Here is a 57,671-nt window from a genome sequence, read left to right as displayed (position 1 = left end):
ATGCGCGAGATCGTGCAGTCGGTGCAGCAGGTCAACCAGATCATGGCCGAGATCACCGCGGCTTCGCAGGAGCAGAGCGCGGGCATCGAACAGGTCAGCCACAGCATCACCCAGATGGACGCCAACACCCGCCAGAACGCGGCCTTGGTCGAAGCCTCGACCGAGGCGACCCATGCCATGGGATCGCAGGCCGCAGGGCTTGCCGAGGCCGTGGCGCGCTTCCGCCTGCATGATGATGGCAGCGATACCGCCGTGCTGCGGCGGCTGCGCGAGCTGGCCGGCTAGCGCCACCCGTCGGGTAGTGACGGCCGCTGGCCGTCAGCTCCCCGCCGCTGCGCTCGCCGAGCGCGGCCCGGCGCTACCGATGCCCCCACTGGCCCCGCCTGGCAACGGGGCGCTTTCATGGGGTTCAGGAAATGGCACCAATGCCGATATGCTGGAAGGCCACCGTGTCCTACGTCACGGTTTTTCCCGTACTCGAACGCAGAACCGATGTCCGCAGGCAGCCACGATGCAGCACAGGATCCCCCCTCCGCGCACGACGACAGCGCCGATGAACGCTTCCTGGTGCAAAACCCGCTGCAGATCCGCCAGCTGCTCAGGCAGCTGATCGACCAGCGGTCACTGATCAACGCCCACATCGGCGGACGCGACCAGAGCTTCCCCACCGCGGTGCTGGAGCTGGACGAGGAACGTGATGAGCTGCTGCTCGACGGCAGCCCGCAGGAGGCATCCAACCGCGCCGCCGAGGCAGCCGGCCACCTGCTGTGCTTTGCCCAGCTGGACCGGGTGCTGGTGCGCTTCCGCGTGGACCATATCGAGCGCCTGGACAACGGCCGCCACGTCGCGTTCCGGACCACCCTGCCGGACGAGATGGTGCACCTGCAGCGCCGGGAGATGTACCGGCTGGAGACCCCGATCACCGACTCCCCGCAGCTGGTACTGCCGGCGGTGGACGGACGCCCGGAGCGGCTGGCGATGCGCGTGGTGGACATCAGCGGCGGCGGACTGGCGGTCACCCTGCCCGCGGAGTACGCCGTGTTCGGCCTGCAGAAGCGCTACGACGCCGAACTGAGCCTACCCGATGGACCGGACCTGCAGGTCAGCCTGATCGCCTGCAACGAGCGCCTGCAGAAGCTGCCCAACGGCAGCGAAGTCACCCGCGTGGGGCTGCGCTTCGACCGCCTGCCGCGCGGCGGCGACAGCGCCATCCAACGCTACATTTTCCGCATCGACCGCCAGCGCAGCGCCCGCAAGAACGGCGAACTGTAGCGGCGTGCCCGCGAGGGCCCCTTTGTCGCAGGGGCGAGCCTGCTCGCGCGCGCTTTTGCTAAAGTCCCGCCCGGATCCGCCGATATCGAGCCTGAGACCGCGAATCACGGCACCCAGGACACCCTCGATGAACGACAAGAACCAGGCCCACGCCGATACCGGCGGCGAGTTCCTCAGCTTCACCCTCGGCGACGAGCACTACGGCGTGGACATCCTCAAGGTGCAGGAAATCCGCGGCTACGATGCGGTCACCCGCGTACCGGATGCACCGGACTACATCAAGGGTGTGATCAACCTGCGCGGCACCATCGTGCCGGTCATCGACCTGCGCCTGAAGCTGCGCCTGGAGAACGCGCGCTACGACGCCTTCACCGTGATGATCGTGCTGAACGTGGAAGACCGCGTGGTCGGCATCGTGGTGGACAGCGTCTCCGACGTGATCCCGCTGGCGGCCGAGCAGATCCGCCCGACCCCTGAGTTTGGCGCGGCAGTGGATACCCGCTTCATTTCCGGCATCGGCACCCAGGACGATCGCATGCTGATCCTGCTGGACATCGAAACCCTGCTCGACAGCGCCGACATGGGCCAGCCGGTCGTGGCCGAGGAAGCCGCTGCCTGATTGCAGCGGATCGAAACAAAATCCTTCAGTTCCATCTGCAACAGCCGATAGGGGATTCAAGGACCGCCCGCGACGGAACGCACCAGGCCGGCCACCCGATCCCCATCCCCATTACTGGAGTACCTGTAGATGAAGTCCCTGTTCGCCTTTGCATCGGCCACCCTGCTGGCCGCCACCGCCCTGACCGCCTCCGCCCAGTCGGCCATGATTCCGCCGGAGATGGCCCCGCGCCAGGTCGGCAAGGAAGGCATGGTCTGCGGCAAGGTCGAAAAGGCCCGCTTCGCCGAAGGTTCGGAAGGTTCGCCGACCTTCCTGTACATGGGCGGCGCCTTCCCGCGCCACACCTTCTCGGCCCGCATCGCTGGCGCCAACCGCGGCAAGTTCAGCTTCCCGCTGGAATCACTGGAAGGCAAGACCGTCTGTGTGATCGGCAGGATCGAGCGCGACGCCTCGCGCGCTGAAATCGAAGTCAGCTCGCCGGCTGGCCTGAAGCTGGCCGACATCAAGTAAGACCGGCCTGTCCCGCCACGCCGGCACGGCCGGCGTGGCTGCTGCACCCGGGCCATGGTGGCCCGGACGCGTCCGCCTTTGGAGAGTGCAACGCCATGCCCTGGATCAACAACCTCAAACTGATGCCCAAGCTGCTGCTCACCTTCGGGGTGCTGCTGCTGGTGATGCTGCTTCAGGGCATCGTGGCCTACCGTGGCCTGCACTCGCTCAACAACGTGACCACCGACCTGGCCGGCAAGCGGATGGAAAGCATCCGAATGGCCGGTGAGATGCGCGGCGTGCTGGGTGAGTACCGCAATTCCTCCTACCAGCAGCTGATCCGCGCCAGCGACGACGTCAAGGCCGAGGCGCACACCCGTGCAGCCGAGCTGCGCAAGCAGATGGATGCGTCGATCAAAGCCTACCCGGCGCTGGTCGACAATCCGCAGCAGAAAGCCCTGTTCGACACCTTCGTCAAGGAATGGAACGGCGCGCTCGCCTCCTACGATTCGGTCAGCGAGATGCTGGAACTGCAGCTGCCCGACGACGCCATCGATACCTTCGTCGGTGAGACGCGCACCAAGCACCGTGCTTCGGCCGCCGCACTGGAAACGCTGATCGCCGAAGACAACCGCCTGGCCCGCGCGGCGCGCGAGCAGGCAGAATCCACCTATGCCACCTCGGCCACGCTGATCATCGTTGCCCTGCTCGGCGGCGCCGCGCTCGGTTTCGTGCTGGTGTGGCTGTTTGCCCGCGCTCTGGTCGGCAGCGTGCGCGGCGCGGTGAGCGTGGCCAACGAAGTAGCCAGCGGCAAGCTGGACGGACACATCGACACCTCGCGCTCGGATGAAGTGGGCGACCTGATGCAGGCCATGCAGCGCATGCAGCGCGATCTGCGCGAACGCATCGAACGCGACCAGGCCATCGCCAGCGAGAACCTGCGTATCCGCACCGCGCTGGATTACAGCTCCACCGGCGTGTTCCTCAGCGATGCCAACCAGCAGATCGTCTACGCCAACCGTGCGCTGGCGCAGTCGCTGGTCGAGCACGCCGCCGAAGTGCGCAAGGACCTGCCGGACTTTGACGTGGAAGCGCCGCTGGTCGGCCGCCCGGTCGCCGAACTGGAAGTGGGCGGCAAGGCCGATGCGGCCGTGCTCTCCGAGCTGGAGCGCAACGGCGTGGCCCGCCGCGAAGTGCAGTACGGCCAGGCACAGTTCGCCCAGGTCATCTCCACCATCCGCAACGAAGCAGGCGAAACGGTCGGCCATGTGACCGAATGGCGCGACCGCACCCCGGAAGCCGCCGTTGAAGCCGAAGTGGCCCGGGTCATCGCCCGCGCCGCCGCGGGCGATCTCACCGACCGCGTGGACAGCGAAGGCAAGGACGGCTTCTTCCTGCAGCTGGCCAACCAGATCAACGGCCTGCTGGATGCCAACGCATCGAGCATCGAGCAGATCTCCCAGCTGCTCAACGCACTGTCGCGTGGCGACCTCACCGCGCGCATGCACGGCGATTACCAGGGTGTGTTCGCGCAGATGCGTGACGATGCCAATGCGACCGCCGAGCAGCTGAGCGGCATCGTCACCCGCATCAAGCATTCCAGCCGCGCCATCAACTCGGCCGCCGGTGAAATCGCCAGCGGCAACAGTGACCTGTCGCGCCGTACCGAACAACAGGCCGCCAACCTGGAAGAAACCGCAGCATCGATGGAGGAACTGACCTCCACCGTGCGCCAGAACGCCGAACACGCCCGCCAGGCCAACCAGCTGGCAATCGGCGCGGCCGGCGTGGCCTCGCAGGGCGGCGAAGTGGTCGGCCAGGTGGTCACCACCATGTCGGCCATCCAGACCTCGTCGAAGAAGATCGCCGAAATCATCTCGGTGATCGACGGCATCGCCTTCCAGACCAACATCCTGGCGCTGAATGCTGCGGTGGAAGCCGCACGTGCCGGCGAACAGGGCCGCGGTTTCGCGGTGGTCGCCAGCGAAGTACGCACGCTGGCACAGCGTTCGGCCGCAGCGGCCAAGGAGATCAAGGGCCTGATCGACGACTCGGTCGGCAAGGTCGCCGATGGTTCGGCGCTGGTGCACAAGGCCGGCGCCACCATGGGCGAGATCGTCGCCTCGGTGCAGCGCGTGACCGACATCATGGCCGAGATCTCCGCCGCTTCGCAGGAACAGTCCGCTGGCATCGAACAGGTCAACCAGACCGTGGTGCAGATGGACGAAACCACCCAGCAGAACGCCGCACTGGTGGAAGAAGCCACCGCCGCCGCGCGCGCCATGGAAGAACAGGCCGGCCACCTCAGCGAGGCGGTGTCGGTGTTCACCCTGGACGAGGTCGAGCTGCAGCACGACACCCCGGCACCGACACGTCCGCGTGCCGCTGCACCGACGGCCGCCCCGTCCGCCCCGCGCCGCCCGGCCAGCCGCCAGCCGGCGACCGAGCTGGCCGATGGAGACTGGCAGGAGTTCTGATCCGACTGCGTCTTCGGATAAGGCCGGGCCTGGTGCCCGGTCTTTTTTTTGCCCACTCGGTAGTGACGGCCGCTGGCGGTCATGCGGCGGTCGTCGCCCCGGTGGGTGACGACCGTTGGTCGTCACGCTCTTCTACACCACTCAATTGTCCGCCATCGCGGCCGATAACACGGATGACGCGGCAGATCCGCGCCCCCTTCCCTGTTCTGGTCCCGCTCCATGACGCTCAAGCAACGCTGGCATCGCTACTTCGACAACCTCCCGGTTCGCCGCAAGCTCAACCTGCTCACCCTGCTGATCGCCATCGGCGTCATCGCACTGTCCATCGTCGCTTCTCGCATGCAGTACCTGGACCTGACCGAAACCCGCAAGGAATCGCTGGCGGTGCAGGTGGAACTGGCCGAAGGCGTGCTCAGCCACTACCAGAAGCTGGCGGCCAGTGGCGAACTGACCGAAGCGGCCGCAAAGGCCGCGGCCATCCAGGCGCTCGACGCCATGCGGGCGCAGGACAGCGCGTACTACTACAACGTGCTGGACACGAACTACGTGCTGTTGATGCACCCGTTCAAGCCCGAGCGCGTGGGCAGCGTGCAGAAGGACTACACCTCCGTTGACGGCGTGCCGCTGTACTACCTGCAGGTGGGCATGGCGCGCATCGGTGGTGGCTTCACCTACTACCAGACCAACAAGCCCGGCGCCGAAGAGCCGATCGACAAGGTCACCTATGCGCACATGTTCGCGCCATGGCAGTGGGTGGTGACCAGCGGCGTGTACATGGACGACGTGCAGGCCCAGGCGTGGACATTCACGCTGATCATGGCGCTGACCGGCGGCATCGTCGTGCTGGTCGTACTGGCGCTGAGCTGGGTGATCGGCAGCCGCATCGCCACCCCGCTGCGCAAGGCCACCCTGGTCGCCGAAGGCATTGCCGCGGGCAAGCTGGACAACGCCATCGGCGAACAGCCGCACGACGAACCCGGGCGCCTGCTGCACAGCATGGGCCGCATGCAGGACCAGCTGCACACCGTGATCGGCGGACAGCGCGAAATGGCGCGCCGCCACGAAGCCGGTGAACTGGCCTACCGGATCGACGCCGACAGCGTGCCGGGCGAGTACGGCCAGATGGTGCGTGACACCAACCTGCTGGTTGGCAGCCACGTGCAGACCCTGCACGACGTGCTGGCGGTGGTGCAGCAGTACGCCATCGGCGATCTGCGCGCCGACATCGCCCGCTACCCCGGCGACAAGGCCGCCATCACCACCACCGTCGATGCGGTGAAGGCCAACCTGGGCCGCATCAACGCCGAAATCAAGCGGCTGGCCGCCTCGGCCGCGGCCGGCGACTTCAGCCAGCGCGGCGACGCCGCCGCGTTCGAACACGATTTCCGCGCGATGGTGGAAAACCTCAACGCGATGATGACGGTCAGCGATGACAACCTCGGCAAGCTGTCGGCGCTGCTTTCGGCCATCGCCGAAGGCAACCTGACCGCACGCATGCACGGTGAGTTCCAGGGCGTGTTCGCCCGCATGCGGGACGATGCCAACGCAACGGTCATCCAGCTCACCCGGATCGTCGGCCAGATCCAGGGCGCGACCAGCAGCATCACCCTGGCCGCCGGTGAAATCGCCAGCGGCAACAATGACCTGTCGCGCCGCACCGAACAGCAGGCCGCCAACCTGGAAGAAACCGCGGCATCGATGGAGGAACTGACCTCCACCGTGCGCCAGAATGCCGAGCATGCGCGCCAGGCCAACCAGCTGGCAATCGGCGCGGCCGGCGTCGCCTCGCAGGGCGGCGAGGTGGTCGGCCAGGTGGTCACTACCATGACCTCGATCGAAGCCTCCTCCAGGAAGATCGCCGACATCATCTCGGTGATCGACGGCATCGCCTTCCAGACCAACATCCTGGCGCTGAATGCCGCAGTGGAAGCGGCGCGCGCCGGCGAACAGGGCCGCGGTTTCGCCGTGGTCGCCAGCGAAGTGCGCACGCTGGCGCAGCGTTCGGCCGCAGCGGCCAAGGAGATCAAGAGCCTGATCGATGAGTCGGTCAGCAAGGTGTCCGATGGCTCCGCGCTGGTCCACCAGGCCGGCGCCACCATGGGCGAAATCGTCGCATCGGTGCAGCGCGTGACCGACATCATGGCCGAGATTTCGGCGGCTTCGCAGGAACAGTCGGCCGGCATCGAACAGGTCAACCAGACCGTGGTGCAGATGGACGAAACCACCCAGCAGAACGCGGCGCTGGTGGAAGAAGCCACCGCCGCCGCGCGTGCCATGGAAGAACAGGCGACCCAGCTTGCCGATGCCGTGGCGATCTTCCGCCTGGATAACCAGGTGGATGCCGCGGTACGCGCGGTCGCGGCCCGCATTGAACGACCCACGATCACACCCGCGGGCCCGGCGCGCGCCCCGGCACGCACCGCCGCGCGCCCAGCCCCCACTCCGCGCGTGCTGCAGACGCCGGACGACGGCAACTGGCAGGAATTCTGATCCGCAACGGCGCTGGTAGCACCCCGCGCCATCGTTCCCGCACTGGACACCCCCTGTGACCCTGCCTGCCTCCCCGCTCGTCCGCACCGACAATCGCGAATTCGACTTCGCCGACCGCGATTTCCGCCGCGTCTGCGAACTCATCCACCAACGTGCCGGCATCGCCCTGGCGCCGGCCAAGCGGGACATGGTGTATGGCCGCCTGTCGCGGCGCCTGCGTGCGCTGGGCATGCGCAGCTTCCAGCAGTACCTGGACCATCTGGAAAACGGTGGCGATGACGAATGGCAGGCGTTCACCAACGCACTGACCACCAACCTCACCGCGTTCTTCCGCGAACCGCACCATTTCGACAAGCTGCGCGAGGAACTGCAGGCACGGGCCGCCACCGCCACCAGCGCCAATCCGCTGCTGCTCTGGTCATGCGCCGCGTCCACCGGTGAGGAACCCTACTCCATCGCGATCACCGCCTGCGAAGCCTTCGGCACGCTCAAGCCGCCGGTACGGATCGTGGCCACCGACGTGGATACGCAGGTACTGGCCACCGCTGCGCGCGGCGTCTATGCGCTGGAGCGCGTGGCCTCGTTGGAAACGGATCTGAAACGTCGCTATTTCCAGCGCGGCACCGGCCCCAACGACGGCCAGTGCCGGGTAGTGCCCGCGCTGCGTGAACTGATCGATTACCGCCCGCTCAACCTGCTCGCACCGCGCTTCGACATCGGCGGCCCGTTCACTGCCCTGTTCTGCCGCAACGTGATGATCTACTTCGACAAGCCGACCCAGCGCGACATCCTCGGCCGGCTGGTCCGCCACCTGGCAGACGACGGCATGCTCTACACCGGGCACTCCGAGAACTACCTGCATGCCGCCGACCTGATCCAGCCGTGTGGCCGGACGCTGTACCGCCGTGCGCCGGGAGCACCGACGTGAGCGCCGCCCTGCGCGAAGACGATGTCATGCGCTACTACGACAGCCGCTTCAAGGTCACTGCGGCCAAGCTGCTGCCCACCCAGTACCTGGTGGTGGACGATGACACCGCGCTGACCACCATCCTCGGTTCCTGCGTGGCCGCCTGCCTGCGCGATCCGGTGCTGCGCATCGGTGGCATGAACCACTTCCTGCTGCCGGAGGGCAACGTCGGCGATGGTGCACCTGCGCGCTATGGCAGCTACGCGATGGAACTGCTGATCAACGACCTGCTCAAGCGCGGCGCCAACCGCAAGCGCCTGGAAGCCAAGGTGTTCGGCGGCGCCAACGTGCTGAAGGGCTTCACCAGCAACCCGGTGGGTACGCGCAACGCCGAGTTCGTGCGCCAGTATCTGCAGGCCGAGCACATTCCCATCATCGCCGAGGACCTGTGCGGGATCCATCCGCGCAAGATCTGGTTCTTCGCCGACAGCGGCCGCGTGGTGGTCAACCGCCTGCCGCACGCGCACGAAGCCGAAGTGGCCGCGGCCGAATCGGCCGTACGTGCCCGCCTGTCCAAAGCCCCGGTCACCGGCGGCGTGGAGCTGTTCGAATGAGCCTGGAACAACCCTGTCGCGTACTGATCGTGGACGATTCGGCCGTGGTCCGGCAGATCCTCAGCGAGATCCTGGCCAGCGATCCGGGCATCGAAGTGGTCGGCACCGCCGCCGATCCGCTGCTGGCCCGCGAGAAGATCAAGCGGCTGGCACCGGACGTGATCACGCTGGATGTGGAAATGCCGCGCATGGATGGCCTGGCCTTCCTGGAGAACCTGATGCGCCTGCATCCGCTGCCGGTGGTGATGATTTCATCGCTGACCGAGCGCGGCGCGGACACAACCCTGCAGGCGCTGGCACTGGGCGCGGTGGATTTCGTGTCCAAGCCGAAACTGGATGTGACCCGCGGCCTGCAGGGCTATGCCGATGAGATCATCGAGAAGGTGAAAACAGCTGCGCGCTCACGGGTGCGCGCGCTGGTGCGTTCGCCCGTGGTACCCAAGGTCACGCTGGCATCGCCCGGCGCAGCGAGCGCGCCACGGCCTTCGCAGTTCCGCACCACTGACCGCCTGATCGCCATCGGCGCTTCGGCCGGCGGTACCGAAGCACTGCGCGTGGTCCTGGAAGGCCTGCCGGCCGACGCCCCCGCCGTGGTGATCACCCAGCATCTGCCGGCGACCTTCAGCACGGCATTCGCCGAGCGCCTGGACCGGCATTCGGCGATGGCCGTGCGCGAGGCTGGCGATGGCGAGGCGGTACTGCCTGGCCATGCCTACCTGCCGCCGGGCGGCAAGCACCTGCGGGTGATCCGCGATGGTGCGCGCTGGCGCTGCCGGATCGACGACGGCCCGCCGGTGAACCGGCACAAGCCGGCGGTGGACGTGCTGTTCCAGTCGGTGGCGCAGAGCGCCGGCGCCAATGCGATCGGGGTGATCCTGACCGGCATGGGCGATGACGGCGCACGCGGGCTGCTGCAGCTGCGCCAGGCAGGCGCCCCGACGCTGGTGCAGGATGAAGCCACTTCGGTGGTCTGGGGCATGCCGGGCGCCGCGTTCAAGCTCGGCGCGGCCGAAGAACAGCTGCCGCTGGAGAAGATCGCCGAGCGCCTGCTGGCGTTGTCGCGTAGCTGATCCGGTAGTGACGGCCGCTGGCCGTCAACGCGTGGCCATCATCGATATGGTGGGTGACGACCGTTGGTCGTCACGGTTCTGCTTTCCGCTGCGCTCGCCAAGCATGGCTCGGCGCTACCGGGCTACGCGCTGCCAGACGGTAGTGACGGCCGCTGGCCGTCAGCGCGTGGCCGTCATCGATCTGGTGGGTGACGACCGTTGGTCGTCACGATTCTGCTATCCGCTGCGCTTGCCGAGCACAGCTCGGCGCTACCGGGGCTTCCACGCGCAGTTGCAGGCCGAAGGCCTGCGGCACGCGTACCAGCGTCGACAGCAGCAGTTCGTCGGCTGATTGGACATCCGTCGGTAGACTTCCCTTTACGGGCGATGCGGGTTGCCGTGCCGGATTACCACGCAAAACGGCGCCCCTGCACGTCCAGCGTGGACAGTCGACGATGCACCATGCATGGGCCAGGTTGTAACTGAATCGCTCAATGCGCGTCAGCGGCGGGCGCCACCGCGCAAAGCGTGACGACCAACGGTCGTCACCCACCGGAAAAGGAGCACCCGCCCGGTCCCCACCCGTTGCCGATCCCCGCCCTACCCCACAAAACAAGAACCCCCTGGTTTTCACCAGGGGGTCCTGTCCAATCCGTGCCGACCAAAGTCGGCACCACGAAAGCAGAAGGAATCAGGCGGCGACCGGCTTGCCCGCTTCCTGATACTCCTCGATCTGATCGAAGTTCATGTAACGGTAGATCTCCGCACCGCTGGCTTCCAGCACGCCCACGTCCGCCATGTACTCTTCCTTGGTCGGAATCCGGCCCAGGCGCGAGCAGATCGCCGCCAGCTCCGCCGACCCCAGGTACACGTTCGAATTACGGCCCAGGCGGTTCGGGAAGTTGCGGGTCGAGGTCGAGAACACCGTCGCGCCCTCGCGCACCTGCGCCTGGTTGCCCATGCACAGCGAGCAGCCCGGCATCTCCATGCGTGCACCGGCGCTGCCGAAGGTGCCGTAGTGGCCCTCGCGGGTCAGCTCGGAGGCATCCATCTTGGTCGGCGGAGCCACCCACAGCTTGGTCGGGATGTCACGCTTGCCTTCCAGCAGTTTGGCCGCCGCACGGAAGTGACCGATGTTGGTCATGCACGAACCGATGAACACTTCGTCGATCTTGGCGCCGGCGACTTCGGACAGCATCTTGACGTCGTCCGGATCGTTCGGGCAGGCCACGATCGGCTCGTGGATGTCGGCCAGGTCGATCTCGATCACCGCGGCGTACTCGGCATCGGCATCCGGTGCCAGCAACTGCGGATCAGCCAGCCATTCCTTCATCTTGTCGATGCGACGCTGCAGCGAACGCGGATCCTGGTACCCCTCGGCAATCATCCACTGCAGCAGGGTGATGTTGCTGGTCAGGTATTCGATGATCGGCGCTTTGTCCAGGTGCACCGAGCAACCAGCAGCGGAACGCTCGGCCGAGGCATCGGACAGTTCGAATGCCTGTTCCACCTTCAAGTCCGGCAAGCCCTCGATTTCCAGGATGCGACCGGAGAAGATGTTCTTCTTGCCGGCCTTGGCCACGGTCAGCAGGCCGGCCTTGATCGCGTACAGCGGGATCGCGTTGACCAGGTCGCGCAGGGTCACGCCCGGCTGCATCTTGCCCTTGAAGCGCACCAGCACCGATTCCGGCATGTCCAGCGGCATCACGCCGGTGGCGGCAGCGAAGGCCACCAGGCCCGAACCGGCCGGGAACGAAATGCCCACCGGGAAGCGGGTATGCGAGTCACCGCCGGTGCCGACCGTGTCCGGCAGCAGCATGCGGTTGAGCCAGCTGTGGATCACGCCGTCGCCCGGACGCAGCGAGATGCCGCCACGGGTGGAGATGAACTCCGGCAGGGTGTGGTGGGTCTTGACGTCGACCGGCTTCGGGTAGGCCGCGGTGTGGCAGAACGACTGCATCACCAGGTCGGCCGAGAAGCCCAGGCAGGCCAGGTCCTTCAGTTCGTCACGGGTCATCGGACCGGTGGTGTCCTGGGAGCCGACCGAGGTCATCTTCGGTTCGCAGTAGGTGCCCGGACGCATGCCCTGGCCTTCCGGCAGGCCACAGGCGCGGCCGACCATCTTCTGCGCCAGCGAGAAGCCCTTGCCGGTGTCGGCCGGCTGCACCGGCAGGCGGAACAGGTCGGTGACCGGCATGCCCAGCGCCTCGCGCGCCTTGGCGGTGAGGCCACGGCCGACGATCAGCGGGATGCGGCCACCGGCGCGCACTTCGTCGAACAGCACGTCCGACTTGACCTGGAATTCAGCGATCACTTCGCCGTTCTTCAGCGCCTTGCCGTCGTACGGACGCAGCTCGATGACATCACCGTGCTCCATCTGCGTGACGTCCAGCTCGATCGGCAGCGCGCCGGCATCTTCCATGGTGTTGTAGAAGATCGGGGCGATCTTCGAGCCCAGGCAGACACCACCGAAACGCTTGTTCGGGATGAACGGAATATCTTCGCCGGTGAACCACAGCACGCTGTTGGTGGCCGACTTGCGCGAAGAACCGGTACCGACCACGTCGCCCACGTAGGCGACCAGGTGGCCCTTTTCCTTCAGCGACAGGATTTCCTGGATCGGGCCGCGCTTGCCATCTTCTTCCGGCACGAACGCCGCGTCGGGACGCTTGTTCTTCAGCATCGCCAGGGCGTGCAGCGGGATGTCCGGACGGGTGGTGGCGTCCGGTGCCGGCGACAGGTCGTCGGTGTTGGTTTCGCCCGGCACCTTGAACACGGTCAGGGTCATGCTCTGGGCCACTTCCGGACGGCTGGTGAACCATTCGGCGTCGGCCCAGCTCTGCAGCACGGACTGGGCGTTGGCGTTGCCGGCCTTGGCCTTTTCCTGCACATCGTGGAAGGCATCGAACACCAACAGGGTGTTCTTCAGCGCGGCGGCGGCGATCACGCCGACGCTGGCGTCATCCAGCAGCTGGACCAGCGGGGCGACGTTGTAACCACCGAGCATGGTGCCCAGCAGTTCGGTGGCGCGCTCGCGGCTGATCAGCGGGTTCTGCTCGCTGCCGAAGGCGATGGCGGCCAGGTAGGAGGCCTTGACCTTGGCGGCATCATCCACGCCGGCCGGCACGCGGTGGGTCAGCAGGTCCAGCAGGAAATCGGCTTCGCCGGCAGGCGGGTTCTTCAGCAGTTCAATGACATCGGCCGTCTGCTGCGCGGTCAGCGGCAGGGGCGGGATGCCAAGCGCAGCGCGCTCGGCGACGTGGTGGCGGTAGGCTTCCAACATGACAACTCCCGGGTAATGCGGTGAATACAACGATTGGATGAAGCGGTAAAAAGGTAAGGCTCAGGCCTGCGGCACGATCAGCTTCAGGCCCTTGAAATAATCCCGATAGAACGCGTCGTTCCAGGTGATCAGACCGTCGCACTGCAACAGCGCGTGGGCCCCGACCATGAAGCCGTCCAGGCTGCGGCGTTCATTGCCGCGCTGGCGGTGGCGGCGTTGCATCTCCCCGGCGCGCAGGGCCGATTTGGCTTCCATCGCGTTGAAATGCACGCCCATTTCTTCCAGCGCCTCCAGCACCTCGGCCCCGCCGCGCAACGCGGCGCAGACTTCGGCCAGGGTCGCCCCGCAGACCACCACGCGGCCGCCGACCAGGCACTGCCGCAGGCAGGCCTCCACCGCATCGGCCTGCGGGCCATTGCTGAGCAGTTCGATCAGGACCGGGGAATCAACGGCGATCATGGCCGGCTTACTGCTCGTCACGGACGGCCTTCACAGCCGCATCGGTGGAGTCGAAGCCATCCAGCGCGAACTTGCCGCGGGCGCGCGAGATGGCGTCATCCACGCTCTTGCGCAGGATGATCCGGCCGCCTTCCAGCTCTACGGTCAGCTGGGTGCCCTTGGTCAGGCCCAGCGCATCGCGGACTGCCTTGGGCAAGGTGATCTGGCCGCGTTCAGCTACGGTGGCTTCCATGGGTAGGCCCTCTTCGGTATGTACGAATTATACATACTTTTCAAAAAGGGGACGGAGGGGATTAAGTCGTTTCAGGCACACACGGGGCCGAAAACGACTTAATCCCCTCCGTCCCGTTTTTGGGCCGTGATGACATCGGCGCTACATCTGAATGTGTAAGATTTCACGCTGAGCAAGCAGGCGCGCCTGGTGCGCGGCCGTTGCAAGCCAATTCGCAAAGGAGTCATCTGCAATGAGTGATTCGTTCTCCACGCGCAGCCAGCTGGACGTCGGCGGCAAGCGCTACGATTACTTCAGCCTGCCCAAGCTGGGCCAGCGCTTCGATATTTCCCGCCTGCCCTATTCGATGAAGATCCTGCTGGAAAACCTGCTCCGGCACGAGGATGGCGGCGTCACCGTGGGCAAGGACCACATCGAAGCGGTAGCGACCTGGGACCCGAAGGCCGAGCCGGAAACCGAGATCGCCTTCATGCCCGCGCGCGTGGTGCTGCAGGACTTCACCGGTGTGCCGTGCGTGGTCGACCTGGCGGCGATGCGCGATGCGGTGGTCAAGCTCGGCGGCAGCCCGGAGCAGATCAACCCGCAGATCCCCTCCGAGCTGGTCATCGACCATTCGGTGCAGGTGGATGTGTTCGGCAAGCCCGACGCGCTGGACCTCAACGGCAAGATCGAATTCCAGCGCAACCAGGAACGCTACGGCTTCCTGCGCTGGGGCCAGAAGGCGTTCGACAACTTCAAGGTGGTGCCGCCCAATACCGGCATCGTCCACCAGGTGAACCTGGAAAACCTGGCCCGCGTGGTGATGGCCGTGGACAAGGACGGCACCCAGCTCGCCTATCCGGATACCGTGTTCGGCACCGACAGCCACACCACCATGATCAATGGTATCGGCGTGCTGGGCTGGGGCGTGGGCGGTATCGAGGCGGAGGCGGCGATGCTCGGCCAGCCCTCTTCGATGCTGATCCCGCAGGTGGTTGGTTTCAAGCTGACCGGCCAGATGCCCGAAGGGGCCACCGCCACCGACCTGGTGCTGACCGTCACCCAGATGTTGCGCAGGCACGGCGTGGTCGGCAAGTTCGTGGAGTTCTTCGGCGACGGCCTGCAGCACCTGCCGTTGGCTGACCGCGCGACGATCGGCAACATGGCACCGGAGTACGGCGCGACCTGCGGCATCTTCCCGATCGATAACGAATCGCTGAACTACCTGCGCCTGTCCGGTCGCCCGGAAGAGCAGATCGCGCTGGTGGAAGCCTATGCCAAGGCGCAGGGCCTGTGGCACGACGCCGATACCGCGCACGCCCAGTACAGCGCCACCCTGGAGCTGGACATGGGCACGGTAAAGCCGTCGCTCGCCGGGCCGAAGCGCCCGCAGGACCGCGTGCTGCTGGAAGAGGTTCAGGCCAATTACCGCGAAGCACTGGTCGGGCTGACCACCAACCGTGACAAGAAGGGCGTGGACGTCTCCACCTTCGTCAACGAAGGCGGCGGCACGGCGGTGGGCAACGAGCAGCTGGCCAAGGGCCAGGCCGACGTGGAACTGGATGGCAAGGCGTTCCGGCTGAAGGACGGCGCTGTGGTGATCGCAGCCATCACCTCGTGCACCAACACCTCCAATCCGGCAGTGATGATCGGTGCCGGCCTGCTGGCCCGCAACGCGGCCGCGCGCGGGCTCAACCGGCAGCCGTGGGTGAAAACCTCGCTCGGCCCGGGCTCGCGCGTGGTTACCGATTACCTGGAGAAAGCCGGCGTACTGACCGAACTGGAGAAGCTCGGCTTCTACGTGGTGGGCTACGGCTGCACCACCTGCATCGGCAACTCCGGCCCGCTGCCGGCAGAAGTCAGCGCCGGCATCGCGCAGGGCGACCTGGTGGTGACCTCGGTGCTGTCGGGCAACCGCAACTTCGAAGGCCGCGTGCATCCCGAAGTGAAGATGAACTACCTGGCCAGCCCGCCGCTGGTGGTGGCCTACGCGATCGCCGGCACCACCGACATCGACCTGACCACCGAACCGCTGGGTACCGGCAGCGATGGCCAGCCGGTGTTCCTGCGCGACATCTGGCCGAGCAACAAAGAGATCGGCGATGTGATCGCCGCGACCCTGGGGCCGGAGATGTTCAAGCAGAACTACGCCGACGTGTTCAAGGGTGATTCGCGCTGGAACACCATCGCCTCGCCCGACGGCGACCTGTACGAGTGGGACGATGCGTCCACCTACATCAAGAACCCGCCCTACTTCGAGGGCATGACCATGCAGGTCGGCACCATCGAGGACGTGCACGGGGCGCGGGTGATGGGCCTGTTCGGTGATTCGATCACCACCGACCATATCTCGCCGGCCGGCAACATCAAGAAGGAATCGCCCGCTGGCCGCTTCCTGCAGGAGCGCGGCGTGCAGCCGGCCGACTTCAACAGCTACGGCAGCCGTCGTGGCAACGATGACGTGATGGTCCGCGGCACCTTCGCCAATATCCGCATCAAGAACCTGATGTTCGGCGGCGAAGAAGGCGGCAACACGCTGTACTACCCGGCCGGCGGCGGCGAACCGGAGAAGCTGGCGATCTACGACGCGGCCATCAAGTACAAGGCCGACGGCGTACCGCTGGTGGTGCTGGCCGGCAAGGAATACGGCACCGGTTCTTCGCGTGACTGGGCCGCCAAGGGCACCCTGCTGTTGGGGGTGAAGGCGGTCATCGCGGAAAGCTTCGAGCGCATCCATCGCTCCAACCTGGTCGGCATGGGCGTGCTGCCGCTGCAGTTCCGCAACGGTGAGAACGCGCAGTCGCTGGGCCTGGATGGGTCGGAGGTGTTCGACATCACCGGCCTGCAGGATGGCGCCAGCAAGCGTGCGACGGTCAGCGCGAAGAAGGCCGATGGCACGGTGGTGACCTTCGAGGCTTCGGTGATGCTGTTGACGCCGAAGGAAGTGGAGTACTTCCGCCACGGTGGGTTGCTGCAGTACGTGCTGCGGCAGTTGGCCGGGCGCTGAGAGGTAGGGCCTGGTCGAACGGGCTGGGCCCTCTCGCGGCTGGTGGGCTGGTTTCCGGGGGTGGCGACGGGCGGGTGGAGGGTCCGGGGGACGGCAAAAACCGCTCCTGCGGGCCTCGTTTCGCGCCATCCATGGCGCTCAACGCCCCCGCACCCTCCACCCACCCGTCGCCCTGACGGTTTCCGGTGCCCGTCAGCCGCGTATGAAAAGAAAAAGGCGGGTGACGGGCGATGCCCGTCACCCGCCTTTACTTTTGCTTTTGCTTTTGCCCCTGCCTCTCCCTCCGCTGGGGCGGCGATGCCGGGTTGCGCAGGACGCTTGGAGCCCCGGATGGGCGGAAAGCAGGCCCCATGGATGGGTTTACGACGTGTCCTGCGCAAGGGCTTCAACCGCCCTCCCTCGCAGCTACGAGGCGCCACCCGGAAAAATGATTAATTCTTATTTTAGACAATTCATATAATAAGGACGAAACAGGAGTAATCTCAGCCACAAGGCACATCCTGTGGAGTCCGCCATGCTGCACGCCCCGATCACCTTCGAACCGATCACCGAACTCACCCGCACCACCGCGTCCTCGGTGAAGGAACACTGGCGCAAGGTCATGCAGGAAGTCCGCGAACAGCGCATGGTCGTGGTCACCAACCACAACGAACCGCAGGCGGTGATCATCTCCGCCGACCAGTACCGCGCGCTGCAGGCCAAGGTCGAAGCGCTGGAACAATCGCTGGGTGAACTGCGCAACCAGACCCCCGCCCTGACCGAACTGCGCAAGGGCTTCGACGAACGCCTGGCCGTGCTGCAGCAGGCCCAGGCCGGCCAGCGCGCACGCGACCTGCTGCGTCGCCCTGCCCACCTCGGCGGCAAGGTCAAGGCCGGCTCCGGCTTCTGATGGCACGCCCGTTCCTGTACGTGCTGGCCGGGGTCAACGGCGCCGGCAAGAGCTCCATCGGCGGCCACCTGCTGCGTGAGGCGGGACTGGACTGGTTCAATCCGGACACCTACGCCCGCGCGCTGGTGCGCCAGTTGGGCGTCGGCCAGGCCGAGGCCAATGGACAGGCCTGGCAGGAAGGCGTCAGCCGCCTGCAGGCCGCCCTGGCCGAGGGCAGCAACCATGCCTTCGAAACCACCCTGGGCGGCACTTCGATCACCGCGATGCTCCACGAAGCCACCCGCACGCACGATGTGCTGATGTGGTTCTGCGGGTTGTCCAGTCCGGAGCAGCACATCGCGCGGGTGAAGGCGCGGGTGCAGGCCGGTGGCCACCCGATCAACGAAGCCGATATCCGGCGCCGCTGGCCATTGGCGCAGCAGAATCTGATCGGCCTGATGCCGGTGCTGGCCGCGCTGCAGGTGTATGACAACAGCACAGAGGCCGCGCCCGGCGAAGCGGTGCCGGATCCACAGCGGGTGCTGCAGATGGAAGGCGGACAGCTGGAATGGCCGCCCGCCGAAGACCTGGCGCAACTGCGGCAGACGCCGCACTGGGCCGTGCCGCTGGTGGAAGCGGCGTTGCGATCAGCTTCCTGAAGGGGGTCGGAGTCCGGACCCCAGGAGCGGCCGAGCGTGGCTCGGCGCCGCCAGAACGTGACGACCAACGGTCGTCACCCACCGGACCAACGGTCGCCACCCACCCACCGGACCAACGGTCGTCACCCACCGGACCCATGGTCGTCCCGCTTCAGTGCCGGTGGGGCGCGTCCGGGTCGGTGCGCAGGGCGCGCAGCAGGCCCACCATGTAGAACGCCAGGGTGAACGAGAACGGCAGGCCGCACAGCACCACCGCGGTCTGCATGGCCCCGAAATTGCCGGCCAGCAGCAGGCCGATGCTGACCACGGTGATCACCACCGCCCAGAACACCCGCAGCCAGACAGGCGCGTCATGGCCATCTTCCACGCCACCGTCCACGCGGCGCGTGCACAGGTTGGCGATCATCAGCGTGCCCGAATCCACCGGGGTCAGGAACAGCACGAAGCCGATCACCACCGCCGCACCGGCCACGTACGGGGCCCACGGCAGGTACTCCAGCAGTTTGAACAGGGTCATCGCCGCGTCGTCCTTGGCGACCTCCCCAAGCACCGCCTGGCCATGGTTCAGCACCAGGTCGATGGCGGTGTTGCCGAAGATCGACAGCCACGCCAGGTGAAGCCCAGCGGGATCAGCAGCACGCCCAGGATCACCTCGCGGATGGTGCGCCCACGCGAGATGCGCGCCACGAAAAGTCCCACGAACGGCGCCCAGGCGATCCACCAGGCCCAGTAGAACAGCGTCCAGCTGCCCAGCCAGTCGCGGCCGTCCGGCTGGTTGAGGTAGATGTCGAAACTCTTGCGCACGAACGAGGCCAGGTAATCTCCGGTGTTCTGCACCAGCCCATCAAGCAGGTGCAGCGTCGGCCCGGTCACCAGCACGAACAGCAGCAGCAGGCACAGCAGGCGCACGTTGAGGTTGGACAGCCAGGCGATGCCTTTCTCCACGCCGGCCACCACGCCGATGGTGGCCACCACCATCATCACCAGCACGATCATCACCAGCGTCTGCGGCGTGTCGGGCACGTTGAACAGGTAGCTCAACCCGGACTGCACCACCAGCGCCCCGATGCCCAGGTTGGTCACCATCGACACCAGCGTCGCCAGGATGCCGAAGCCGTCCACCATGTCGCCGATCCGGCCATGGATACGTTCACCGAAGACCGGGTAAAGCGCCGAACGCAGTGCCAGCGGAAGGTTGCGACGGTAGGCGAAGTAGCCCAAAGCGACACCCACCAGCGCGTACAACGCCCAACCGTGCAGGCCCCAATGCAGGAAGGTCAGCACCATCGCCTCGCGACTGGCCGCGACCGTGCCGCCCTGCTGTCCCGGCGGGGTCAGGAAGTGGTCCAGCGGCTCATAGGCGCCGTAATACAACAACGCGATGCCGATGCCGGCCGAGAACAGCATCGACACCCAGGGCACGTAGGCGAAGGCAGGCGATTCTTCGTTGTGGCCCAGCCGGATGCTGCCGTAGCGGGAGAACGCCAGCCACAGCACGAAGCCCAGGCAGGCCACGATCAGCAGCATGTACCACCAGCCGACGCAGCGGACACCTGCGCCTGCGCGACCTGCAGCCAGTGCTCGCTGGCCTGCGGGTTGAGCACGGTGAGCAGGCCCAGCACGCCGATGGACAGGGCCGAGCTGAAGAACACGAAACCGTTCAGTCGCAGCGGCGACGGCGCGGAGGAAGCCTTGGAAGACATGCTGTTGTCTCATCGATCCTGGGGGCGCAGGGTCCGGCCGGATCGAAGGGACCGGGACCAGGGCGTGGGGACGCGAGCGCATCCTACGCCTTTAATGATTGAACGTTCAATCAATAAAAAGTATAGTGGTCGCCATCACGGGACCCCCCGGTCGCAGTGCATGGAGAGACAATGCCGAAGAAAGGCATCGAGCCGGTCCGCCGCGAACAGCTGATCCGCGCCACCTTCCAGACCATCGACGAGATCGGCCTGGCCGACGCGACGGTGGCCACCATCGCGCGCAAGGCCGGCCTGTCCACCGGCATCGTGGCGCACTATTTCGGCGACAAGGACGGGCTGCTCAATGCGGCCATGCGGCAGATCCTGCGTGAGTTGAAGAGCGCCGTGGCGCGCTTCCGCGACACCTGCGCCGACGATCCCCGCGCGCAGCTGCGTGCCATCGTCGATGGCAACTTCGACGACAGCCAGACCAACGGCACCGCCATGCGCGTGTGGCTGACCTTCTGGGCAGCGAGCATGCACCAGCCGGAACTGGCCCGCCTGCAGCGCGCCAACGACCAGCGCCTGTATTCGAACCTGTGCCACCAGTTCAAACGCGTTCTGCCTGGCGAACAGGCCACCCTGGCCGCCCGCGGGCTGGCCGCCATGGTCGATGGCCTGTGGCTGCGCGGCAGCCTGGTCGGCGGTGACTTCAACGCCGACAACGCACGCCGCATCGCCTACGCGTACATCGACTTCCAGTTACAGGCAAACGCGCTATAAGCGCTTGAACGCCTGCTCCCCTCCTCTCCCCCTTCCCCTTCCAGGAGTTCCCATGTCCACCCTGCCCCTGCAGCAGCTCTACATCCACGGCAAGCTGGTCGACGCCTCCAGCGGCAAGACCTTCCAGAGCATCAACCCGGCCACCGGCGAGGTGATCGCCGAGGTGCAGATCGCCAACCAGGCCGACGTCGAGCGCGCCGTGGCCAGCGCCGCGGAAGGCCAGAAGGTGTGGGCGGCGATGACCGCGATGGAACGTTCGCGCATCCTGCGCCGCGCCGTGGACATCCTGCGCGAACGCAACGACGCGCTGGCGCAGCTGGAAACCCTGGACACCGGCAAGGCGCTCAGCGAGACCACCACGGTGGACATCGTCACCGGTGCCGACGTGCTGGAGTACTACGCCGGCCTGGCCACCGCCATCGAAGGCAACCAGGTGCCGCTGCGCGAATCCAGCTTCTTCTACACCCGCCGTGAGCCGCTGGGCGTGGTCGCCGGTATCGGCGCATGGAACTACCCGGTGCAGATCGCGCTGTGGAAGTCCGCCCCGGCGCTGGCAGCTGGCAATGCGATGGTGTTCAAGCCGTCCGAAGTGACCCCGCTGACTGTCATCGAACTGGCGAAGATCTACACCGAAGCCGGCGTGCCGGACGGTGTATTCAACGTGGTGCAGGGCCCGGGCCGCGACGTGGGCCAGTGGCTGACCGAACATCCGCTGATCGAGAAGATCTCCTTCACCGGCGGCGTGGAAACCGGCAAGAAGGTGATGGCATCGGCTGCCTCGTCCTCGCTGAAGGAAGTCACCATGGAACTGGGCGGCAAGTCGCCGCTGGTGATCTGTGACGATGCCGCGCTGGAACGCGCCGCCGACATCGCGGTGATGGCCAATTTCTTCAGCTCCGGCCAGGTGTGCACCAACGGCACCCGCGTGTTCGTGCCGCGCGCCATGCTGGCGGCTTTCGAAGCGGCCGTCGTGGAGCGCGTCAAGCGCATCCGCATCGGCGATCCGCAGGATGCACAGACCAACTTCGGCCCGATGACCAGCTTTGCGCACATGGACAACGTGCTGCGCCTGATCGAGACCGGCAAGCGCGAAGGTGCCCGCCTGCTGACCGGCGGCGGGCGTGCCACCGACGGTGCGCTGGCCAAGGGCGCCTACGTCCTGCCGACCGTGTTCTCCGACTGCCGCGATGACATGACCATCGTGCGCGAAGAGATCTTCGGGCCGGTGATGAGCATCCTTGCCTACGACGATGAGGAAGAAGTCATCGCCCGCGCCAACGATACCCACTTCGGCCTCGCCGCCGGCGTGGTCAGCAATGACATCGCCCGTGCGCACCGCATCATCCATCGCCTGGAAGCCGGCATCTGCTGGATCAACACCTGGGGCGAATCGCCGGCGGAAATGCCGGTGGGCGGTTACAAGCAGTCCGGCGTGGGTCGCGAGAACGGCATCTCCACCCTGGCCCACTACACCCGCATCAAGTCGGTGCAGGTGGAACTGGGCGACTACGCCAGCATTTTCTGATCCGAACGCATCGGCCTTGCGGCCGTCGTTCGGCCGGGCGTGTCCCTCCCCCCACGCCCGGCCACCCTACACACCGCCAGCTGGCGCGACCGCGCGCCGCCCGGCCTGCAGGAGCAAAGACCATGAGCACCCCCAACGAGTACGACTACATCATCATCGGCGCCGGTTCGGCCGGCAACGTACTGGCCACCCGCCTCACCGAAGATGCCGACGTCAGCGTGCTGCTGCTGGAGGCCGGCGGACCGGATTACCGCCTGGATTTCCGCACCCAGATGCCGGCCGCGCTGGCCTTCCCGCTGCAGGGCAAGCGCTACAACTGGGCCTACAAGACCGATCCCGAGCCGCATATGAACAACCGGCGGATGGACTGCGGACGCGGCAAGGGCCTCGGCGGCTCCTCGCTGATCAACGGCATGTGCTACATCCGCGGCAACGCGATGGACTATGACAACTGGGCCAGCATGCCGGGCCTGGAAGACTGGACCTACGCCGACTGCCTGCCCTACTTCCGCAAGGCCGAAACCCGCGACATCGGCGGCAACGACTACCACGGCAGCGATGGCCCGCTGCAGGTCACCACGCCGAAGGCCGGCAACAACGAACTGTTCGCGGCGATGATCGAAGCCGGCGTGCAGGCCGGCTACCCGCGCACCGATGACCTCAACGGCTACCAGCAGGAAGGCTTCGGTCCGATGGACCGCACCGTGACCCCGCGCGGCCGTCGTTCGAGCACCGCGCGCGGCTACCTGGACCAGGCGCGCGCGCGACCGAACCTGACCATCGTCACCCACGCGCTGACCGACCGCATCCTGTTCTCCGGCAAGCGTGCGGTGGGCGTGGCGTGGCTGCGCAACGACGAACCGCAGAAGGCGCGTGCGCGTCGCGAAGTCCTGCTGTGCGGCGGCGCCATCGCCTCCCCGCAGGTGCTGCAGCGCTCCGGCGTGGGCCCGGCCGACCTGCTGCGCGGGCTCGGCATCGAGGTGCTGCATGACCTGCCCGGCGTCGGCGCCAACCTGCAGGACCATCTGGAAATGTACCTGCAGTACGAGTGCAAGAAACCGGTTTCGCTGGCCCCGGCACTGAAGTTGTACAACCAGCCGGCGATCGGTGCGGAATGGCTGTTCAACGGCACCGGCACCGGCGCCAGCAACCAGTTCGAAGGCGGCGGTTTCATCCGCAGCAACGAAGAATTCGCCTGGCCCAACCTGCAGTACCACTTCCTGCCGGTGGCGATCAATTACAACGGCTCCAACCCGATCAAGGAACACAGCTTCCAGATGCACGTGGGGTCGATGCGCTCGCCCAGCCGGGGCCGCATCCACGTGCGTTCGACCGATCCGCGCGTGCATCCGAGCATCCTGTTCAACTACATGTCCCATGAACAGGACTGGCGCGAGTTCCGCGATGGCATCCGCATTACCCGCGAGATCTTCGGCCAGCCGGCGTTGGCGCCGTACACCGGCCGCGAGATCTCCCCGGGCAGCCAGCTGCGCACCGATGCGGAGATTGACGCATTCGTCCGCGAACATGCCGAAACCGCCTACCATCCGTCGTGCTCGAACAAGATGGGCAGTGCCGCCGACCCGATGGCGGTGGTCGACGGCCACGGCCGCGTGCACGGGATGGAAGGCCTGCGCATCATCGACGCCTCGATCATGCCGCAGGTAGTGACCGGCAACCTCAACGCCCCGACCATCATGATGGCCGAGAAGCTGGCCGACGTGCTGCGCGGCCGCGCCCCGCTGCCGCGCAGCACCGCCCCGTACTTCCAGGCCAACGGCGCCCCGGCCCGCAAAAAGTAAGGTAGTGACGACCCGGCCTGGTGGGTGAAGACTTGGCTTGGTGGGTGAAGACTTGGCCTGGTGGGTGACGACCTGGCCTGGTGGGTGAAGACCCGGCCTGGTGGGTGAAGACCGTTGGTCGTCACGCTCTAAAGAACGGCCGCTGCGCTCGCCGAGCATCGCTCGGCGCTACGTATCATCAGTCCAGAGGCCCGCCATCGGCGGGCCTCTTCGCGTTTTCCATCCGGGACGGTATGCTGCCACGGCTGGATCTGACCGATACTGGCTACAGAACCAACCCAAACATCACAGTTTCCTGGAGGGGGAAAGATGAGCCTGGAACGTCCCTGGTTGCAGAGTTACCCGCAAGGCGTGCCCGCCGAGATCGACATCAATGAGTTCCACTCGGTCTCCTCCGTCTTCGACGCCTCGGTGGCCAAGTACCGGGATCGTCCCGCCTACTCCAGCTTCGGCAAGGTGCTCACCTATGGCGAGACCGACGCACTGGTCGAGCAGTTCGCCGCCTACCTGCTCGGCGAACTGCAGCTGAAGAAGGGCGACCGCGTCGCCCTGATGATGCCCAACTGCCTGCAGTACCCGATCGCCACCTTCGGCGTGCTGCGCGCCGGCCTCACCGTGGTCAACGTCAACCCGCTGTACACCGCGCGCGAGCTGAAGCACCAGCTGGTCGACGCCGGGGTCACCGCCCTGGTGGTGGTGGACAACTTCGGTGACACCGTGCAGGCCGTCATCGCCGACACGCAGGTCAAGCACGTCATCACCACCGGGCTCGGCGATCTGCTCGGCGCCAAGGGCGTGATCGTCAACTTCGTGCTGAAGTACATCAAGAAGATGGTCCCCAACTACACCCTGAAGGGCGCGGTGCGCTTCACCCAGGCGTTGAAGCTGGGCCGCCGCCACGACCTGCCGAAGGTGGAGATCGACCACGACGACATCGCCTTCCTGCAGTACACCGGTGGCACCACCGGCGTGGCCAAGGGCGCGATGCTGACCAACCGCAACCTGGTCGCCAACATGCAGCAGGCGTCGGCATGGATCGGCGCGTCGGGCGTGGAGCCGGGCAAGGAGTGGATCATCACGGCCCTGCCGCTGTACCACATCTTCGCGCTGACAGCGAACGGCCTGGTCTTCATGAAGTTCGGCGGCTGCAACCACCTGATCACCAATCCGCGCGACATGAAAGGCTTCGTCAAGGAGCTCAAGGGCGTGCGCTTCACCGCCATCACCGGCGTCAACACGCTGTTCAATGGCCTGCTCAACACGCCCGGTTTCGATGAAGTGGATTTCTCCACGTTGAAGGTCACCCTGGGCGGTGGCATGGCGGTACAGCGATCGGTCGCCGAGCGCTGGAAGAAGACCACCGGCGTCACCCTGGTAGAGGCTTACGGCCTGACCGAAACCTCGCCGGCGGCCTGCATCAACCCGCTGACCCTGGCTGAGTACAACGGGTCGATCGGCCTGCCGATTCCGTCCACCGATGCCTGCATCAAGGACGACAACGGCAACCTGCTGGGCTTGGATGAAGTGGGCGAGCTGTGCATCAAGGGCCCGCAGGTCATGAAGGGCTACTGGCAGCGTCCGGAAGACACCGCCGCGGCGATCGATGCCGACGGCTGGCTGCACACCGGCGACATGGCGAAGATGGACGCGCAGGGTTTCTGCTACATCGTCGATCGCAAGAAGGACATGATCCTGGTGTCCGGCTTCAACGTCTATCCCAACGAGGTCGAGGACGTGATCGCGATGATGCCCGGCGTGCTGGAAGTGGCGGCGGTCGGCGTACCGGACGAGAAGTCCGGCGAGATCGTCAAGGTGGTGATCGTCAAGAAGGACCCGAACCTCACCGCCGAACAGGTGAAGGAACACGCGCGGGCCAACCTGACCGGTTACAAGCATCCCAGGATCGTCGAGTTCCGCAAGGAGCTGCCGAAGACCAACGTCGGCAAGATCCTGCGCCGCGAGCTGCGTGACGCACCGCCAGCCTGATGCAGGCAGCGCCGAGCCATGCTCGGCGAGCGCAGCGGCAAAGGCCTGACGGCCAGCGGCCGTCACTACCGAGACGCGGATGAGCGAAAAGTGAAAAGCCCGGGGTGGAAACGCCCCGGGCTTTTGCATTTGGGGCGACTGGGCCGGTGTAGCATCCCCGCGAGTGGACCCGTTCGGCCCGCCGACCACCGATTTCCCCGCGGGCCCGCCATGCCGAGGAACCTGCCATGAGCACCATCGAAAAGCTGCCTGCAAACCGCCCATACACCACCATCCGCACCGAAGACAGCGCCGACGGCGCCGCCCATTGGCTGTTCATGCACGCCGATGCATCCACCGGCATCCGCCCCTGCTGCCGCAAGGACATGCTCGATGAAATGTGGAGCTACATGAGCGCCGTGACCCGGGGGCCTGCCAGCCGCCATGACGGCCGCCTGCGCCATTTCGTGCTGGCCTCCGACGCCACCGCCTACAACCTGGGCGGCGACCTGGACCTGTTCACCCGGCTGATCCGCGAAGGCAATCGCGACCGCCTGCTGGCCTATGCACAGCGCTGCGTGGAAGGCGTGCATCACCTGCATACCGGGTTTGGCGGTGACGTGCGTTCAATCGCGCTGATCCAGGGCGATGCGCTGGGCGGCGGGCTGGAAATGGCCCTGGCCTGCCACACCATCGTCGCCGAAGAAGGCGCAGGCATGGGCCTGCCTGAAGTGCTGTTCGGCCTGTTCCCGGGCATGGGCGCCTACTCGTTCCTGTGCCGCCGCGTGGCGCCGCAGCTGGCCGAGAAAATCATCCTGGATGGCCGCGTCTACAGTGCCGAGGAAATGCATGCGATGGGCGTGGTCGACGTACTGGTCCGCAAGGGTGAAGGCCCCAAGGCCGTGCAGGACCTGATCCGCCAGCACCAGCGCATTCCGCAGTCCTACCTGGCGATGAATGCCGCGCGCAACCTGGCCCAGGCCGTCAGCTATGACGAACTGCTGGAAATCACCAAGGTCTGGGTCGATTCGGCATTGGCACTGGGCGATCGCTCGCTGCGCACGATGGATCGGCTGATCAAGGCACAGACCCGTCGTGCCGGTCTTGACGCGGCCTGAGCTGTGCCCTCCCCCACCAAGTGAACCGACACGTGCCGGCGGCCCGCCGGCACGTTTTCCGCAACGTCGACCGGGCTTCGGGTCAGCGCGGGTCCGCCTCGTCCACGCCGGGCTGGTTGCGCTGTGCGGCACGCGCAGCCAGCGCCAGCCGACCTTCCTTGAGCGCGCCAGCCAGCACCGCCAGGCGCTGGCGCCATTCGGCCTTGAGCTGCCAGTCCGCCATCCGCATCAGCTCACCGGCGCGGTTGGACACCCGCACCAGTCCAAGATTGCTGGCCACGCCCTTTATCGCGTGGGCCTGCTCGCGGAACTGCACCCAGTCCATCGCCTCGCCTTCCGCATGGGCCTTGCGCATGCAGCTTTCCGCATCGCCCAGGCACTGGCGGACGAACTCTCTTTCAAAGCCGTCGCCCATGCCGAGTGAAGCCAGTTCGTCCAGCACGCCCGGATCCAGCACGCCGTCGGTGCCACCAGCCAGCGCGCGCACGACCGGCGCGGAAGGTTTTAGGTCGCGGTTGGAGGCGATCTCCGCCAGCGTATCCAACAGCCGCACCGCCACCACCGGCTTGGCCAGGAACGTATGCGCACCGGCCTGCTGGCAGCGCTGGATGGCGTCGGGGGTGACGTCGGCGCTGAGCACCAGCACCGGCGTGCGCGGCGCGCCGCCGGCCTGCATCACCCGCAGTTCCTTCAGCATGTCCAGCCCGCTCATGCCCGGCATGTGCAGGTCGACGATGGCCGCATCGAAATCACTCTCGGCCATGGCATCCAGCACCGCTTCGCCGCCGTTGACGCACAGCACGCGGTGCCCGGCTTTCTGCAGGAGGCGCTGCAGCACCATGCGGTTGGCCTCGTGGTCGTCGGCCACCAGGATGCTCATGCTGCGCACCCGCGCGCGGTGGCGCAGGAACGGATCGGCGAAGGCGATGACATTGCCGTTGCTGCTGTCCAGCGGGTTGCCGACCAGCGCCGGGGTGATGCCCACGCGCTCCGGCAGCGGCGGGGCGAACGGCACTTCGAACCAGAAGCGGCTGCCCTGCGGCAGGTTCTCCTGGTAGCCGATCTCGCCGCCCATCGCTTCCACCAGTCCCTTGGCGATGGTGGTTCCCAGGCCAGTGCCTTCGTGACGCCGCGCCATGCTGACATCGGCCTGCTCGAACGCTTCGAACAGCCGCGGACGTATCGGCGCGGCCACGCCGATGCCGGTGTCGATGATTTCAAAGCGCAGGCGGACGCCACCGTCGGCAGCGGCGCTGACCACGTCGATGCGGATCTCCACCCTGCCGTGGTCGGTGAACTTCACCGCATTGCCGGCCAGGTTCAGCAGCACCTGGCGCAGGTGGCCGGTATCGCCACGCAGCCGGGGCGGCACGGCTTCATCCACCCGGACGCGGTAGTCCAGCCGCTTGGCCTTGGCCTGCGGCAGCAGGATCAGGCCGATGGCCTGCACCACGTCACCGAGGGCGAAATCTTCAGCGACCACGCGCAGCTTGCCCGCTTCGATGGCCGAAATATCGAGCACTTCCTCCACCAGCGCCAGCAGGCTGCGCGAAGAGGCCTGGATGGTGTTGAGGCACTCGCGCTGCTCTTCATCCAGCTCGGTGGTGGCCAGCACTTCGGTCATGCCCGCCAGCCCGTTCAAGGGCGTGCGGAATTCATGGCTCATGTTGGCCAGGAAGCGGCTCTTGGCCTCGCTGGCGCGGCGTGCTTCGGCCATCGCTTCGGTGAGCTGGCGCAGCAGCGTGGAAAAGTACAGCGGCACCGCCGCCAGGCCCAGCCACAGCCCGAACGCCAGCCGCGCATTGTCGACCCAATAGTCGGTGTACAGCGCGGTACAGCCGAAGCTGATCATCGCCATCGCCACGGCGAGGTAGAGGTAGTTGTTGCCGAAGCGCATGCCGTTGCCCACCGTGACCCACATCACCACGATGTAGACCCACGACAGCGGCTCGCCCATCTGGATCATGCCGGCGGCAATCAGGCCGTAGTCGGCCAGCATGCCCAGGATGCGCCGCGGATCGGAGCGCTGCGGACGCCACAGAAGCCAGCCGAAGGCCAGCAGGGACAGCCCCAGACCACCCAGCACGATCGCCAGCACGCCCACGTACTGGTCATGCGGCAGGTCGCTGCGCACGCCCGGCATCAGCACATAGGCCAGGATCAGGCTGATCAGCACGATGCGGACGATCTGCTGCCCATGCTCGGAATCCTGGCGCTGGGCCAGACGATTGCGCAGCCGGGGCAGCAGCGCGCTCATGCTCACAACCCGGGTCGCGCCGACGCGGTGGAGTGTTCGGCGCAGATCTGCTCCAACTGCGGGCGCCCGCGCAACAGGGCATCGACCACGCGCGGATCGAACAGCCGGCCACGCTGCGCGTACAGGTAGGCCAGGGTCGCATCGAAGGTCCACGCTTCCTTGTAGGGACGCGGCGAAATCAGCGCATCGAACACGTCGGCCACCGCCACGATGCGGGCTTCCAGCGGAATCGCATCGCCGACCAGGCCGTCCGGATACCCGCTGCCGTCATAGCGCTCGTGGTGACGCAGCGCGATCAGCGCGCCGATCTGGATGAAGCGGTTCTGGCTGCCGCTCAACAGTTCATGGCCGATGCGCGGGTGGCGGCGCATGATCACCAGCTCTTCGTCGGTCAGCTTGCCCGGCTTCAGCAGGACTGCATCGGGAATGGCGATCTTGCCCATGTCATGCAGCGGCGCCGCCATCTCGATCAGCTTGACCTCCTCTTCGGGAAGCCCCAGCTGTTCGGCGATCAGCCCGGCCACGCGGGACATGCGTTCCAGGTAGGCGCTGGTGCCGGCATCGCGGTATTCAATGGCACGTGCGAGCCGCGACAGGGTTTCGCGTTCACGCTCTTCCACTTCGTGCATGCTGGCAAGCAGCCGCTGCTCCAGCGACAACGCCCGCTGCTTCACGTTCTCCGATTGCTGTCGCAGCTGCAGCAGGTTGTAACAGCGCGCGCGCAGTTCGCGCGGACGGATCGGCTTGACCAGGAAATCGATCACCCCCGCCTCCAGCGCTGCCTGCCGGATCGGCTCGTCGCCGACCACGGTGATCAGGATCACCGGGATGTCGCGGTGCTTGGGCAGGCGGCGAAAACGGCGGGCGAACTCCAGCCCATCCATCTCCGGCATGCGGTAATCCAGCAGCAGCAGGTCCACCGGCTGCGATTCGCACCAGTTGAGCGCGGCCAGCGGATCGCCGAAGTCGTGCACGCTCAGTTCCGGCGCAATGTCTTCGATGACATGGCGCAGCATCGTCCGCGCGGACGTCTGGTCGTCGACGATCACAATATTCAACGCTGCTTCTGCCTGCTTGTTCGACCACCCCGGGATCAGGGTTGGCGAGGATAACCTGCCATTCTGTAGGCCCGCACCCTGCATCTGTCCGATACCTGCCATGCGCTCCCCGGATCTTGATCGCCGTCACATTGTGATGGCGTAAAGGACGCGACCCATCGCCTCCCCCCGGCAATCGGGTCAATCCGGCCACTCAGCGGCCTCGCCGATACCATACTCCAGCGCTCGCCCGCACGGTAGCACCGGGCCGCCCGTGCAGGCGGCGCCGGCGTATCCAAATCAGGCTTCCGGGCGCATGTAGGGGAACAGCAGGACGTCGCGGATCGAGCTGCTGCCGGTCAGCAGCATTACCAGGCGGTCGATGCCGATGCCCAGTCCGCCGGTCGGCGCCATGCCGTACTCCAGCGCCCGGATGTAGTCGGCGTCGTAATGCATCGCCTCGTCGTCGCCCCCGTCCTTCGCAGCAACCTGTGCCTGGAAGCGCGCGGCCTGGTCTTCGGGGTCATTCAGCTCGGAGAAGCCGTTGGCCAGTTCCTTGCCGTTGATAAACAGCTCGAAGCGGTCGGTGTAACCCGGGGCATCATCGTTGGCCCGGGCCAAAGGCGACACCTCCACCGGATGGTCGGTGATGAAGGTCGGCTGGATCAGGGTGTGCTCGACGGTAGCCTCGAAGATTTCCAGCAGCAGCTTGCCCCAGCCGTAGGACGGCTTGATGCGGATCTTCAGGCGCTCGCAATGCGCGACCAGCGCATCGCGGTCGGTGCAGTCGGCCAGGCTGATTTCCGGGTTGTGGTGGCGCACCGCTTCGTCCATGCGCCAGCGGCGGAAGGCGGGGGCCAGGTCGATGCGGGCACCGTCCCACTCCACTTCGGTGGTGCCCAGCACCTGGCGGGCGACATCACGGATGACCCCTTCGGTCAGGTCCATCACTTCGGTGTACGTGGCGTAGGCCTCGTACAGCTCCATCATGGTGAATTCGGGGTTGTGGCGGGTGCTGACGCCTTCGTTGCGGAAGTTGCGGTTGATCTCGTAGACGCGCTCCAGCCCGCCCACGACCAAGCGCTTCAGGTACAGCTCCGGCGCCACGCGCAGGTACAGGTCCAGGTCCAGCGCGTTGTGGTGGGTGGTGAACGGCTTGGCCGTCGCACCGCCGGGGATGTAATGCATCATCGGCGTTTCGACTTCCAGGAAGTCGCGGTTGTCCAGCCAGGCGCGCATGGCACGGATGATCCGGGAGCGCTTGATGAACACCTCGCGCGACTCCGGCGTCACGATCAGGTCCACATAGCGCTGGCGGTAGCGCTGCTCCACGTCGGCCAGGCCATGCCACTTGTCCGGCAGCGGTCGCAGCGACTTGGTCAGCAGGCGGATGCTTTCGGCCTTCACCGACAGCTCGCCGGTACGGGTGCGGGTCAGGCCGCCTTCCACCGCGATGATGTCACCCACGTCCCAACCCTTGAAGGCGGTGTAGGCATCGCCCAGCACGTTGCCCTGCAGGAATACCTGGATGCGGCCGGATTCGTCCTGGATCTGAGCGAAGCTGGCCTTGCCCATGACCCGCTTGGCCATCAGCCGGCCGGCCATCCTGACCCGGCGCTCGTTGGCCTCCAGCGCTTCGGCGGTCCAGCTTTCGGCGTCGGCGAAGTCTGCCTGCAGGCTGCCGGCGAAGTCTTCGCGACGGAAATCGTTCGGGTAGGCGATGCCCTGGGCCCGCAGCGCGGTCAGTTTGGCGCGACGCTCGGCGATCAGGCTGTTTTCGTCGACGGGGGGCTGCGGCACGGCGGTCTGCTCGTTCATGGGCTCGGTCGGTCGTTGTCTGTGGGGGGGTCTTCAGGGATTCGCGCCCGCCGAGGATACGACGGACCGGGGGTGGCTGCGGCTGCAGCCACCGGGCGGGTCACCATGCAGGCGACCCGCAGGCTCAGGCGTCGCTGCGTTTGGCGCCCGCTTCCAGGCCGGATTTCAGGCTGGCCTCGATGAACTCATCCAGGTCGCCGTCCAGCACCTTCTGCGTGTCGGTACGCTCGATGCCGGTGCGCAGGTCCTTGATACGGCTCTGGTCGAGCACGTAGTTGCGGATCTGGCTGCCCCAGCCGATATCGGACTTGGTCGCTTCCAGGGCATCGCGCTCGGTATTGCGCTTCTGCACTTCCAGCTCGTACAGCTTGGCGGCCAGCATCTTCATCGCGGTGTCGCGGTTCTGGTGCTGGCTGCGGCCGGTCTGGCAGGCAACCACGGTATTGGTCGGGATGTGCGTGATGCGCACCGCCGACTCGGTCTTGTTGACGTGCTGGCCACCGGCACCGGAGGAGCGGTACACGTCGGTGCGCAGGTCGGCCGGGTTGATGTCGATTTCAATGTTGTCATCGACCTCCGGGGACACGAACACCGAGGTGAAGCTGGTGTGCCGGCGGTTGTCCGAATCGAACGGCGACTTGCGCACCAGGCGGTGCACGCCGATCTCGGTCTTCAGCCAGCCGTAGGCGAACTCACCTTCCACGCGGAAGGTGGCCGATTTGATGCCGGCCACATCGCCGCCGGACACTTCCATCAGTTCGGTCTTCCAGCCGCGCGCTTCGCACCAGCGCAGGTACATGCGCAGCATCATTTCGGCCCAGTCCTGGGCTTCGGTGCCACCGGCGCCGGCCTGGATGTCGACGAAGGCGTTGCAGCTGTCCATCTCGCCGGAGAACATGCGCTGGAACTCCAGCTGCTCCACGTGCTTGAGGTACTTGTCCAGGTCGGCGACCACCGCATCGGCGGTTTCCTGGTCCTGTTCGCTCTCGGCCAGTTCCAGCAGGTCGGTGGATTCCACCAGGCCATCGAGGATGCTGGCGATGCCGCCCACGGTCTTTTCAAGCAGCGAGCGTTCACGCCCCAGGTTCTGGGCGTACTCCGGCTTGTTCCAGATATCCGGGTTTTCCAGCTCCCGGGTTACTTCTTCCAGGCGTTCTTTCTTGACGTCGTAGTCAAAGATACCCCCTGAGCGAGACCACGCGATCGGTGAGATCGGTGATTCGCTGGCGGACAGGATTCAGCTCGAGCATGTCGGCGGTTTCGTGTTCGAAATATGACCGGTAATGATACCAGCACAGCCGCCGCTGCTGCCTACCCCGCCCGGGGGCCTGCCCCGCCCTCACCCGCCGCCCAGCGCCTGGCGCAGCAGCGGCAGCTGGCGCCGGCTGCAGGGCACTGTTGCCCCATCGGCCATGTGCAGCAGGGCCTCGCCGCCATCCAGCGGCTCGATCGAGCGCAGGCAGCGGCGGTTCACCAGCCAGCTGCGGTGGCTGCGCAGGAACACCGCCGGATCCAGCCGGGACTCCAGCGCGGCCAGCGTAATACGCAGCGGGTAGTCATGGCCGCGCACGTGCAGGTTGACGTAGTTGCTGGCGGCCTGGGCGTACTCCACGTCGGCCGTGGCCACCAGGAACTCCTTGCCCAGCTTGCGCACGAGGAAATGCGCCGGACGCTCGACCGGCTCCACCGGCGCCGCATCATCGGGCGCCGCCAGCAGGGTCGCCTCGCCCTGCCGCCGGCGCCCGAACCAGGCCAGCGCATGCACCGCGCTGACCAGGGTGGCGTAGGTCTGCAGGTCCTTGAACAGCTCGTACAGCCATTGGGTCGGCCACGGCCCGTAGTGATAGCGTCCGCCCACCAGCGCATGGGCGAGGTGGCGCAGGGCCACCATGCCGCTCACGTGCAGCAGCCACCACGCCAGCGCGCCAATCAGGTAGGCCGGCAGCAGGCGGCGCCAGGTGTCGGCATGCAGGGGCCAGCGCGTCGCCAGCCGGATCAGCACGGCCAACAACAACAACGACACCAGCGCACTGCTGCCCTCGTCGACGGTGCCGGCAAACCAGTCGAACGTTTCGTGGTCACGGGCGGCACGCATATACCGCACCAGTACGTTGGCGGCCGCCGTCCCGCTGAACAAGGCCACCCAGAAGCCGGCGATCCGACGCCGATCCCGGCGCTCGGGCCTGTCGGCGGGTATCGCGCCATCCGGCGCTGCAGGTGCGGATTCCATGCCGCGCATTATGCCGTGGCAGTGACGTTTCGCCCGCGCCGTTGGTCCCGCCCTGCCCGCCATTGGTCCCAGGACACCCGCAGGACGGCCCTTCGGCGATGGCGGCGGCCGCTGCCGCGCGCACGCTGGCCGCTCCTGTCCCGCACCCGACCTGCCCATGCAACGACGCAACGACCTGGACGCCCTTCGGGTGTTCGCCCTGCTGCTGCTGATCCCATACCACGTGGCCATGGCCTACGTGGCCGAGTGGGACTTTCACCTCAAGAGCAGTCACACGGTCGAGTGGCTGCAGTGGCCGATGATCGCGCTGAACCGTTGGCGCATGCCGCTGCTGTTCATCATTTCCGGGATCGCGCTGGGGCTGGCCCTGCCCGCGAAGGGGCGTTGGCGCTTTGCCCTGCGGCGCAGCTGGACATTGCTGCTGCCGCTGCTGTTCGGCATCGTCGCCGTGGTCAGCCTGCAGGCCTACTGCGAGGCGGTGGACAACGGGGGGGTCACTCCGGGGCTGTGGGCATTCCTGTGGCGCTACTGGCAGTTCCGCCCGTGGCCGGGCGCGGGGTTCGCGGGCGCCGGATTCGGCTTCACCTGGAACCACTTGTGGTACCTGGCCTACCTGATTCCCTACTCGCTGCTGCTGATCGCGCTGGCGACCCTGCTGCGTCCCCTCCGCTTCGCTGTGCCACGCGGGAGTCCCTCCGATCGCACCGTGGCCCTGCTCGGCCTGCTCGTGCCGGTGGCCTGGCTGGCATGGACCGTGCTCTACCTGCTGCCGCGCCATCCGCCCACCCATGCACTGGTGCACGATGCCTTCGTGCATGCCGAGTCGTTGCCGCTGTTCGCCCTCGGCTTCCTCGCCGCACGCTGGCAGCGAGGCTGGGAGCTGGTACTGCGCTGGCGCCGGACCACGCTGGCACTGGCGCTGCTTGCGATGAGCGTCGAACTGGGCATCCGCGCCCTGGGGCGACTTCCCGGCGTGGACGGGCTGGACCCGTGGGTACTGGCGCTGCCGTGGGCAACCAGCGAACGGCTCGCACGTGCGCTGTACACCTGGACCGCACTGCTGGCGCTGTTCGGCTGGGCGCGCGCCTGGCTGGACCGCCCGTTTCGTTGGCTGCCGTATGCCCGCGAGGCGGTGTTCTGCATCTACGTCCTGCACCAGACGGTGCTGATCCTGCTGCTGTATGCCTTGCGCCCGCTGGCACTGGGCCCGTGGCTTGAGCCGCTGCTGGTGCTCGCCGGCACTTTCGCGCTGTGCGTGCTGCTGCACGAAGGACTGATACGGCGCAGTGCCCTGCTTCGGCCGCTGTTCGGGGTGCGGCCGCCGCGGCGCGCCACGCGGCCAGGTGACGCGCCGACCGCCGCCGGCGCGTCGATGGCGCGTCCTACTTCACCGTGAACTCCCCGACCAGCACGCTCTCGGTCTGGTCCTTCAGGCGCAGGGTGACCGTCTGGTCGCGCTGCTGGCGCGTGCCCCAGTGGGTGCTCAGGCGCAGGCTCAAGGTGGTCGCACCGGTCACCAGCTGCTCGCGGCTGCCGAAGAAGTTGGCCTCCACCTTGTAGGTGCCCGGCTTGGCATCACGCAGCGAAAACTGCTCCGGCCCGTAGCCGCCGGTGAAGTCCTGCGACATCTGGCCGCCCTGGTAGGTCAGCCGGTTGCCGTAGTAAGCGCGCTCACCGTTGGGGTCGGTCACCCACAGGTCCATGTCACTGTTGTCGCTGTCCCAGCCCAGCACCACGCGCAGGTCCAGCGGCAGGGCACGGCGCAGGCGCGGATCGATGGCACGGGCGTCCAGTCCTTCGCGTGCCATCAGGTTGGTGGCTTCATCCAGTGCGATCAGCGAGATGCCGGTGAAGCGGCTGTCCCACGGGCGCAGCACCACTTCGTACAGCGCCGTGAGTGCCTGCGGGTACTGGCCGCTGGCTTCCAGCGCCAGGCCCAGGTCGCGGTAGCTCTGGGGCTCTTCCTCGCCCATCGCCAGGACGTCACGGAACACCGGCACCGCCAGTGCGGGTGCACCGGCCTGCATCAGCCGATACCCGAGCACGCGCAGTACGTGCCGGTTTTCGATCTGCATTTCGGCCAGGTTGGACAGCACCCGCAGCGCCAGCGCACGCTGGCCCTTGGCCAGCAGCAGGTCGGCCACGTCCAGATAGAAGGCGCTGCTGTCCGCATGCTGTGCGCGCTCGGACAGGTACAGCGGATACAGCGCATCGGCCGGAGCCGCGCGCAGCCGCTGGGCATACGGTGCATCGGCGGCCCATGGCGCGAGCGCGATGGTGATCTCGCCGCCATTGGCAGCGCCTGGCGCGGACGCAGCGCGCTCAGCGAGCGGGGCCGGGGCCTGGCGCGCCAGCATGGCCTGCGGCCCTGTGGGTGCGGGTGCGGGTGAAGGCGGCGGCGGCGGCGCAGCGACGCTGTCGTTTGGTCGGGCCTCGAAGGCCTCCCCCGCCGCTACCGGCGCTGCCATCGCGACCGCGGCGGGGCTGGACTTTTCCTGCTTCGCCTGCGGCGGGGTGCCTTTGGGCCAGCGGGTTTCCCACCAGCGCTGACGATCAGCGACCTGCCGTGCGATGTCATCGAGCCGCTGGCTGCGCTCACGTGCCACGTCGACGCTGGCCAGCGCGTGCCGACGGTCGTACTCGGCGCGCAGCGGCGACGGCGGACGGATGCCATGCTGCAGATAGTCTTCGATCGATTCGAGCACCAGCAGCGAAGTGTCCGCACTGACCAGCCCGAACGCCTGTGACAGCGTGCGTCGCGCTGCGGCGTTGGCCACCGGATCACCCGCCCAGTCGGCCAGCTGGCCGTTCGCCCAGGCATGTGCCACCAGGCCGCCAGGCAGCAGCCGCGCTTCGCCGGCACTCACGCGTTGGGTGTCGATGCGCCCATCCGGCAGCCGCACGCGCAGCTGCACGCTGCCGCCCGGCTTTTCGATCCTGCCCATCACCCGCAACCAGCCCTGCGCTGCCGCACCGGCATCGGCCACCAGGCCGCTGATTCCCTCGCCTTCCAGCGACAGCACCGCCGCGCCCTGCTGCAGCAACAGCGCCGCCGCCGACGCCGCATCAGCGGTCGTGGACAGCACCAGCAGCTCGCCCTGGTGGGCAGCGGTCCAGGCCCGCAGGCGCGCCACGTCGGTGCGCGCGCCTGCACCGCTCAGGGCATACAGGCGCTGGCCTGCGGCGAGTGCCGGCTGGCTGCGGTTGCCGTAGTTGGAAAGCCCGTCACTGACCAGCAGGTATTCCTGCACCGCCGGCTGCGGGGTCCATGCACCCAGCGCGCTGGCGCCGTCCAGCGGCAGCGCCTGCAGGTGGGCGCGCAGCGCGGACCAGTCGCCACCGCGGATGCCGAATCGGCGTGTTGCTTCGGGCTGGTCGCGCAACACCGTCAGTTCTACCTGGCCATCGCCGATGGCCTTGAAGTAGCGATCCAGCACGGCAAACTCGGCTTCCCGGTCGCGATGGCCCGCCGATCCGGAGGCATCCCAGAGCAGTCCGATGCGGGTGGGCATGGCACGCACCACGGCCTGCACCGGCACCGGGATCTGTGCCATCAGGTAGCGCTGGCCCTCGTGCAGGCCGGCCACCACGTCGCGTTGGCGCACCTGCGGCAGCAACCATTGCGCCTGCGCCGGCAGCTCCGCGCCACGGCCCTGCCATTGCAGCTGGTAGCGGCCATCGCGCAGCGCGAACGCCCATGGCAGTCCGTTCGAGGCACGCGGAGCGCCGATGCCACTGGCCTCCAAGTGCACGCTGGCCTGCTGCGCGCCCCGCGCGAATTGCAGCGGCAACGTCCAGCGCAGGCCCTGCGTGTCCACTGGCAAGGTCTGGTGGATGGTCAACGCCACGCGTCGGCTGCCGTGTGCCGGAATCGGGTAGATGCGCAGGCGGAACTGGCTCCCGGCGGTCTGTTCCAGCAGACCCGGATCGACCCGCCGCCGCTCGATGGCTTCGAACACCTGCCGGCCTTGCGCCTTCGGCACCGGCACCGCATCGCGCAGTGCGCCATCGATATCGAGTGCGAAGCCCGCCACCTGCTGGCCATCGGCCAGCGGAAACTCCAGCTGTCCCTCCAGCATGCGGCCATTGGGGTTGTGGAACTCCAGTTCGATGCGGATCTCGGCCAGGCCGGCGGCCACCGTCCCGTCCAGCATGGCGCGTTGCAGCTGCACCGGCATTTCCGCGCCCTTCACCTGCAGCAACGGCGCGGTCACGGCCAATGGGAGTGGCGCGGGTGGCGCGGGTGGCAGCGGACGCTGTGCGTCGGCGGCGGTACCGGCTGCCATGCCCAGCACCGTGATGCACAGCATGACCAGACCGCGAGACAGACCTTCCATGTGACGCTCCTGCGTGGGTGACCTCCCGTTGAACGGACGGGGGCACCCGTCGGGGTTTGCCGTGTTGCCATCTTGGCCTGCGCCCTCGCATCGGCCACCATGCCCGGGTCTCTTTCATAGTGCTCCTCGTCCATGCGCCTATCCTCGTTGCTGCTTCTGCTGCTGGCCCCGCTGCCCGCCCTGTGTGCTTCGCCGTCTGATCTGGTCGGCATCGACTTCAGCCATCACGATTGGACCGTGGCCTGCGACAACACGCGGACCTGCCGCGCGGCGGGCTACCAGAACGAAGAAGACGCCGACCCGCTGCCGGTATCGGTGCTGCTGACGCGCCACGGCGGGCCCGAGCAGCCGATCAGCGCCAGCCTGATGCTGGGCCAGTACGAAGAAACCGTGCTGCCCGCGAAGCTGCGGATGCAGGTCGACGGACGCGACCAGGGTCCACTGGATTACGCAGCCAGCGCGGGCACGGCGACGTTGAGCGCGCCCCAGGTAGCTGCCCTGCTGGCGTCGGTGAGCGGTCCCGGCGCAGGCCGTGTCATCTTTACCGGCGACGATCAGCGGCAATGGACGCTGTCGGCGCGGGGCGCTTCGGCAGTCTTGCTGAAAATGGATGAGTTCCAGGGTCGGCTGGGCACGCCCGGCGCGGTGATGCGCAAGGGCAAGCGCGCGGAATCATCGGTGCCTGCAGCGTTGCCGATGCCGGTGGTGACGCTGGCGAAATTGGCCGCGGCGCGCCCGTCCGACGCCGCACTGGCCGGTTCCGGTGCGCTGCGCGCCGCCCTGGTGGCCGCCACTCCGCCCGATGACTGCGCGGCCTTGCAGCCCGACCAGACCGAGTCGATGGATGAGCCTGTCGTGCCGTTGAAGGTGCAGCGCCTGAGCGCGGACAAGCTGCTGGTATCGGCCCTGTGCTGGCGTGGCGCCTACAACGCGGGCAGCGGCTACTGGGTAGTCAACGCGCAGGCACCCTACGAGCCGCAGCTGGTCACCCACTTCGGCACTGATGATGACGGCCGCAGCATCAGTGGATCGCACAAGGGGCGAGGCCTGGGTGACTGCTGGTCGATGAACACCTGGGGCTGGGACGGTAAACGCTTCGTGGCGACCTCTGCCACTACCACGGGCCTGTGTCGACTAGTCGCTGCGGGCGGTGCGTGGGACTTGCCGACGCGGGTGACCACGGTCAAGGAATGAGGGTCAGCCGCGAACGGTCATCGCATCCGCCGGGCATGGCGCGGCGCTACCAGCGCTCGCCGCAGCCCGGGATTCGTCAGGCCGCGCTGCAGTGTTCGACGATCAGCTGGATGGCGGTGCCGCCGCGGTAATCGTCGCAGGCCAACCGATACGCCAAGTGGACATTGCGGGCCGGCGCGTTGCCGGTCCAGCCACCGAACTGGATCGCATTGATCAGACCGGCCACGCCGGGGCGGCGCAGTTCCAGCTTGAGGTGGCGTTCCTTCAACACCCGCCAGTTGGTCACCTCGAAGTGTCCATCGAACAGCGGTTCCGGGAACCCCTGTCCCCACGGGCCGGCAAGCCGCAGCGCGTCGGCGTGCCGATGGTCGAGCTCGTCGCTGTCGAGTTCGCCGTCACTGAGTATCTGCTGCTGCAGCATCACCGGGTCCAGCATCTGCTGGACGGCTGCGGCGAAGGCGGCATGGAACGATGCCAGGTGGGCATGCGGCAGGCTCATGCCGGCGGCCATCGCGTGGCCACCGAAGCGCTCGATCAGGCCCGGCTGCTGTGCATCGACCAGCGCCAGCGCGTCACGGATGTGCAGGCCGGGAATCGACCGCGCAGAACCGCGCAACGCGTGACCGCCCGGCTCCGCAGGCGCGAAGGCGACCACCGGACGATGCAGGCGGTCTTTCATCCTGGAGGCGACCAGCCCGACCACGCCCGGATGCCACTCGGCGTCGAACAGCACTGCGGCGATCGGCCGCTGCCCGTCGTCGTCCAGCACCACCCTGGCCACGGCCTTCTCGGCATCGTCGGTCATGGTCTGCTGCACGGCGCGTCGCTCGGCGTTGATCTGCTCCAGCGTCTGCGCGATGTCGCGCGCCTGTGCCGGGTCCTCGGTCAGCAGCAGCGCGATGCCCAGCGCCATGTCCTCCAGGCGGCCGGCGGCATTCAAGCGTGGTCCCAGCGCGAACCCGATATCGGTGGCCGTCAAGCGCGCGGCGTCGCGCCCGCTGGCTTCGATCAAGGCGTTCAGCCCGACGCAGCCCTGCCCTGCGCGCAGGCGCCGCAGCCCGGCACTGACCAGCGCCCGGTTGTTGGCATCCAGCGCCACCAGGTCGGCGACGGTACCTACCGCGACCAGGTCCAGCAGCGTGGCCAGGTCCGGTCCCTTGCCGTCGGCGAACACCGCTGCCTCGCGCAGGTGCCGGCGCAGTGCCAGCAGCACATAGAAGATCACGCCCACGCCGGCCAACGATTTGCTGGGGAAGGCATCGTCATGCAGGTTCGGATCAACGATGACATCGGCCGGCGGAAGCTGCGGACCGGGCAGATGGTGGTCGGTGACCAGCACCTGCCAGCCCTTGGCCTTGGCCGCCGCCACCCCGGCATGGCAGGCGATGCCGTGGTCTACGGTGACCAGAAGATCCGGCTGCAGCAGGGCCAGTTCTTCCACCAGCGCCGGCGACAGGCCGTAGCCGTGCACCATTCGATTGGGCACCGCATGCGCGACGTGGCGCGCGCCGAGCATGCGCAGGCCACGCACGCCGACCGCACAGGCCGTGGCGCCATCGCAGTCAAAATCACCCACCACCACGATGCGCTTGTCCGCGGCGATCGCCGTCGCCAGCAGCTGCACGGCGCCATCGATGCCGCTCAACAGCTCAGGGGCATGCAGGCTGCCCAGCTTGGGCAGCGCCAATTCGGGCGTATGCGCGCCGCGTGCGGCATACAGGCGCGCCAGCAGCGGCAGCGTGCCATCGGGCCAGGCACCAGGCAGCACCGTATCGCGACGGCGGATCATCGGCACATCGGACGTTGGCTGCGCAGCATCGGCGGCAAGGGACATCGGCATCGCCGGGTTGCGGAGGACATGCGCATGATACCGCGCAGCAGCACCATCGGGATTGGCGGAGCAAGCGCGATCAGCCATGCTTGCCCGCCCCACGCATTGGATTTCAGCATGCGCCGTCCTGTTTCGACCGCCCTGTTCGGCTTTGCCCTTTACGCCGCATCGATGTCACACGCGACCGCGGCCAGCGGTGCTGCATTCTTCGAACAGGACGCGTTCATGGCCTGCGACAATACCGGCACCTGCCGGATAGCGGCTTTCGGTCCGTTGGCACCGCTGATGCTCGGCATGCTGATCGAGCGCGCGGCGGGGCCGCAGACCGCTGTCACCGCACGCATCGCGATGGCGGAAGGCGCAGAGGATGCGCCGCCGCCGCGCTCTGCCACGGTGGGGGGGCCGCAGGGGACGCTGCGGCTGCGCGCAAAGGGAAAGGACCTCGGCGAGATCGGTCGGATGGAATCCCAAGGGCAGGATCTGGCGTTGCCCGATCGCCACGTGCCGGCCTTGATCGAAGCATTGGCGGCTGGTGATCGCGTCGAGCTGGTCGATGGCATGGGCCAGGCGTGGCCGTTGTCCGAGCGCGGTGCCGGCCCGTTGCTGCTGAAGATGGACGAGGTACAGGGGCGGCTGCACACCCCAGGTGCGCTGGTACGCAAAGGCGCGCAGCCGGAATCGAAGGTGCCCTCTGCCGTGCCGGCCCCTTCGCTGAAAGCACCGCCGCTGGTGGTCGAAACACGCGAAGACGACGGCCTGCTGGCCGAGCGCGCGGACCTGCGCCAGCTGCTGCAACCGGTGGCCGATGCCAAGGACGCCTGCATCCAGGCGTCTTCGCGCCGACTTCGCGTCGAACGGGTGGATGCCAGCCATGTCCTGGCCGTGTTGAGCTGCGCGACCGAGCGCTACATCGTTCCAGCAGGGACGTGGCTGGTCCGCGACCGCCCGCCGTTCTCCCCCACCCTGGTCTCCGGTGCCGCGCTGTTTCCGCTCCCTCCTCACGCGGTGTTCGTGGAGGAAGGCGTGGCGACCGGCACGGACACCTGCGGCAGGACCCGGCATTGGGCCTGGGACGGAGCGCGCCTGGTGATGAGCGCCGAGTTCGTCGGCGCCGACTGCGTCGGTCCGAGCCACAGGCACTGGCAGCTGCCGACCTACCTTGGCAGGATGGACTAAGCCGTTCCACAGTGGTCACATGCTGTACCGCCGAGGGCCACCCCGCTACGGCGGGGCTGCTTCAGGCCTCGTGCAACTGTCGCGGTTTCTTCCAGAACCGCCAGCGCTGCGAGCGCTGGAAGCCGAACTGAACGCCGTCCTCGAAATCCAGCACCAGCCGGTGCAGCTCACCGCGCTGGAGCGCCTGCAGCAGCGGGATGATCGCCTGGTTCGCCAACTGGTCCAGCGAGCGCAACGGACGCAGATCGACCAGCGCATCCACCGATTGCTCGCCATCCACCTGCACTCCGGCGGCCGTCGCCAACGCACGCAGCAGCGCGTCCCGGCTGCGCACCTGTGCATGCGGCGTCGCCACGCTGTGCGGCAGGCGTCCTGCGCCCCAGAACCACAGCGAGTTGATCGGGCTCAGCCCCTGCGCGACCCGTTGTCCGTTCCACGGATGTGCATGCAGCACCACCTGGGTTTCGGTAAGCAGCGCACGCCAGTGCCGGCCTTCCGCGCCGCTCGGCAGGTGGCTGAAAAGATCATCGCCGAGCACGTCATCCGGGCTGGCGAACACGGGCAAGGTCATGTCGTCCGGTACGCGCAGGTACCATCGCGACGCCACCGGGGCATCCAGGTGCAGGCCGTGTCCGGCGAACACCGGCAGCAGGTCCGGCAGCAGGGCGACGGCATCCTCGTGTGACGGGCGCAGCGTGTCGCCGTATCCCATCATCCGCGCACCGTGCATGTCCGGCACCATGTGCGCCGGATCGGCGCGCAGCCAGACGTGGCCGGCCGCATCGCCGGCATCCAGCTGCCGGGTCAGTGCCGCAGCAGGCATCGCGCCGCCGCCGGCGGCATCAAGCGCATCGGACGCCCCCTGCACGTGGAAGTGACGCTGCAGCTGCGCGCGCTCTCCGGCCGGGTGCTCGCTGCGCTCGGCGCGACCGAGCGCACGTGCCACTTCATCGGGCAACGCGGCCACCGCGAATCGACTGCGCGCAGCCAGCAGCAGCGTTGCCGTTGCCATCGATCAGCCTGCGTAGCTGACGCTGACGATCTCGTACTCGCGCTGGCCGGCCGGTGCATCGATGGTGATGCTGTCGCCTTCCAGCTTGCCGATCATCGCCCGCGCCACCGGCGAGGAAATGGCGATCAGGCCGAGCTTGATGTCCGCTTCCAGGTCACCGACGATCTGGTAGTTCTTCTCTTCATCGGTTTCCACGTCGGCCAGCGTCACCGACGCGCCGAACACCACCTTGGAACCGGCATTGAGCTTGGACACGTCGATGATCTCGGCGTGCGACAGCTCGCCTTCCAGCTGCTTGATGCGGCCTTCGATGAAGCCCTGTTCTTCGCGCGCGGCATGGTACTCGGCGTTTTCCTTCAGGTCGCCGTGCTCACGCGCTTCGGCGATCGCAGCGATCACCTTCGGCCGCTTGACCGACTTCAGCTGTTCCAGCTCTTCGCGCAGACGCTGCGCGCCCTTCATCGTGATGGGAGCTCTCATGCGTTCAGTTCCTTGTGCAGTTCCTGCAGCGACCAGACCGGGCCGGTACCGCGGAATTCAAGCGAATGCACCAGTGCCTTGGCACCGGCGATGGTGGTCGAATAGGTAACACGATGCTGCAGCGCTTCGCGACGGATGGAGAACGAGTCGTTGATCGCCGCACGGCCTTCGGTCGTGTTGACGATGTAGACGATCTCACCGTTCTTGATGCGGTCCACGATGTGCGGACGACCCTCGACCACCTTGTTGACGATCTCGCATTCCATGCCGTGCTGCTGCAGCCACGCGGCGGTGCCACGGGTTGCGACCAGGCTGTAGCCCTTGGCCAGCAGCGCCTCGGCGACCGGCAGCACGCGCTGCTTGTCCGGGTCACGTACCGACACGAAGGCCTTGCCGACCGGCGGCGCCTTGATGCCACCGGCTTCCTGCGCACGCGCGAAGGCGGCGCTGAAGCTGCGGCCCACGCCCATCACTTCACCGGTGGAGCGCATCTCCGGCCCGAGGATCGGATCAACGCCCTGGAACTTGGCGAACGGGAAGATCGCTTCCTTCACCGAGTAGTAGTCCGGCACGATTTCCTTGGTGGCGCCCTGCTCGGCCAGCGTCTTGCCGGCCATGCAGCGCGCGGCGATCTTGGCCAGCGGCATGCCGGTGGCCTTGGACACGAACGGCACGGTGCGGGAGGCACGCGGGTTCACTTCCAGCAGGTAGACGATGTCCTCACCGTTCTCACCGGCCTGGATGGCGAACTGGGTGTTCATCAGCCCGACCACGTTCAGCGCCTTGGCCAGCTCCACCACCTGCCGGCGCAGCTCGGCCTGGGTTTCAGCGGACAGCGAATACGGCGGCAGCGAGCAGGAGGAATCGCCCGAATGCACGCCGGCTTCCTCGATGTGCTCCATCACCCCGCCGATCAGCACGTTGCCCTGGCTGTCGGCGATGATGTCCACGTCCACTTCCACGGCGTTGTCGAGGAAGCGGTCCAGCAGCACCGGCGAATAGTTGGAGACCTTCACCGCGTCACGCACGTAGCGTGCGAGGTCGGACTCACCGTAGACGATTTCCATCGCACGGCCGCCCAGCACGTAGCTCGGGCGCACCACCAGCGGGTACCCGATCTCGCGCGCCAGCAGCAGTGCTTCCTGGTCGTTGCGGGCGATGCGGTTCGGCGGCTGCTTCAGGCGCAGGTTGTCCACCAGCTGCTGGAAGCGCTCGCGGTCTTCGGCCAGGTCGATGGAGTCCGGGCTGGTGCCGATCACCGGCACGCCATTGGCTTCCAGCGCGCGCGCCAGCTTCAGCGGGGTCTGCCCGCCGTACTGCACGATCACGCCCTTCGGCTGTTCCAGTTCGACGATCTCCAGCACGTCTTCCAGCGTCAGCGGCTCGAAGTACAGGCGGTCGGAGGTGTCGTAGTCGGTGGACACGGTCTCCGGGTTGCAGTTGACCATGATGGTCTCATAGCCATCTTCGCGCAGCGCCAGTGCGGCGTGCACGCAGCAGTAGTCGAACTCGATGCCCTGGCCGATGCGGTTCGGGCCACCGCCGAGGATCATGATCTTGTCGCGGTTGCTCGGTGCCGCTTCGCACTCGTCCTCGTAGGTCGAGTACAGGTAGGCGGTACCGGTGGCGAACTCACCGGCGCAGGAATCCACGCGCTTGTACACCGGGCGCACCTTGTGCGCACGGCGCAGCGCGCGCACGGCCGCTTCGTTGGTGCCGGTCAGCTGGGCCAGGCGGGCATCGGAGAAACCAGCACGCTTGAGCTTGCGCAGGCGCGCCGCGTCCAGCGCGTCGATGCCACCGGCGGCGACTTCGCCTTCGGCGGTGATGATCTCTTCGATCTGGTCCAGGAACCACGGATCGATGAAGGACAGCGCATGGATTTCTTCCACGCTCATGCCGGCACGGAAGCCGTCAGCCACGTAGAACAGGCGCTCCGGGCCCGGGGCCTTCAGCTCGCGGCGCAGGGTCTGCATGTCGTCTTCGTTGCCCAGGTCCAGCTCGGTCGGGTCGAAGCCCACCTTGCCGGTTTCCAGGCCACGCAGGGCCTTCTGCATCGATTCCTGGAAGGTGCGACCCATTGCCATCACCTCGCCCACCGACTTCATCTGGGTGGTCAGGCGTGCATCGGCGGCCGGGAACTTCTCGAAGGCGAAGCGCGGGATCTTGGTGACGACGTAGTCGATCGACGGCTCGAACGAGGCCGGGGTCAGGCCGCCGGTGATCTCGTTCTTCAGTTCGTCCAGGGTGTAGCCCACGGCCAGCTTGGCGGCAACCTTGGCGATCGGGAAGCCGGTGGCCTTGGAGGCCAGTGCCGAGGAACGCGACACGCGCGGGTTCATCTCGATCACCACCACGCGACCGGTGTGCGGGTTGATGCCGAACTGCACGTTCGAGCCACCGGTATCCACGCCGATCTTGCGCAGCACGGCGATGGAGGCATCGCGCAGGCGCTGGTATTCCTTGTCGGTCAGGGTCTGCGCCGGGGCCACGGTGATCGAGTCACCGGTATGCACGCCCATCGGGTCCAGGTTCTCGATGGAGCACACGATGATGCAGTTGTCCGCGGTGTCACGGACCACTTCCATCTCGAATTCCTTCCAGCCCAGCACCGATTCTTCCACCAGCACTTCGGTGGTCGGCGACAGTTCCAGGCCGCGGGTGACGATGTCGATCAGCTCTTCGCGGTTGTAGGCGATGCCGCCGCCACTGCCGCCCAGGGTGAAGCTGGGGCGGATGATGGTCGGGTAGCCGACGCGGGTCTGGATGTCCAGGGCTTCTTCCAGCGTGTGGGCAACCGCCGCCGACGGGCATTCCAGGCCGATCTCACCCATCGCCACGCGGAACAGCTCGCGGTCTTCGGCCATGCGGATCGCTTCGCGCTTGGCGCCGATCAGCTCGACGTTGTACTTCTCCAGCACGCCGTTGTCGGCCAGGTCCAGCGCGCAGTTCAGCGCGGTCTGGCCGCCCATGGTCGGCAGCAGGGCGTCGGGCTTTTCCTTGGCGATGATCTTCTCGACCGTCTGCCAGTTGATCGGCTCGATGTAGACGGCGTCGGCCATCTCCGGGTCGGTCATGATGGTGGCCGGATTGCTGTTGACCAGCACCACGCGGTACCCCTCGTCGCGCAGTGCCTTGCAGGCCTGCGCGCCAGAGTAGTCGAACTCACAGGCCTGGCCGATGACGATCGGGCCAGCACCGATGATGAGGATGGTTTTCAGGTCAGTGCGCTTTGCCATTTTCTTCTCTAGGTCGGTACAGCGTGACAAGGGGGAGTGATCGCACGCTGACGATCAGGAAATCTGTTCCGCGTCGAAGTCGATGCCACATTCGCTCTTGAGCGCGGCGGACATCGTCTGGCCTATGTTTTCCGGCATCCCGCCGTCAGCACCCAGGCCGTCGATGAAGCGCTGGAAGGCAGGGGTTGCCATGAAGCGGGCGATCTCCACCTTGTTCGCTTCACTTACCTCCGGTCCCTCGCTGGCCATGCCCTGCTGGGCCGCCGCGCTGGCCTGGAAAGTGCGGCCCATGTCGGCACCGGCAGGCGTGGCCATGAACTGCTTCCATTCGCCGACCAGCACCGCCCCGTCTTCACCGAGATTGCCGGCGATCTGCTGCTGGAAGTGGGCATCGAGCAGCTTGCCGATCTGGCTGGACGCACAATCACGCCCGCCCTGGTCCAACGCCTTCAGCGTCGGGGAGATGCCGAACAGCACTTCGGCGCTGCTCTTGCCAAGCCCGTGCATGCCGAGCTGGTGCATGATCACCGCCACCTCGGCCGGCGTGGCCGGCTGGGCGCTTGCGGTACCGGCCAACAACAGGCCGGCCAGCAGTGCGGTAACGCGCATCAGGCCTTGGCCTCGGCCATCAGGGTCACGAAACGATCGAACAACGGGCCGACGTCGGTCGGTCCCGGCGAAGCCTCGGGGTGGCCCTGGAAGGAGAACGCCGGCACGTCGGTGCGCGCGATGCCCTGGTTGGTGCCGTCGAACAGCGAGCGGTGGGTCACCCGCAAGGTAGCCGGCAGGGTCGCTTCATCCACCGCGAACCCGTGGTTCTGCGAGGTGATCATCACCCGGCCGCTGTCCAGGTCCTGGACCGGATGGTTGGCACCGTGATGGCCATGGCCCATCTTCAGCGTCTTCGCGCCGGAGGCCAGCGCCAGCAGCTGGTGGCCCAGGCAGATGCCGAAGGTCGGCACCTTGGCGTCCAGCACGGTCTTGATCGCGTTGATTGCGTAGTCGCACGGCTCCGGGTCACCCGGGCCGTTGGACAGGAACACACCGTCCGGCTTCAGCGCCAGCACGTCGGCCGCAGGGGTCTGCGCAGGAACGACGGTCACATCGCAGCCGCGTTCGGCCAGCATGCGCAGGATGTTGGTCTTCACACCGTAGTCGTAAGCCACGACCTTGTACTGCGACGGCACGCTGACGAACGCGTTGGCATCCAGATCGAGCTGGCCTTCGTTCCACTGGTAGGTGGTTTCGGTCGACACGACCTTGGCCAGGTCCATGCCCTTCAGCCCGGGGAAGCTGCGTGCAGCCTCCAGTGCCTTCTCCACGCTGATGCCCTCGCCCGCCATCAGCGCACCATTCTGGGCGCCCTTCTCGCGCAGGATGCGCGTCAGCTTGCGGGTATCGATACCGGAGATGGCGACCACGCCACGCTGCAGCAGCCAGTCCTGCAGCGAGACCTGGCTGCGCCAGCTGCTCGGGCGACGCGGCACGTCGCGCACGATCAGGCCGGCCGACCACACCTTAGACGCTTCGTTGTCCTGGTCGGTCATGCCGGTGTTGCCGATATGCGGGTAGGTCAGCGTGACCATCTGCCGGGCGTAGGACGGATCAGTCAGCACTTCCTGGTAACCGGTCATGGCGGTGTTGAACACCACTTCACCGACAGACAGGCCGGGCGCGCCTACGGATTCGCCCTCGAATACGGTGCCGTCTTCGAGGACGAGGATTGCGGCTTGGGTCACGGAAATCTCACTTTGGCTACCGATGGGGTACCGAAGGTCACGCCTGCGCTCACGGTAAAAACCGGTTGCAAAAAAGCGCGGACGTACGGTTCAGGACCGGTCCGGCTATCGTGTTTCGGCGAGTGCGAATTGTAGACGCATGCGGCGCCCGGCGCCAGCGCCATGTTGCAGGTAGCGCCGACTCATGGTCGGCGAACGCAGCGGGCCCTTCGCGCGGAGCCCACGGCGCACCCCGTTCAGCCGTTCAGCAGATCGCGCACCCGGTAGTTCCCTGGTGCGCGTTCAGCCAGCTGCCGCGCGGCGAACAAGGCGCCGCGGGCGAAAATATCGCGGTTGGTGGCCCGGTGCACCAGCTCGATCCGCTCGCCCAGCCCGGTGAACTGAACGAGATGCTCACCGACGATATCGCCGGCCCGCAGGCTGGCGTACTGCGGCGTGGCCCCGCCGCGCCCGACCGCTGCCCCCAGCGTCAGCGCGGTGCCCGAAGGCGCATCCAGCTTGCGAGTGTGGTGCGCTTCGACGATGTCGCAGTCCCATCCAGCCAGCGCCTGCGCGGCGCGCTCGACCAGTTCATCCAGCACCGCCACGCCCAGGCTGAAATTGGACGCCCACACCAGCGGTATCGCCTTGGCCGCCGCATCCAGCGCATCGCGCTGCGCCTGGCTGATACCGGTGGTGCCGGAGACCAGGCCCGCGCCGCGTTCCACGCACAGCGCCAGGATCGCATCGAAGCCTTCGGGCAGGCTGAAGTCGATGGCCACATCGAACGGCGGAGCGCCGTGCAGTTCCTTGGCGGCGAAATGCGGGATGCCGTCCACCACCCGCTGCGCAGGCGCGCGGCCGGTGTAGGCACCCACTACTTTCATCGTGTCGGCATGTTCGGCGGCCAGCCGCAGCAGGGCCTGGCCCATGCGCCCGGAAGCGCCATGGATGAGCAATCGCAGGGGAGTCTGGTTCATCCGGGAAGGCTAGCGGCTGGGCCTGCATTTGCACAGGGGGCATGCGCCCATCGCCTGTGGTGGATGCCTCTGCCGCTGCGCTCGCCGAGCAGGGCCCGGCGCTACCGCGCTCAGTGCGCCTTCGGCGGCGTCGGCCCGCAACTGTCACACCCGCCGCAGGCTCCGCCGCCACTGGCTGGCGGTGCGATGCGTCGACCCAGCGACTGCCGCCAGCCCGGCCGACCGGAACGCAGCAGGCCCAGCGCCAACGCGCCACGCGCCTTGCGTACCGTCCCCGGGAACTGCTTCTTCAGCACCACCCACGCACTGGCCAGCACCGCCAGCGCGACGATCAGGTACTGCAGCAGCAGGCCGGCCTCCATCAGCCGCCTCCCAGCGCCACGGTCACCTGATAGGTGACCAGGGCTGCGATGTAGGCGGCGGCGAACAGATACACGGTCGCAAAACCCACCTGCTTCCACGAATTGGTTTCGCGCTTGATCGTGGCCAGCGTGGAGATGCACATCGGGGCATAGATGAACCACACCAGCAGCGACAGGCCGGTGGCCAGCGACCAGCCGTCACTGACGATCGGGGTCAATGCGGAAATCGCTGCGTCGTCATCTGGCGCCGACAGCGCGTAGATGGTCGCCAACGAAGACACCGCCACCTCGCGGGCGCCCATGCCGGGAATGAGCGCGATGCAGATCTGCCAGTTGAAGCCGAGCGGGGCGAAGATCGCCGTCATCGCATGGCCGAGCTGGCCGGCGTAGCTGTAATCGATGGCCGGCATCGTCGCATTGGCCGGCGCGCCGGGGAAGGACAGCAGGAACCACAGCAGGATGGTCAGCGACAGGATGATGCCACCGACGCGCTTGAGGAAGATCATGCCGCGTTCGTACAGGCCCACCGCCAGGTCGCGCGGGTGCGGGATGCGGTATGAAGGCAGCTCCAGCATCAGCGGGTGCTCGCTCTTGTCGCGGCGCCACTTCTTCATCACCCAGGACATCAGCAGCGCACTGAAGATGCCCGCCACGTACAGGCCGAACAGCACCAGTCCCTGCTGGTTGAAGATGCCGACCTTGCCATCGGGAATGAACGCGCCGATCAGCAGCGCATACACGGGCAGGCGCGCCGAGCAGGTCATCAGCGGGGCCACCAGGATGGTCGCCAGGCGGTCGCGCGGATCCTGGATGCTGCGCGTGGCCATGATGCCGGGCACCGCGCAGGCGAAGCTGGACAGCAGCGGAATGAACGAACGCCCGGACAGCCCGGCCGACGCCATCATGCGGTCCAGCAGGAACGCCGCACGCGGCAGGTAGCCGGATTCTTCAAGCGCCAGGATGAAGGCGAACAGGATCAGGATCTGCGGCAGGAACACCACCACCCCGCCCAGACCGGCGATGATGCCATCGGTGACCAGGCTGGCCAGCGGGCCTTCGGGCAGCACCGCGCCGGCCTGTTCGCCGAGCCAGCCGAACAGCGCCTCGATACCATCCATCATCGGCGTCGCCCAGGCGAACACCGCCTGGAAGATCAGGAACATCACCACCACCAGGGTGGCCAGGCCGAACACCGGATGCAGCAGCCAGCGGTCCAGCGTGTCATCGATCTTCGCGGTGCGGGTGGGCATGCTGACGGCGGCGTCGAGGATCCCGCGCACCTGCACGTGGTAGTCGATGCCCTGGCCTTCCACCGCCGCCACCGGTGCGCCGAGGTGCGGCACCATCGCATCCAGCCGCTCCACCAGCGCCTGCGCGCCATGTTTGCGCACCGCCACGGTTTCCACCACGGGCACGCCGAGCGCACGTTCCAGCGCCGGCACATCGATCTTGATGCCACGACGCTCGGCCGCGTCGACCATGTTCAGGGCCACCACCATCGGCTTGCCCAGCTCACGCAGTTCCAGCGCGAAGCGCAGGTGCAGGCGCAGGTTGGTCGCATCGATCACGCACAGCAGTACGTCCGGTGCCGCCTCGCCGGGGTAGAAGCCACGGCACAGGTCACGGGTGATCGCCTCGTCCAGGCTGGCCGGCTGCAGGCTGTAGGCGCCCGGCAGATCGAGGATGGCGAACTCGCGGCCAGATGGCGCGCGCATCCGGCCCTCCTTGCGTTCGACGGTGACGCCGGTGTAATTGGCGACCTTCTGCCGGCTGCCGGTCAGCTGGTTGAACAGCGCGGTCTTGCCGCTGTTCGGATTGCCGACCAGGGCCACGCGCAACGGCAGGGTTGCAGCGGTGCTCATGCCGGCACTCCCTGTTCAGCGCTGACCTGGACGCGAGCGGCTTCACTGCGGCGCAGCGCAAAGCGGGTGAAACCGACCTGCACCAGCAGGGGTTCGCCACCGACCGGACCACGCGCCACCAGGCGCACGGACTCGCCCCTGACGAAGCCAAGCTCCCTCAGGCGACGGGCGATGGTGTCGTTGGCGTGCGTGTCATGGACGGTTTCGACCACGGCGTTGGTTTGCAAGGGCAGATCGGACAGCGTCACTCGCGCACTTTCCAGTGATAAGAATGGTTATCAATTGTAACATCGCCGCGCCGCGTCATGGCCCATGACCTTTGGACCGCTATGATCTGTACAGGTATCGAGTATTTGCGGACTTTATGACGGATTCCCTGCTGGTCGAGCGCTCTGGCGCCCTGCTTACCCTGCGCCTGCACCGCCCGGCGCTGCACAATGCCTTCGACGACGGCCTGATCGCCCAACTGACCGGTGAGCTGGCGCAGGCCGGAGGCGACCCTTCGGTGCGCGCGGTAGTGCTGGCCGGCGAAGGTGCCTCGTTCTCCGCCGGCGCCGACCTGCACTGGATGCGCGGCATGGCGGCGGCCAGCGAATCGGAAAACCGTCAGGATGCGCTGGCGCTCGCCCGGTTGATGCGCACCCTGGACGAGCTGCCCAAACCGACGCTGGCACGGGTCCACGGAGCGGCATTCGGCGGCGGCGTGGGCCTGGTGGCCTGCTGTGACATCGCCATTGCCGCCGACAGCGCACGCTTCGGGCTGACCGAAAGCCGGCTGGGCCTGCTCCCGGCGGTCATCTCCCCCTACGTCATCGCCGCCATCGGTCCGCGTCAGGCGCGACGCTGGTTTGCCACCGGCGAGCACTTCGATGCCGCCACGGCGCTGCGCATCGGACTGGTGCACGCGGTGGTGGCGGGCGACCAGTTGGATGCCGCAGTCGAGCAGCAGCTGGACCTGCTGCTGGCGGCCGGACCGGTCGCCACCGCCAGCGCCAAGAGGCTGGTCCGTGACGTGCTGGGCAACGCCAATGCCGATGCGCGCGACCAGGCCAATGCCGAGCTGATCGCCCACCTGCGGGTATCGGCGGAGGGCCAGGAAGGACTGGGCGCGTTCCTCGACAAGCGTCCGCCGGAGTGGGCCGCCCGCACCTGACCCGCCGCCTTCACGCCGCGGCGGCTGGGCCGGGCCGATGCTGCGCGCATGCGCCCCGCCCGGTGAAGCCGTTCATGCTGTGGGCTGGCCGGTTGCTGCGACGGCCCGCGTATATCTCTCTCGTGGCCACCCCTGCGTGCGCCACTTCATCTACAGGAAGTTCCGTGACCGTTGCCTGCTGCCCTGCCCTTGCCTGCCCTGCCGCCCACCCCACCCACGGGAAGCGCAGGGATGTCTGATCATGTCCGCATCGTCGAAGTAGGCCCGCGTGACGGCCTGCAGAACGAGAAACAGCCGGTCAGCACGGCCGACAAGATCACCTTGATCGACCGGTTGTCGACCACCGGCCTGCGCAGCATCGAAGCCACCAGCTTCGTCAGCCCGCGCTGGGTACCGCAGTTGGCCGATGCCGCCGAGGTCTACGCTGGCATCCAGCGGGCAGCGGGCGTGGCCTATCCGGTACTGGTGCCCAATGCGCAGGGGTACGACCGCGCCTTGGCGGCGGGGGTGCAGGAAGTAGCGGTGTTCACCGCCGCTTCGGAAACCTTCAACCGCACCAATACCAATGCCGGCATCGACGAATCCTTGGCGCGCTTCGAACCGATCCTGCAGCGTGCCGCGCAGGATGGCGTGCGCGTGCGCGGCTACGTATCCACCGTGCTCGGCTGCCCCTACCAGGGAGAGGTTGCAGTCAGCGAGGTAGTGCGCGTGGCGCGCGCCCTGCACGGAATGGGCTGTTACGAAATATCGCTCGGCGACACCATTGGCGTGGGCACGCCGCGCAAAGCGCGCGCCATGCTGCAGGCAGTCGCTGCCGAGGTGCCGATGCAGGCGCTGGCCGTGCATTTCCACGACACCTACGGCCAGGCCGTGGCCAATATCGCAAGCTGCGTGGAGGCCGGGGTGCGCGTGGTGGACAGCGCGGTCTCCGGCGCCGGCGGCTGCCCGTACGCGAAGGGCGCCAGCGGCAACGTGGCCAGCGAAGATGCGGTGTACCTGCTGCACGGGATGGGGCTGCAGACCGGCGTGGAGCTGGAGCCGCTGGCCGAGATCGGCCGCTGGCTGTCGGCGCTGTTGGGCCGGCCCACCGGCAGCCGCGTCGGCAAGGCGATGGCACCGACATGAGCCGCCGCGGCCCGTGCGACGACCTGGCCGCTGGCGGACATCCCGCCACGCAGAGCGACGCACTGGCCGCATTGGACCATGCACTGTCCCAGCCGCACCGCGCCGAACAGCACGCGCTGCTGCAGCAGGCCAGGCAGGCCCTGGATGAGGCCATGCAGCAGCGCCACGACGCCGAGCAGCGCTACGCCGCCCTGTTCGACGCAGTGCCCGACCCGGTCAGCATCCTCAGTTCGGCCGGCGTGGTGATGGACCTCAACCGCGCCGGCGTACGCGCCTACGGACGCCCGCGCGAGGCCATCGTCGGCCAGCCGATCGAACTGTTGAACCCGGACCTGCCCAGCGACCACCTGGAACCGGTATGGGCCGCCCTGCAACGCGGCGACACCTATGTCATCGAAGTCACCAACATGCGCGGTGACGGCAGCCGGTTTCCGGTGGAGGTGCATTCGGCCGGCTTCGAACTGCAGGGCGAACCGTGCATCGTGGCGGTGGCGCGCGACCTGAGCGGGCGCTGGCAGGCCGAGTCCCGCTATCGCCTGCTGATGGAATCCATCGACAAAGGCGTGATCCTGTTCGACCGCGCACTGCACGTGGTATCGGCCAATCCGGCCGCGCACCGCATCCTGGGCACGGCCGGCACCGGCTCCAGCCTGCAGACCCTGCTCGACCCCCACGACTGGATCGTGGTGGACGAACACGGGCACCTGCTGGGCCACGACCAGTGGCCGGCCAACCGCTGTTTCCAGGCGGGCCGGGTCATCCGCAGCACCATCGTCGGGCTGTACCACCGACCGCGCGGCCGCATGCTGTGGTTGTCGATCACCAACGTGCCGGTGTTCGGCAACGGGCGCGACCACGCCGACCATGTGTTCGCGATGTTCAGCGACATCACCGAACTCAAGCGCAACAACGCGCTGTTCGACCGCGCCCAGTCGCTGGCCCACATCGGCGGCTGGGAGTGGGATCGGGGCCTGGCGCGCCTGTACCTGACCGACGAAGCACGCCGGATCCTCGGCCAGGAGCTGCCACTGGACGACATGCCCGAGCTGATGGAGTGCCTGCGCAGCGATGACCGGCTGGCCCTGCAGCAGGCGCTGGCGGCCAGCGTAGAGGCGCGCAGCAGCTTCACCCTGGAACTGCGCGGCCAGCGCGCCGATGGCCATACCTTCTGGGTGCGCATGATCGGCGAGGTGTCCGAAGGCGACGTGGACGCCGCGCGCATCGCCGGCACCGTGCAGGACATCACCGAACGCAAGCAGGCCGAGGAAACCCTGCGCATCCAGGCGCGCACCGATCCGCTGACCGGCATCATGAACCGCGATGCGGTGCTCAGCGACCTGGGGGTGCGGCTGTCCAACCCGACCCACTGCAAGGTCGCGGTGCTGTACATCGACCTGGACCGTTTCAAGACAGTCAACGACCTGCTGGGCCACAGCGCAGGCGATGAACTGCTGGTGGAGGCCACCCGCCGCATCGCCCATGCGATCGGCACCGAAGGACTGCTGGCGCGCTTTGGTGGCGATGAGTTCCTGGTCATCTGCGATACCCGCGACCAGCCCGACCAGCCCGAACGGCTGGCCGAGCGCATCACCGCCGCGTTCGAACCTGCGTTCGTGTTCGGCAACGACGAGTTCGTGGTCACCGCCAGCATCGGCATCGCGTGCGCGCCGCGCGACGGCGTGCGCCCGCAGCAGCTTATCCAGAACGCCGACACCGCGATGTATGACTGCAAGCGCCGCAGCCGCAACGGCTGGCAGGTATTTTCACCTGAGCTGGCGCAGGCCCAGCACGACCGCCTGCAGATCGAAAGCCGGCTGCACCGCGCGTTGGAAGCCGATGAATTCCGCCCGGTCTACCAGCCTCAGGTGAACCTGCGCACCGGCGAGGTGATCGCCGCCGAGGCGCTGATCCGCTGGCAGAACGAGCAGCTGGGCGAGATGCGCCCGGACCTGTTCATCGCCCACGCAGAGAGTACCGGTGACATCGTGCGGATCGGCCAATGGGCGCTGCGCGAGGCCTGCCGCCAGGTCCGCCAGTGGCAGGACGAAGGCCTCGGCCTGGTGCGGGTGGCGGTCAATGTGTCCTACCGCCAGTTCACCGGCGACGATCTGGCCCTAAAGGTGCGCCAGGCACTGGATGAGTTCCATCTGCCCGGCACCGCACTGGAGCTGGAGTTCACCGAGCGCGTGCTGATCGAGGATGCCCCGGACACCCTGCGCACCTTCGCCCGGCTGCGCGAGATGGGCGTGATGCTGGCCATCGATGATTTCGGCGAGGGCTACAGCGCGTTGAATTACCTGCGCCGGCTGCCGATCCACGGCCTGAAGCTCAGCCAGCTGTTCGTGGAGGGCGTGCCCGGTGACCGTTCGGACATGGCGGTGTGCGAGGCGATCTGCGGGATTGCCCGCAGCCTTGGGCTGGGCGTGGTGGCCGAAGGCATCGAATCCGAAGCCCAGCGTCGCTACCTGATGGGGTTGGGGGTCAATGTCGGCCAGGGTTTCCTGTTCGCGCCGGGGCTGACGCCGGAAGAATTCGTGAGGAAGTTGAAGTAGGTTTTTGCGGTGGTGCGGCAACGCCGTGA

The 57,671-nt window shown here is 67.0% G+C and carries 44 protein-coding genes and 1 pseudogene (1 of these 45 running past the window's edge); 24 read left to right on the top strand and 21 right to left on the bottom strand.

Features of this window, described 5'->3' with window-relative positions:
• From CXG43_RS09170 to CXG43_RS19115, 10 genes are all read left to right on the top strand, one after another.
• Window positions 1-285 carry the end of a methyl-accepting chemotaxis protein gene (locus CXG43_RS09170; RefSeq protein ID WP_101099693.1) on the top strand. 1,902 nt of this gene lie to the left of the window's left edge, so only the last 285 of its 2,187 coding nucleotides appear in the window; the start codon falls outside the window, past its left edge; the stop codon is at window positions 283-285.
• A 207-nt stretch (window positions 286-492) separates the two neighbouring features.
• On the top strand, window positions 493-1,272 hold the full coding sequence (locus tag CXG43_RS09165) for a flagellar brake protein (protein WP_101099692.1): 780 nt from the start codon (window positions 493-495) through the stop codon (window positions 1,270-1,272).
• A gap of 127 nt (window positions 1,273-1,399) precedes the next feature.
• Window positions 1,400-1,891: a chemotaxis protein CheW gene (locus CXG43_RS09160; RefSeq protein WP_101099691.1), complete on the top strand. Its 492-nt coding sequence runs from the start codon at window positions 1,400-1,402 to the stop codon at window positions 1,889-1,891.
• Window positions 1,892-2,020: 129 nt separating this feature from the next.
• Window positions 2,021-2,401 carry a hypothetical protein gene (locus tag CXG43_RS09155; RefSeq protein WP_042611988.1) on the top strand — a complete coding sequence of 127 codons (381 nt, stop codon included), beginning with the start codon at window positions 2,021-2,023 and terminating at the stop codon, window positions 2,399-2,401.
• A 95-nt stretch (window positions 2,402-2,496) separates the two neighbouring features.
• The gene (locus CXG43_RS09150) at window positions 2,497-4,857 is read left to right on the top strand and encodes a methyl-accepting chemotaxis protein (protein WP_101099690.1); all 2,361 of its coding nucleotides are present in this window, start codon (window positions 2,497-2,499) and stop codon (window positions 4,855-4,857) included.
• Window positions 4,858-5,076: 219 nt separating this feature from the next.
• Window positions 5,077-7,347 carry a methyl-accepting chemotaxis protein gene (locus tag CXG43_RS09145; protein ID WP_101099689.1) on the top strand — a complete coding sequence of 757 codons (2,271 nt, stop codon included), beginning with the start codon at window positions 5,077-5,079 and terminating at the stop codon, window positions 7,345-7,347.
• Between the two features lie 55 nt (window positions 7,348-7,402).
• Window positions 7,403-8,275 (top strand): CheR family methyltransferase, encoded by an 873-nt coding sequence (locus CXG43_RS09140; protein WP_101099688.1) that lies wholly within the window; start codon window positions 7,403-7,405, stop codon window positions 8,273-8,275.
• Window positions 8,272-8,868: a chemoreceptor glutamine deamidase CheD gene (gene cheD / locus CXG43_RS09135; protein ID WP_101099708.1), complete on the top strand. Its 597-nt coding sequence runs from the start codon at window positions 8,272-8,274 to the stop codon at window positions 8,866-8,868. Before CXG43_RS09140 ends, cheD begins: the two co-directional genes overlap by 4 nt.
• Window positions 8,865-9,938, top strand: a complete 1,074-nt coding sequence (locus CXG43_RS09130) for a chemotaxis response regulator protein-glutamate methylesterase (RefSeq protein WP_101099687.1) — start codon at window positions 8,865-8,867, stop codon at window positions 9,936-9,938. Before cheD ends, CXG43_RS09130 begins: the two co-directional genes overlap by 4 nt.
• A 31-nt stretch (window positions 9,939-9,969) precedes the next feature.
• On the top strand, window positions 9,970-10,269 hold the full coding sequence (locus CXG43_RS19115; RefSeq protein WP_101116247.1) for a hypothetical protein: 300 nt from the start codon (window positions 9,970-9,972) through the stop codon (window positions 10,267-10,269).
• A gap of 339 nt (window positions 10,270-10,608) precedes the next feature.
• Here the strand turns inward: CXG43_RS19115 and acnB are convergent, their stop codons facing one another.
• Genes acnB through CXG43_RS09110 form a run of 3 tightly spaced genes read right to left on the bottom strand, consistent with a single transcriptional unit; the run spans window position 10,609 to window position 13,891 of the window.
• Window positions 10,609-13,200: a bifunctional aconitate hydratase 2/2-methylisocitrate dehydratase gene (gene acnB, locus CXG43_RS09120; protein ID WP_101099685.1), complete on the bottom strand. Its 2,592-nt coding sequence runs from the start codon at window positions 13,198-13,200 to the stop codon at window positions 10,609-10,611.
• A 60-nt stretch (window positions 13,201-13,260) separates the two neighbouring features.
• The gene (locus CXG43_RS09115; RefSeq protein ID WP_101099684.1) at window positions 13,261-13,659 is read right to left on the bottom strand and encodes a type II toxin-antitoxin system VapC family toxin; all 399 of its coding nucleotides are present in this window, start codon (window positions 13,657-13,659) and stop codon (window positions 13,261-13,263) included.
• A gap of 7 nt (window positions 13,660-13,666) precedes the next feature.
• On the bottom strand, window positions 13,667-13,891 hold the full coding sequence (locus tag CXG43_RS09110; RefSeq protein WP_057687522.1) for an AbrB/MazE/SpoVT family DNA-binding domain-containing protein: 225 nt from the start codon (window positions 13,889-13,891) through the stop codon (window positions 13,667-13,669).
• A 232-nt stretch (window positions 13,892-14,123) separates the two neighbouring features.
• Between CXG43_RS09110 and acnA the strand changes: the two genes are divergently transcribed.
• From acnA to CXG43_RS09095, 3 genes are all read left to right on the top strand, one after another.
• Complete coding sequence (acnA, locus tag CXG43_RS09105; RefSeq protein ID WP_101099683.1) at window positions 14,124-16,877, top strand: aconitate hydratase AcnA; 2,754 nt, start codon at window positions 14,124-14,126, stop codon at window positions 16,875-16,877.
• 514 nt (window positions 16,878-17,391) lie between these two features.
• Window positions 17,392-17,766, top strand: coding sequence for a type II toxin-antitoxin system prevent-host-death family antitoxin (locus CXG43_RS09100; RefSeq protein ID WP_101099682.1), 375 nt, complete (start codon window positions 17,392-17,394; stop codon window positions 17,764-17,766).
• On the top strand, window positions 17,766-18,404 hold the full coding sequence (locus tag CXG43_RS09095) for a hypothetical protein (protein ID WP_101099681.1): 639 nt from the start codon (window positions 17,766-17,768) through the stop codon (window positions 18,402-18,404). The genes CXG43_RS09100 and CXG43_RS09095 overlap by 1 nt, the downstream gene beginning before the upstream one ends.
• A 151-nt stretch (window positions 18,405-18,555) precedes the next feature.
• On the opposite strand, the pseudogene CXG43_RS09090 reads toward CXG43_RS09095, so the two are convergent.
• Window positions 18,556-19,931 (bottom strand): annotated as a pseudogene (locus tag CXG43_RS09090) (BCCT family transporter).
• Window positions 19,922-20,107 carry a hypothetical protein gene (locus CXG43_RS19430; RefSeq protein ID WP_232767704.1) on the bottom strand — a complete coding sequence of 62 codons (186 nt, stop codon included), beginning with the start codon at window positions 20,105-20,107 and terminating at the stop codon, window positions 19,922-19,924. The pseudogene CXG43_RS09090 and the gene CXG43_RS19430 overlap by 10 nt, the downstream one beginning before the upstream one ends.
• Before the next feature lie 171 nt (window positions 20,108-20,278).
• On the opposite strand from CXG43_RS19430, the gene betI reads away from it, so the two are divergent.
• From betI to CXG43_RS09065, 5 genes are all read left to right on the top strand, one after another.
• Window positions 20,279-20,869, top strand: a complete 591-nt coding sequence (gene betI, locus CXG43_RS09085) for a transcriptional regulator BetI (protein WP_042612801.1) — start codon at window positions 20,279-20,281, stop codon at window positions 20,867-20,869.
• A gap of 52 nt (window positions 20,870-20,921) precedes the next feature.
• On the top strand, window positions 20,922-22,394 hold the full coding sequence (gene betB / locus CXG43_RS09080) for a betaine-aldehyde dehydrogenase (RefSeq protein ID WP_101099680.1): 1,473 nt from the start codon (window positions 20,922-20,924) through the stop codon (window positions 22,392-22,394).
• A 122-nt stretch (window positions 22,395-22,516) separates the two neighbouring features.
• Window positions 22,517-24,196, top strand: a complete 1,680-nt coding sequence (gene betA / locus CXG43_RS09075) for a choline dehydrogenase (RefSeq protein ID WP_101099679.1) — start codon at window positions 22,517-22,519, stop codon at window positions 24,194-24,196.
• A gap of 309 nt (window positions 24,197-24,505) precedes the next feature.
• Window positions 24,506-26,182: a long-chain fatty acid--CoA ligase gene (locus CXG43_RS09070; RefSeq protein ID WP_101099678.1), complete on the top strand. Its 1,677-nt coding sequence runs from the start codon at window positions 24,506-24,508 to the stop codon at window positions 26,180-26,182.
• Between the two features lie 227 nt (window positions 26,183-26,409).
• Complete coding sequence (locus CXG43_RS09065) at window positions 26,410-27,279, top strand: crotonase/enoyl-CoA hydratase family protein (RefSeq protein WP_101099677.1); 870 nt, start codon at window positions 26,410-26,412, stop codon at window positions 27,277-27,279.
• An 82-nt stretch (window positions 27,280-27,361) separates the two neighbouring features.
• Here CXG43_RS09065 and CXG43_RS09060 read toward each other — a convergent pair whose 3' ends face one another.
• The 5 genes from CXG43_RS09060 to CXG43_RS09040 all read right to left on the bottom strand — a co-directional run bounded on the left by CXG43_RS09060 (window position 27,362) and on the right by CXG43_RS09040 (window position 34,621).
• Window positions 27,362-29,536 (bottom strand): ATP-binding protein, encoded by a 2,175-nt coding sequence (locus CXG43_RS09060; protein WP_101099676.1) that lies wholly within the window; start codon window positions 29,534-29,536, stop codon window positions 27,362-27,364.
• A 2-nt stretch (window positions 29,537-29,538) separates the two neighbouring features.
• The gene (locus CXG43_RS09055) at window positions 29,539-30,678 is read right to left on the bottom strand and encodes a two-component system response regulator (protein ID WP_042612809.1); all 1,140 of its coding nucleotides are present in this window, start codon (window positions 30,676-30,678) and stop codon (window positions 29,539-29,541) included.
• A 195-nt stretch (window positions 30,679-30,873) separates the two neighbouring features.
• Window positions 30,874-32,391, bottom strand: coding sequence for a lysine--tRNA ligase (gene lysS / locus CXG43_RS09050; RefSeq protein ID WP_101099675.1), 1,518 nt, complete (start codon window positions 32,389-32,391; stop codon window positions 30,874-30,876).
• 124 nt (window positions 32,392-32,515) lie between these two features.
• Window positions 32,516-33,641, bottom strand: a protein-coding gene (prfB, locus tag CXG43_RS09045) for a peptide chain release factor 2 (RefSeq protein WP_101099674.1) whose coding sequence is annotated in 2 segments (ribosomal slippage) — window positions 32,516-33,565 and window positions 33,567-33,641 — 1,125 coding nt in all. Because the reading frame shifts where the segments join, the coding sequence is not laid out codon by codon here.
• A gap of 89 nt (window positions 33,642-33,730) precedes the next feature.
• Window positions 33,731-34,621, bottom strand: coding sequence for a LytTR family DNA-binding domain-containing protein (locus CXG43_RS09040; protein WP_198551357.1), 891 nt, complete (start codon window positions 34,619-34,621; stop codon window positions 33,731-33,733).
• 157 nt (window positions 34,622-34,778) lie between these two features.
• On the opposite strand from CXG43_RS09040, the gene CXG43_RS09035 reads away from it, so the two are divergent.
• A complete protein-coding gene (locus CXG43_RS09035) occupies window positions 34,779-36,017 on the top strand; it encodes an acyltransferase family protein (protein WP_101099672.1) in 1,239 nt (412 codons plus the stop codon).
• Here CXG43_RS09035 and CXG43_RS09030 read toward each other — a convergent pair.
• Window positions 36,004-38,958 (bottom strand): VIT domain-containing protein, encoded by a 2,955-nt coding sequence (locus CXG43_RS09030; protein ID WP_101099671.1) that lies wholly within the window; start codon window positions 38,956-38,958, stop codon window positions 36,004-36,006. The genes CXG43_RS09035 and CXG43_RS09030 overlap by 14 nt on opposite strands.
• Before the next feature lie 132 nt (window positions 38,959-39,090).
• Here CXG43_RS09030 and CXG43_RS09025 point away from each other — a divergent pair, with 132 nt between their 5' ends.
• Entirely contained in the window at window positions 39,091-40,152 is a 1,062-nt protein-coding gene (locus tag CXG43_RS09025) for a DUF1176 domain-containing protein (protein WP_101099670.1), read from the top strand.
• Between the two features lie 76 nt (window positions 40,153-40,228).
• On the opposite strand, the gene recJ is transcribed toward CXG43_RS09025, so the two are convergent.
• A complete protein-coding gene (recJ, locus tag CXG43_RS09020; protein ID WP_101099707.1) occupies window positions 40,229-41,986 on the bottom strand; it encodes a single-stranded-DNA-specific exonuclease RecJ in 1,758 nt (585 codons plus the stop codon).
• Between the two features lie 114 nt (window positions 41,987-42,100).
• Here recJ and CXG43_RS09015 point away from each other — a divergent pair, with 114 nt between their 5' ends.
• Window positions 42,101-43,159: a DUF1176 domain-containing protein gene (locus CXG43_RS09015; protein WP_157825206.1), complete on the top strand. Its 1,059-nt coding sequence runs from the start codon at window positions 42,101-42,103 to the stop codon at window positions 43,157-43,159.
• A 61-nt stretch (window positions 43,160-43,220) separates the two neighbouring features.
• Here the strand turns inward: CXG43_RS09015 and CXG43_RS09010 are convergent, their stop codons facing one another.
• From CXG43_RS09010 to CXG43_RS08970, 9 genes are all read right to left on the bottom strand, one after another.
• Entirely contained in the window at window positions 43,221-44,171 is a 951-nt protein-coding gene (locus tag CXG43_RS09010; protein ID WP_101099668.1) for a phosphoglycerate mutase, read from the bottom strand.
• Between the two features lie 3 nt (window positions 44,172-44,174).
• Window positions 44,175-44,639, bottom strand: a complete 465-nt coding sequence (gene greA / locus CXG43_RS09005) for a transcription elongation factor GreA (RefSeq protein WP_182657515.1) — start codon at window positions 44,637-44,639, stop codon at window positions 44,175-44,177.
• Window positions 44,640-44,647: 8 nt separating this feature from the next.
• Window positions 44,648-47,890, bottom strand: coding sequence for a carbamoyl-phosphate synthase large subunit (gene carB / locus CXG43_RS09000; RefSeq protein WP_101099666.1), 3,243 nt, complete (start codon window positions 47,888-47,890; stop codon window positions 44,648-44,650).
• A 54-nt stretch (window positions 47,891-47,944) separates the two neighbouring features.
• Window positions 47,945-48,499 carry a hypothetical protein gene (locus CXG43_RS08995; protein WP_101099665.1) on the bottom strand — a complete coding sequence of 185 codons (555 nt, stop codon included), beginning with the start codon at window positions 48,497-48,499 and terminating at the stop codon, window positions 47,945-47,947.
• Complete coding sequence (gene carA, locus CXG43_RS08990; protein ID WP_101099664.1) at window positions 48,499-49,629, bottom strand: glutamine-hydrolyzing carbamoyl-phosphate synthase small subunit; 1,131 nt, start codon at window positions 49,627-49,629, stop codon at window positions 48,499-48,501. Before carA ends, CXG43_RS08995 begins: the two co-directional genes overlap by 1 nt.
• Window positions 49,630-49,865: 236 nt before the next feature.
• Window positions 49,866-50,588 (bottom strand): 4-hydroxy-tetrahydrodipicolinate reductase, encoded by a 723-nt coding sequence (gene dapB / locus CXG43_RS08985; RefSeq protein WP_101099663.1) that lies wholly within the window; start codon window positions 50,586-50,588, stop codon window positions 49,866-49,868.
• A gap of 110 nt (window positions 50,589-50,698) precedes the next feature.
• A complete protein-coding gene (locus CXG43_RS08980) occupies window positions 50,699-50,950 on the bottom strand; it encodes a DUF6587 family protein (protein WP_101099662.1) in 252 nt (83 codons plus the stop codon).
• Window positions 50,950-52,812: a ferrous iron transporter B gene (locus tag CXG43_RS08975; RefSeq protein WP_101099661.1), complete on the bottom strand. Its 1,863-nt coding sequence runs from the start codon at window positions 52,810-52,812 to the stop codon at window positions 50,950-50,952. The genes CXG43_RS08980 and CXG43_RS08975 overlap by 1 nt, the downstream gene beginning before the upstream one ends.
• Entirely contained in the window at window positions 52,809-53,060 is a 252-nt protein-coding gene (locus CXG43_RS08970; protein ID WP_101099660.1) for a FeoA family protein, read from the bottom strand. The genes CXG43_RS08975 and CXG43_RS08970 overlap by 4 nt, the downstream gene beginning before the upstream one ends.
• Window positions 53,061-53,176: 116 nt before the next feature.
• Between CXG43_RS08970 and CXG43_RS08965 the strand changes: the two genes are divergently transcribed.
• The 3 genes from CXG43_RS08965 to CXG43_RS08955 all read left to right on the top strand — a co-directional run bounded on the left by CXG43_RS08965 (window position 53,177) and on the right by CXG43_RS08955 (window position 57,642).
• Window positions 53,177-53,965: an enoyl-CoA hydratase/isomerase family protein gene (locus CXG43_RS08965; RefSeq protein WP_101099659.1), complete on the top strand. Its 789-nt coding sequence runs from the start codon at window positions 53,177-53,179 to the stop codon at window positions 53,963-53,965.
• A 231-nt stretch (window positions 53,966-54,196) separates the two neighbouring features.
• Entirely contained in the window at window positions 54,197-55,090 is an 894-nt protein-coding gene (locus tag CXG43_RS08960) for a hydroxymethylglutaryl-CoA lyase (RefSeq protein WP_101099658.1), read from the top strand.
• Window positions 55,087-57,642: an EAL domain-containing protein gene (locus CXG43_RS08955; RefSeq protein ID WP_101099657.1), complete on the top strand. Its 2,556-nt coding sequence runs from the start codon at window positions 55,087-55,089 to the stop codon at window positions 57,640-57,642. The genes CXG43_RS08960 and CXG43_RS08955 overlap by 4 nt, the downstream gene beginning before the upstream one ends.
• Window positions 57,643-57,671: the final 29 nt, after the last annotated feature.

The organism is Stenotrophomonas sp. Bg11-02 (genome assembly GCF_002836635.1).
Taxonomy (GTDB): Bacteria; Pseudomonadota; Gammaproteobacteria; order Xanthomonadales; family Xanthomonadaceae; genus Stenotrophomonas; species Stenotrophomonas lacuserhaii.
The sequence above is the reverse complement of the archived record's forward strand: the minus strand, read 5'-3'. Positions and strand labels throughout refer to the sequence as shown.

Bases quoted from the DNA above. Each gene is read 5' to 3' on its own strand.
- CXG43_RS08965 (WP_101099659.1), top strand. From the start codon at position 53,177: ATGACGGATTCCCTGCTGGTCGAGCGCTCTGGCGCCCTGCTTACCCTG.
- betA (WP_101099679.1), top strand. From the start codon at position 22,517: ATGAGCACCCCCAACGAGTACGACTACATCATCATCGGCGCCGGTTCG.
- CXG43_RS09035 (WP_101099672.1), top strand. From the start codon at position 34,779: ATGCAACGACGCAACGACCTGGACGCCCTTCGGGTGTTCGCCCTGCTG.
- CXG43_RS08995 (WP_101099665.1), bottom strand. From the start codon at position 48,499: ATGCGCGTTACCGCACTGCTGGCCGGCCTGTTGTTGGCCGGTACCGCA.
- CXG43_RS09155 (WP_042611988.1), top strand. From the start codon at position 2,021: ATGAAGTCCCTGTTCGCCTTTGCATCGGCCACCCTGCTGGCCGCCACC.
- CXG43_RS09165 (WP_101099692.1), top strand. From the start codon at position 493: ATGTCCGCAGGCAGCCACGATGCAGCACAGGATCCCCCCTCCGCGCAC.
- CXG43_RS09110 (WP_057687522.1), bottom strand. From the start codon at position 13,891: ATGGAAGCCACCGTAGCTGAACGCGGCCAGATCACCTTGCCCAAGGCA.
- recJ (WP_101099707.1), bottom strand. From the start codon at position 41,986: ATGTCCCTTGCCGCCGATGCTGCGCAGCCAACGTCCGATGTGCCGATG.
- CXG43_RS09055 (WP_042612809.1), bottom strand. From the start codon at position 30,678: ATGCAGGGTGCGGGCCTACAGAATGGCAGGTTATCCTCGCCAACCCTG.
- dapB (WP_101099663.1), bottom strand. From the start codon at position 50,588: ATGAACCAGACTCCCCTGCGATTGCTCATCCATGGCGCTTCCGGGCGC.
- CXG43_RS09145 (WP_101099689.1), top strand. From the start codon at position 5,077: ATGACGCTCAAGCAACGCTGGCATCGCTACTTCGACAACCTCCCGGTT.
- acnA (WP_101099683.1), top strand. From the start codon at position 14,124: ATGAGTGATTCGTTCTCCACGCGCAGCCAGCTGGACGTCGGCGGCAAG.
- CXG43_RS09160 (WP_101099691.1), top strand. From the start codon at position 1,400: ATGAACGACAAGAACCAGGCCCACGCCGATACCGGCGGCGAGTTCCTC.
- carB (WP_101099666.1), bottom strand. From the start codon at position 47,890: ATGGCAAAGCGCACTGACCTGAAAACCATCCTCATCATCGGTGCTGGC.
- CXG43_RS09060 (WP_101099676.1), bottom strand. From the start codon at position 29,536: ATGAGCGCGCTGCTGCCCCGGCTGCGCAATCGTCTGGCCCAGCGCCAG.
- betB (WP_101099680.1), top strand. From the start codon at position 20,922: ATGTCCACCCTGCCCCTGCAGCAGCTCTACATCCACGGCAAGCTGGTC.
- CXG43_RS09150 (WP_101099690.1), top strand. From the start codon at position 2,497: ATGCCCTGGATCAACAACCTCAAACTGATGCCCAAGCTGCTGCTCACC.
- CXG43_RS09010 (WP_101099668.1), bottom strand. From the start codon at position 44,171: ATGGCAACGGCAACGCTGCTGCTGGCTGCGCGCAGTCGATTCGCGGTG.
- CXG43_RS08975 (WP_101099661.1), bottom strand. From the start codon at position 52,812: ATGAGCACCGCTGCAACCCTGCCGTTGCGCGTGGCCCTGGTCGGCAAT.
- CXG43_RS09040 (WP_198551357.1), bottom strand. From the start codon at position 34,621: ATGGAATCCGCACCTGCAGCGCCGGATGGCGCGATACCCGCCGACAGG.
- CXG43_RS09100 (WP_101099682.1), top strand. From the start codon at position 17,392: ATGCTGCACGCCCCGATCACCTTCGAACCGATCACCGAACTCACCCGC.
- CXG43_RS09025 (WP_101099670.1), top strand. From the start codon at position 39,091: ATGCGCCTATCCTCGTTGCTGCTTCTGCTGCTGGCCCCGCTGCCCGCC.
- CXG43_RS09115 (WP_101099684.1), bottom strand. From the start codon at position 13,659: ATGATCGCCGTTGATTCCCCGGTCCTGATCGAACTGCTCAGCAATGGC.
- CXG43_RS08980 (WP_101099662.1), bottom strand. From the start codon at position 50,950: ATGGAGGCCGGCCTGCTGCTGCAGTACCTGATCGTCGCGCTGGCGGTG.
- betI (WP_042612801.1), top strand. From the start codon at position 20,279: ATGCCGAAGAAAGGCATCGAGCCGGTCCGCCGCGAACAGCTGATCCGC.
- CXG43_RS19430 (WP_232767704.1), bottom strand. From the start codon at position 20,107: ATGTCTTCCAAGGCTTCCTCCGCGCCGTCGCCGCTGCGACTGAACGGT.
- CXG43_RS08960 (WP_101099658.1), top strand. From the start codon at position 54,197: ATGTCTGATCATGTCCGCATCGTCGAAGTAGGCCCGCGTGACGGCCTG.
- CXG43_RS08955 (WP_101099657.1), top strand. From the start codon at position 55,087: ATGAGCCGCCGCGGCCCGTGCGACGACCTGGCCGCTGGCGGACATCCC.
- CXG43_RS09015 (WP_157825206.1), top strand. From the start codon at position 42,101: ATGCGCCGTCCTGTTTCGACCGCCCTGTTCGGCTTTGCCCTTTACGCC.
- CXG43_RS09030 (WP_101099671.1), bottom strand. From the start codon at position 38,958: ATGGAAGGTCTGTCTCGCGGTCTGGTCATGCTGTGCATCACGGTGCTG.
- acnB (WP_101099685.1), bottom strand. From the start codon at position 13,200: ATGTTGGAAGCCTACCGCCACCACGTCGCCGAGCGCGCTGCGCTTGGC.
- CXG43_RS09070 (WP_101099678.1), top strand. From the start codon at position 24,506: ATGAGCCTGGAACGTCCCTGGTTGCAGAGTTACCCGCAAGGCGTGCCC.
- CXG43_RS09130 (WP_101099687.1), top strand. From the start codon at position 8,865: ATGAGCCTGGAACAACCCTGTCGCGTACTGATCGTGGACGATTCGGCC.
- CXG43_RS09065 (WP_101099677.1), top strand. From the start codon at position 26,410: ATGAGCACCATCGAAAAGCTGCCTGCAAACCGCCCATACACCACCATC.
- CXG43_RS09095 (WP_101099681.1), top strand. From the start codon at position 17,766: ATGGCACGCCCGTTCCTGTACGTGCTGGCCGGGGTCAACGGCGCCGGC.
- lysS (WP_101099675.1), bottom strand. From the start codon at position 32,391: ATGAACGAGCAGACCGCCGTGCCGCAGCCCCCCGTCGACGAAAACAGC.